This window comes from Acidobacteriota bacterium (genome assembly GCA_004299485.1).
Classification (GTDB): Bacteria; Acidobacteriota; Terriglobia; order Terriglobales; family SCQP01; genus SCQP01.
In genome coordinates, this window is the sequence record SCQP01000001.1 from 513994 (window position 1) to 571664 (window position 57671).

At 64.2% G+C, this 57671-nt stretch carries 48 protein-coding genes and 2 tRNA genes (1 of these 50 running past the window's edge); 22 read left to right on the top strand and 28 right to left on the bottom strand.

Features of this window, described 5'->3' with window-relative positions; genetic code table 11:
• Window positions 1–14: 14 nt before the first annotated feature.
• Together EPN33_02400 and EPN33_02405 are read right to left on the bottom strand one after the other, a co-directional pair.
• Window positions 15–818: a hypothetical protein gene (locus EPN33_02400; GenBank protein TAN24635.1), complete on the bottom strand. Its 804-nt coding sequence runs from the start codon at window positions 816–818 to the stop codon at window positions 15–17.
• A gap of 464 nt (window positions 819–1282) precedes the next feature.
• Window positions 1283–2092, bottom strand: coding sequence for a hypothetical protein (locus EPN33_02405; GenBank protein TAN24636.1), 810 nt, complete (start codon window positions 2090–2092; stop codon window positions 1283–1285).
• Window positions 2093–2276: 184 nt separating this feature from the next.
• On the opposite strand from EPN33_02405, the gene EPN33_02410 reads away from it, so the two are divergent.
• Together EPN33_02410 and EPN33_02415 are read left to right on the top strand one after the other, a co-directional pair.
• On the top strand, window positions 2277–5279 hold the full coding sequence (locus EPN33_02410; GenBank protein TAN24637.1) for a hypothetical protein: 3003 nt from the start codon (window positions 2277–2279) through the stop codon (window positions 5277–5279).
• A 144-nt stretch (window positions 5280–5423) separates the two neighbouring features.
• Window positions 5424–5627: a cold shock domain-containing protein gene (locus EPN33_02415; GenBank protein ID TAN24737.1), complete on the top strand. Its 204-nt coding sequence runs from the start codon at window positions 5424–5426 to the stop codon at window positions 5625–5627.
• On the opposite strand, the gene EPN33_02420 is transcribed toward EPN33_02415, so the two are convergent.
• Window positions 5608–6489 carry a 3-deoxy-8-phosphooctulonate synthase gene (locus tag EPN33_02420; protein TAN24638.1) on the bottom strand — a complete coding sequence of 294 codons (882 nt, stop codon included), beginning with the start codon at window positions 6487–6489 and terminating at the stop codon, window positions 5608–5610. The genes EPN33_02415 and EPN33_02420 overlap by 20 nt on opposite strands.
• Window positions 6372–8054 carry a CTP synthase gene (locus tag EPN33_02425; GenBank protein TAN24639.1) on the bottom strand — a complete coding sequence of 561 codons (1683 nt, stop codon included), beginning with the start codon at window positions 8052–8054 and terminating at the stop codon, window positions 6372–6374. The genes EPN33_02420 and EPN33_02425 overlap by 118 nt, the downstream gene beginning before the upstream one ends.
• A 107-nt stretch (window positions 8055–8161) precedes the next feature.
• Here EPN33_02425 and EPN33_02430 point away from each other — a divergent pair.
• Both EPN33_02430 and EPN33_02435 read left to right on the top strand, forming a co-directional pair.
• Window positions 8162–8237 (top strand) — tRNA-Ala (locus tag EPN33_02430).
• A gap of 286 nt (window positions 8238–8523) precedes the next feature.
• Window positions 8524–9966 (top strand): winged helix family transcriptional regulator, encoded by a 1443-nt coding sequence (locus EPN33_02435; GenBank protein TAN24640.1) that lies wholly within the window; start codon window positions 8524–8526, stop codon window positions 9964–9966.
• A 51-nt stretch (window positions 9967–10017) separates the two neighbouring features.
• On the opposite strand, the gene EPN33_02440 is transcribed toward EPN33_02435, so the two are convergent.
• From EPN33_02440 to EPN33_02450, 3 genes are all read right to left on the bottom strand, one after another.
• Complete coding sequence (locus EPN33_02440) at window positions 10018–10521, bottom strand: hypothetical protein (GenBank protein TAN24641.1); 504 nt, start codon at window positions 10519–10521, stop codon at window positions 10018–10020.
• Between the two features lie 134 nt (window positions 10522–10655).
• Entirely contained in the window at window positions 10656–11210 is a 555-nt protein-coding gene (locus tag EPN33_02445; protein ID TAN24642.1) for an HD domain-containing protein, read from the bottom strand.
• The gene (locus EPN33_02450; GenBank protein TAN24643.1) at window positions 11210–11764 is read right to left on the bottom strand and encodes an NADH-quinone oxidoreductase subunit B; all 555 of its coding nucleotides are present in this window, start codon (window positions 11762–11764) and stop codon (window positions 11210–11212) included. Before EPN33_02450 ends, EPN33_02445 begins: the two co-directional genes overlap by 1 nt.
• Window positions 11765–11924: 160 nt before the next feature.
• Here EPN33_02450 and EPN33_02455 point away from each other — a divergent pair, with 160 nt between their 5' ends.
• The 4 genes from EPN33_02455 (at window position 11925) to EPN33_02470 (ending at window position 15615) form a co-directional block, all read left to right on the top strand.
• Window positions 11925–12857 carry an ABC transporter ATP-binding protein gene (locus tag EPN33_02455; protein ID TAN24644.1) on the top strand — a complete coding sequence of 311 codons (933 nt, stop codon included), beginning with the start codon at window positions 11925–11927 and terminating at the stop codon, window positions 12855–12857.
• A complete protein-coding gene (locus EPN33_02460; protein ID TAN24645.1) occupies window positions 12854–13840 on the top strand; it encodes an ABC transporter permease in 987 nt (328 codons plus the stop codon). Before EPN33_02455 ends, EPN33_02460 begins: the two co-directional genes overlap by 4 nt.
• 176 nt (window positions 13841–14016) lie before the next feature.
• Window positions 14017–14640, top strand: coding sequence for a hypothetical protein (locus EPN33_02465; GenBank protein TAN24646.1), 624 nt, complete (start codon window positions 14017–14019; stop codon window positions 14638–14640).
• A gap of 9 nt (window positions 14641–14649) precedes the next feature.
• Window positions 14650–15615, top strand: coding sequence for an NAD-dependent epimerase/dehydratase family protein (locus EPN33_02470; GenBank protein TAN24647.1), 966 nt, complete (start codon window positions 14650–14652; stop codon window positions 15613–15615).
• On the opposite strand, the gene EPN33_02475 is transcribed toward EPN33_02470, so the two are convergent.
• On the bottom strand, window positions 15579–17162 hold the full coding sequence (locus EPN33_02475) for an ATP-binding cassette domain-containing protein (protein ID TAN24648.1): 1584 nt from the start codon (window positions 17160–17162) through the stop codon (window positions 15579–15581). The two genes, EPN33_02470 and EPN33_02475, sit on opposite strands and share 37 nt — an antisense overlap.
• 101 nt (window positions 17163–17263) lie before the next feature.
• Between EPN33_02475 and EPN33_02480 the strand changes: the two genes are divergently transcribed.
• Entirely contained in the window at window positions 17264–17788 is a 525-nt protein-coding gene (locus EPN33_02480) for a transcriptional regulator (protein TAN24649.1), read from the top strand.
• Window positions 17789–17848: 60 nt separating this feature from the next.
• On the opposite strand, the gene EPN33_02485 is transcribed toward EPN33_02480, so the two are convergent.
• On the bottom strand, window positions 17849–21766 hold the full coding sequence (locus tag EPN33_02485) for a hypothetical protein (protein ID TAN24650.1): 3918 nt from the start codon (window positions 21764–21766) through the stop codon (window positions 17849–17851).
• A gap of 205 nt (window positions 21767–21971) precedes the next feature.
• On the opposite strand from EPN33_02485, the gene EPN33_02490 reads away from it, so the two are divergent.
• Window positions 21972–22202, top strand: a complete 231-nt coding sequence (locus EPN33_02490) for a hypothetical protein (protein ID TAN24651.1) — start codon at window positions 21972–21974, stop codon at window positions 22200–22202.
• Window positions 22199–23704 carry an amidase gene (locus EPN33_02495; GenBank protein ID TAN24652.1) on the top strand — a complete coding sequence of 502 codons (1506 nt, stop codon included), beginning with the start codon at window positions 22199–22201 and terminating at the stop codon, window positions 23702–23704. The genes EPN33_02490 and EPN33_02495 overlap by 4 nt, the downstream gene beginning before the upstream one ends.
• On the opposite strand, the gene EPN33_02500 is transcribed toward EPN33_02495, so the two are convergent.
• Together EPN33_02500 and EPN33_02505 are read right to left on the bottom strand one after the other, a co-directional pair.
• Window positions 23701–24660 carry a threonine/serine dehydratase gene (locus tag EPN33_02500; GenBank protein TAN24653.1) on the bottom strand — a complete coding sequence of 320 codons (960 nt, stop codon included), beginning with the start codon at window positions 24658–24660 and terminating at the stop codon, window positions 23701–23703. The genes EPN33_02495 and EPN33_02500 overlap by 4 nt on opposite strands.
• 137 nt (window positions 24661–24797) lie before the next feature.
• Window positions 24798–25256 carry a nuclear transport factor 2 family protein gene (locus EPN33_02505; protein TAN24654.1) on the bottom strand — a complete coding sequence of 153 codons (459 nt, stop codon included), beginning with the start codon at window positions 25254–25256 and terminating at the stop codon, window positions 24798–24800.
• 62 nt (window positions 25257–25318) lie between these two features.
• Here EPN33_02505 and EPN33_02510 point away from each other — a divergent pair, with 62 nt between their 5' ends.
• Genes EPN33_02510 through EPN33_02525 form a run of 4 tightly spaced genes read left to right on the top strand, consistent with a single transcriptional unit; the run spans window position 25319 to window position 31405 of the window.
• Entirely contained in the window at window positions 25319–25918 is a 600-nt protein-coding gene (locus EPN33_02510; protein TAN24655.1) for a hypothetical protein, read from the top strand.
• Window positions 25915–27297, top strand: a complete 1383-nt coding sequence (locus EPN33_02515; protein TAN24656.1) for a hypothetical protein — start codon at window positions 25915–25917, stop codon at window positions 27295–27297. Before EPN33_02510 ends, EPN33_02515 begins: the two co-directional genes overlap by 4 nt.
• Before the next feature lie 11 nt (window positions 27298–27308).
• Entirely contained in the window at window positions 27309–30647 is a 3339-nt protein-coding gene (dnaE, locus tag EPN33_02520) for a DNA polymerase III subunit alpha (protein TAN24657.1), read from the top strand.
• A 14-nt stretch (window positions 30648–30661) separates the two neighbouring features.
• Window positions 30662–31405 carry an SOS response-associated peptidase gene (locus tag EPN33_02525; GenBank protein TAN24658.1) on the top strand — a complete coding sequence of 248 codons (744 nt, stop codon included), beginning with the start codon at window positions 30662–30664 and terminating at the stop codon, window positions 31403–31405.
• A gap of 228 nt (window positions 31406–31633) precedes the next feature.
• On the opposite strand, the gene EPN33_02530 is transcribed toward EPN33_02525, so the two are convergent.
• From EPN33_02530 to EPN33_02545, 4 genes are all read right to left on the bottom strand, one after another.
• Complete coding sequence (locus EPN33_02530) at window positions 31634–34585, bottom strand: UPF0182 family protein (protein TAN24659.1); 2952 nt, start codon at window positions 34583–34585, stop codon at window positions 31634–31636.
• A 74-nt stretch (window positions 34586–34659) separates the two neighbouring features.
• Complete coding sequence (gene aroE, locus EPN33_02535; GenBank protein TAN24660.1) at window positions 34660–36198, bottom strand: shikimate dehydrogenase; 1539 nt, start codon at window positions 36196–36198, stop codon at window positions 34660–34662.
• Window positions 36199–36282: 84 nt separating this feature from the next.
• Window positions 36283–37062 carry a DUF2520 domain-containing protein gene (locus EPN33_02540; protein ID TAN24661.1) on the bottom strand — a complete coding sequence of 260 codons (780 nt, stop codon included), beginning with the start codon at window positions 37060–37062 and terminating at the stop codon, window positions 36283–36285.
• 3 nt (window positions 37063–37065) lie between these two features.
• On the bottom strand, window positions 37066–38880 hold the full coding sequence (locus EPN33_02545; protein TAN24662.1) for a glycoside hydrolase family 15 protein: 1815 nt from the start codon (window positions 38878–38880) through the stop codon (window positions 37066–37068).
• A gap of 250 nt (window positions 38881–39130) precedes the next feature.
• Here EPN33_02545 and EPN33_02550 point away from each other — a divergent pair.
• Both EPN33_02550 and EPN33_02555 read left to right on the top strand, forming a co-directional pair.
• Window positions 39131–39207 (top strand) — tRNA-Met (locus EPN33_02550).
• A 363-nt stretch (window positions 39208–39570) separates the two neighbouring features.
• Window positions 39571–40047: a hypothetical protein gene (locus EPN33_02555; GenBank protein ID TAN24663.1), complete on the top strand. Its 477-nt coding sequence runs from the start codon at window positions 39571–39573 to the stop codon at window positions 40045–40047.
• 471 nt (window positions 40048–40518) lie between these two features.
• Here the strand turns inward: EPN33_02555 and EPN33_02560 are convergent, their stop codons facing one another.
• The 5 genes from EPN33_02560 to EPN33_02580 form a co-directional block, all read right to left on the bottom strand.
• Window positions 40519–41409, bottom strand: coding sequence for a hypothetical protein (locus EPN33_02560; protein TAN24664.1), 891 nt, complete (start codon window positions 41407–41409; stop codon window positions 40519–40521).
• Window positions 41375–42430 (bottom strand): hypothetical protein, encoded by a 1056-nt coding sequence (locus tag EPN33_02565; protein ID TAN24665.1) that lies wholly within the window; start codon window positions 42428–42430, stop codon window positions 41375–41377. Before EPN33_02565 ends, EPN33_02560 begins: the two co-directional genes overlap by 35 nt.
• Before the next feature lie 513 nt (window positions 42431–42943).
• Window positions 42944–43465, bottom strand: a complete 522-nt coding sequence (locus EPN33_02570) for a cytochrome c (GenBank protein TAN24666.1) — start codon at window positions 43463–43465, stop codon at window positions 42944–42946.
• Entirely contained in the window at window positions 43396–44190 is a 795-nt protein-coding gene (locus tag EPN33_02575) for a hypothetical protein (protein ID TAN24667.1), read from the bottom strand. Before EPN33_02575 ends, EPN33_02570 begins: the two co-directional genes overlap by 70 nt.
• Window positions 44191–44762: 572 nt before the next feature.
• Window positions 44763–45365 (bottom strand): CAP domain-containing protein, encoded by a 603-nt coding sequence (locus tag EPN33_02580; GenBank protein ID TAN24668.1) that lies wholly within the window; start codon window positions 45363–45365, stop codon window positions 44763–44765.
• Window positions 45366–45408: 43 nt separating this feature from the next.
• Between EPN33_02580 and EPN33_02585 the strand changes: the two genes are divergently transcribed.
• A complete protein-coding gene (locus tag EPN33_02585; GenBank protein ID TAN24669.1) occupies window positions 45409–45783 on the top strand; it encodes a hypothetical protein in 375 nt (124 codons plus the stop codon).
• Window positions 45784–45788: 5 nt separating this feature from the next.
• Here EPN33_02585 and EPN33_02590 read toward each other — a convergent pair whose 3' ends face one another.
• Complete coding sequence (locus EPN33_02590) at window positions 45789–46988, bottom strand: pyridoxal phosphate-dependent aminotransferase (GenBank protein ID TAN24670.1); 1200 nt, start codon at window positions 46986–46988, stop codon at window positions 45789–45791.
• Between the two features lie 260 nt (window positions 46989–47248).
• Here EPN33_02590 and EPN33_02595 point away from each other — a divergent pair, with 260 nt between their 5' ends.
• Window positions 47249–47632: a DoxX family protein gene (locus EPN33_02595; GenBank protein TAN24671.1), complete on the top strand. Its 384-nt coding sequence runs from the start codon at window positions 47249–47251 to the stop codon at window positions 47630–47632.
• Window positions 47633–47641: 9 nt separating this feature from the next.
• On the opposite strand, the gene EPN33_02600 is transcribed toward EPN33_02595, so the two are convergent.
• Both EPN33_02600 and EPN33_02605 read right to left on the bottom strand, forming a co-directional pair.
• On the bottom strand, window positions 47642–47974 hold the full coding sequence (locus EPN33_02600) for a zinc-binding alcohol dehydrogenase family protein (protein ID TAN24672.1): 333 nt from the start codon (window positions 47972–47974) through the stop codon (window positions 47642–47644).
• Between the two features lie 53 nt (window positions 47975–48027).
• Window positions 48028–48402 (bottom strand): RNA-binding S4 domain-containing protein, encoded by a 375-nt coding sequence (locus tag EPN33_02605; GenBank protein ID TAN24673.1) that lies wholly within the window; start codon window positions 48400–48402, stop codon window positions 48028–48030.
• 18 nt (window positions 48403–48420) lie between these two features.
• Here EPN33_02605 and EPN33_02610 point away from each other — a divergent pair, with 18 nt between their 5' ends.
• Window positions 48421–48867 carry a DUF1801 domain-containing protein gene (locus EPN33_02610; protein TAN24674.1) on the top strand — a complete coding sequence of 149 codons (447 nt, stop codon included), beginning with the start codon at window positions 48421–48423 and terminating at the stop codon, window positions 48865–48867.
• On the opposite strand, the gene cadA is transcribed toward EPN33_02610, so the two are convergent.
• Window positions 48854–50704, bottom strand: coding sequence for a cadmium-translocating P-type ATPase (gene cadA, locus EPN33_02615; protein ID TAN24675.1), 1851 nt, complete (start codon window positions 50702–50704; stop codon window positions 48854–48856). The genes EPN33_02610 and cadA overlap by 14 nt on opposite strands.
• An 80-nt stretch (window positions 50705–50784) precedes the next feature.
• Here cadA and EPN33_02620 point away from each other — a divergent pair, with 80 nt between their 5' ends.
• On the top strand, window positions 50785–51678 hold the full coding sequence (locus EPN33_02620; GenBank protein TAN24676.1) for a universal stress protein: 894 nt from the start codon (window positions 50785–50787) through the stop codon (window positions 51676–51678).
• On the opposite strand, the gene EPN33_02625 is transcribed toward EPN33_02620, so the two are convergent.
• The 4 genes from EPN33_02625 to EPN33_02640 form a co-directional block, all read right to left on the bottom strand.
• Window positions 51662–53473: a M61 family peptidase gene (locus EPN33_02625; protein TAN24677.1), complete on the bottom strand. Its 1812-nt coding sequence runs from the start codon at window positions 53471–53473 to the stop codon at window positions 51662–51664. The two genes, EPN33_02620 and EPN33_02625, sit on opposite strands and share 17 nt — an antisense overlap.
• Window positions 53470–54888, bottom strand: coding sequence for a M20/M25/M40 family metallo-hydrolase (locus EPN33_02630; protein ID TAN24678.1), 1419 nt, complete (start codon window positions 54886–54888; stop codon window positions 53470–53472). Before EPN33_02630 ends, EPN33_02625 begins: the two co-directional genes overlap by 4 nt.
• Before the next feature lie 313 nt (window positions 54889–55201).
• Window positions 55202–55882 (bottom strand): methyltransferase domain-containing protein, encoded by a 681-nt coding sequence (locus EPN33_02635; protein TAN24679.1) that lies wholly within the window; start codon window positions 55880–55882, stop codon window positions 55202–55204.
• 3 nt (window positions 55883–55885) lie between these two features.
• Window positions 55886–56359 carry a polymer-forming cytoskeletal protein gene (locus EPN33_02640; GenBank protein ID TAN24680.1) on the bottom strand — a complete coding sequence of 158 codons (474 nt, stop codon included), beginning with the start codon at window positions 56357–56359 and terminating at the stop codon, window positions 55886–55888.
• Between the two features lie 243 nt (window positions 56360–56602).
• Between EPN33_02640 and EPN33_02645 the strand changes: the two genes are divergently transcribed.
• Window positions 56603–57671 carry the 5' portion of a hypothetical protein gene (locus tag EPN33_02645; GenBank protein TAN24681.1) on the top strand. Its footprint extends 413 nt past the window's final position, so the window shows 1069 of its 1482 coding nt (coding positions 1–1069); it begins with the start codon at window positions 56603–56605; its stop codon lies beyond the right edge, outside the window.

Consider the following 57671-nt stretch of genomic DNA (forward strand, 5'->3'; position numbering starts at 1 on the left):
TACTGAAATACGGATCATCGTGCTGGCACCGGCAGCGGATGGTCCAGCCGGATTTGTAGCACCGTCCCTGCCGGCAGCGTGATATCCCGGTTGTGCATCATGATCTCCGCCAGCGTCGCGCCCAACGCGCCATATGCCGCGCCGTCGGCCGCTCCTTTACCCCCGCCAAGCAGCGCCCCAATGCCCGCGCCGGCAGCGCCGCCTTTGAGAGCGTCGGCAGCCTTGTGGGTATTGCCGCCTGTGATCGTCCCCTCTTCGTTTTTGCTCATCGCCGCCGTGCCAACGCCAATCGTTTCCGCGCTCAGGTCAATCGGCGTCTGCCCAGGTAGCGTCAGTGTGTCGTAGCGCAAATTCATATCGGCGTGACCCCCAAAATGGCCGCCGCGCTGCAGCGAGGCGATCGTGCCTTGAATGGTCGCGCCGGACGGAATCGCCACCGTGCGGCCCACGTAAACCGGCACCGTGACGGTGAGGGCGAAGGTCTCGCCCGCGATCCCGTTTTTAGTACTGAGTGCCTGATTCAAGGTCCCTTGGATAGTCGTGCCCTGCGGAATTAGCAGGCTGCCGCCCGAGTCGGCAGCCATGTTGACCGGCACCGTGCCACCGGCGCTGGCGGGCGCCTGCCGCCCGCCGATCGAGGAATCGAATAACTTGTGATGGAAGCCCGCATCATAGCCCAGCGCAAAACCATCCTGAAAGGCCGACTGATACGCAGCAAGCGATCCCAGCGCAGGCACGTAGCCGGCTTGCGCGGAGTTGTAAACGGCGTGGCCGGTCAGGTCGTAGGCGTGACCGGCGTTCGCATCCGTCTGCCCCAAATCGTACCCCTCCTGATAGCCATTGGCGGTGCCGGCCTGGCTCAGCGCGCTTGCCGGCGCTGCGGGAGCAGCGGCAGGTGCCGCTGCCGGAGCAGCAACCGCCGGCGCATCGGCGCACGACGCAGTTGCGGGCGCGGGCGCAGGCGTATTCACCGACGCGGTGCGCCGCGCGTAGCCATCCCCGTAGCCGTCGTTGAAGCCGCTTTGAAAGCCGGCGCGATAATCCGTGCAGCTTCCGTCCGCGGCGTTGTAACCCGCCGACGCCAACTGATAGGCCGAAAACTTGTGCGGGTTCGCGGCGCGGCCGGCAGCATGATCCGCGCGCCCGAGGCGATACGCGGTGCTATATCCGGCTGCATAGGACGGATCGACGCCGGTCTGCGCGGACAACGGCAAGGTGCCCAGCAAACCGGCAGCGAGCGCGATGGTCAGAATGAGGCGTGAAGGCGACATCGGGATCTCCTTTAGCGGTGAACTTGCCCGGCCCAGTACCCGGCTCGGGCGGTTTCGGCCTGCGCCAGTTTGCTCAGTCCCTTGGCACTGTAGTAGGCCGCAAGCCGACGATGGGCGTCGGCTTTGTCTTGCGGCGATACGGCATTCTGAATCATGCTCCACAGCGCCCGCTCGGCGATGGTCTGCCGGCCGAGGGCGCTGGTGTCGAAGGCTTCGGAATTTCGAGTTTCCAGCTTCGCGTTTCTAGCTGCGGCCGCAGGTGCCGCAGAAACACCGAGCGCGCTCAGGGCAGAGGCCGGTAACGGAACGCTGGCCGTGCCCGCACATGTGCGCGGCCCGGTCATTTTGATGACCAGAGCCAGGTACTTCGGGCCGCTCGCGGGTACTTGCCAGCCAGTGCAGGGCAAAGTGTGTCCCCAGGAGTCAAAGGTGATCGTGTACAGCACGCCCCGTTTGAGCGCGACGAAGAAGGTGTTGCTATCAGAACTGTTATCGAAGCCGACGAACAGCTCGTGGCTGTCCTGGGGGTTCGGGGCACCGAGGTGAACCGAATCGGGCGCATTGCCAACAAAGGGATTGCCGCCGGCAGTGAGCTCGAACACGCCGGCAACGAACGCCGACCCCGCAGGAACCGACGCCGCGGTTTGCCTCGCCTCCACAATCTTGGTGGCCGCCCATTTAGGCGCGGCCGCCCGTTCCGCACCTCGCGCTGTGGCCACGGCGTAGTAGTCGGCGAACCACATGGGGCTGCCCACCTGCCCCCAGGCCGGCGCCGTGCACAACACCGCCAATATTGCGCACAGCCACCAGCGAGCACGCATAAAGACCCTCCTACTGAACGAACGCGCAAACCCCGCCCAAACCCTGCCAACCCCGGAAGTTCTGCCAGCACCCGCGTCTTCCTACCAGCTACGAGCTACCTGCTACTAGCTGCTCTCTGGCAGGCTTCGGCGCGTCCTTCCGCGTTATCCTTCAGGGCCGACATTTCGGTCCGCGGGGGATACCATGAAATGGCGTACGGCATTCTTGGCGGCGGCAGTAGTTATGACCATGGCGGCATGTGGCGGCAATGGCCCCTCCACGCCACCCCCGCCGCCCCCACCCGCCAACAATCCCGTGCCCGTCATCAGTTCTCTGTCGCCGGCGTCAGCAACCGTGGGCGCCGCCGCGCAGACCCTGACCATCAACGGCAGCAATTTCATGTCGGCTTCGACGGTCACCTACAACGGCGCCAGTCACACCGCCACCTTCGTGAGTGCGTCCTCCCTCACCATCAGCCTAAGCGCTTCCGATCAGTCAACCGCAGGCAGCTATCCGGTGGTCGTGACCAACCCGTCACCCGGCGGCGGCGCCTCCAACAGCGTTGCCTTTAAGGTGTTGGCGCCTCCGCCCTCGGCCTCCAGCCTGTCGCCGGCAACGGTACTGGTCGGCAGCACGCCCGGCACAGTGACCATCACTGGAAGCAATTTTGATCCCAAGGCGACGGTAACCTTCGCAGGCTCCGCCGCCGCGAACGTATCGGTGGTGAGCGCCACCCAAATCACCTTCGCCACCACGGCGGCCGAGCTTTCCACGGCCGCAGTAGAAGCAGTGGTGATCACCAACCCCGACGGCCAAACGGCCACCATCAACTTCACCGTCGACAATCCCACCCCCACCATCACCGCGGTGCAGCCGCAGCCCGTCTTCCCCTGCGACGCCCCGAAGACACTGACGGTCACCGGCACCAATTTCCTCGCCGGCACAACCGTGACCTATAACGGCGAGAGCAAAACCGCCACCGTCGCCAGCGCGACGCAGTTGGCCATCCCGCTCACCCTCGCCGATGTGGCTAAGCCCGGTAGCTACCCGGTTGCTGTGTCGCTGGCCGGTCCGGGCGGCGGCACGGCGACCCAGAACTTCGTCGTGAGCACCCCCACTGGCCCTACCCTTAGCGGCCAAGGCTCCGCCGGCTCCCTCCTGACCGTATCGACGCTCCAGACCGGATCAGGATCGGTGTCCGGCACCACCGTCTGCACCGCCCAGACCGACGATACCGGCTTCTTCAAAGTCACGCTCGACGCGCCCACCGCGGCTCCGCTCGACGTTAGCACCGCCGCCGGCGGCACGATCAATTTCCTGGGCCCGACCATGCAGACGCTCGCCGCCCCGGCCTTCGACGCTCTCTTCGATAGCGCTGCCGGCAATACGACGGTGAGCGGTATCCAAGTCGGCATGTTCAGCGAGTTCGCCTACCAGCTCGCCGTTTCCGATTACATCCACGGCAAGGACGCAACCCTGACCGCAGCACACGCAGATGCCACCAAACTGCTGAACGGCTTTTACCATTTCAGCGGCGCGACCGCGATCGAGCTGATTCCGCCGCAAGGCAGTGATAGCGCCTCGGAAATGGAAGCCGAACAGGGAGTGCTGAACGAGGGCGTGCAGTTGGCCTGGAAAAACCCCGCTGACCTGATCGGCGCCCTGGCGCTGGACATCCGTGATGGGGTCTGGAACGGCCGCGTCAACGTTAGTGGCGAGCCGGCGTTGCTGGCCACCGCTGGAACCAGCGATTATCTCGACGCCGCCATCAATTGGGCCAACAGCAGTGCCGGGATGGCGGCGTTACCTAACGCTCCCAGCGCCGAGCTCGTCGAAGGCGCGGCCGCCTGCTCCTGCACGCCCGCCGCCATCGGCTTCAACCAGACCAGCTCCGGCAATTTGACCCACATGGCCTTCGGCGGCCACGAGTACGTGTTTCAGGTCTTGCAGACCACCAACACCGCCTCGCCCGGCATCGCGGTGTACGATGTTACCGATCCCACCGCCGCCCTCGCGGCGCCCAAGGTTTGGAAGACCAACCTCAGCAGCTTCTGGGGTGTAGCGGCCATTCTGGGCGCGACCGATCACCCCCAGATCTTCGCCTTTGACGGCACCGACGCTGGCGTTACGGTGCTCAACGCCGTAACCCTGGCAACCGGCAATCCCGCCACCGGCAATCCCGTCGAGTTTACCGGCAATCTGCCCTTCACCAACCTGCAAAGTCCCGGCATCAGCGCCTCCACCGGCGGCCTATGGATCACCAGCGCCATCTGGGACGATTGCGCCACTGGCTGTCAGGTAGAGCTGGCAAGCACCGATGGCTACACTCAATTCGACCCCGTGAGCAGCAAACTCAGCGAGAACGCCGCCTTCGCTGTCCCCAAATCTCAAGTCTTGAGCGAAAGCATGGGCGCCTCGCTGGCGCAAGGAATCCAGGTTCTCGGCGCCAAAGCGCCTGCGCCCATGCTCGTAGCCGGCAACTACGATGGCGTGCAATTGGTCGATTTCGAGGCCCAGCAGTCCTACTTCATGCCCTACACCACCTTACAGGGCTTGATTCCTGAATTTCCAACGCCGAGCTTAGGCGGCAACGGCGACACGGTCGATGGCAACGCCGTCGACAGCGGCTACGGTGTCGCCGTGCTGACGGAGGAAAACGGCACCAACAACCCCATTGGATTTCTGAATCTCGACGGCATCACCGAAACCGCGGGCTCGCCGAACGCGTTCACGCCCGCCAACCCGCAGGCCGCCGGCATGCAGCTCGGCACCGTGTCCATGAGCTTGGGCCAGCCCGCGGTGGACTCGACCGACCACATCGTCTTTGCTGGCGGCAACGGTTTCATGGCCGGCCAGCTTGTGCCGCCCTCCCAATGGGCGACAACCCCGGGGCTGTCCGACTGGGTGTTCTATCTCAGCAAGAATTCGCCGTCCCTGAACGGCTTTGCCGGCGTGCAGGACCCCAACGGCATGATCGTGTTCCCCAGCCTTGGCATGGGAAGCGCAAAATCGGCGGGCGTAGTCTATGCCTACATGTCGGGCGCCGCAGGCGGCTCCTCCGGCCTGCTACAAGTGGATGTCACCGGCCTACTCGCCATGCCCCGCCAGGGCGCCAGCGGCGATGCCGCCCATGAACCTCAGGCCGATCCCGCTACCACCAAGGACACAACCACTGGCGGCCTAATCTTGCAGGCGGTCGTGTTTTGAAGTCTCGCGCGCCCCAGCGGCCCACGTACTGAAATACTGATCTACTGAAATACTGATCTACGGTTGCTGCCGCTTGACTTTGCTGCCCGGGCCTTCCATGATGAGGCCAAATACGTGCGCCAGGAGGAAAGATCATTGGCACGGATTAGGGGCAAAGTGAAGTGGTTCAACAACGTTAAGGGCTATGGGTTTATCGGCCGGGAGGGCGGCGACGATGTCTTCGTCCACTATTCGGCGATTACCCAGGAAGGCTACAAGTCGCTGCAGGAGGGTGATGAAGTAGAGTTCGACATTACCGAGGGCAAAAAAGGGCCGCAGGCTGAGAACGTCACGCGCGTAACGGCTTAAACCGGGCGAGAGCGCCTTCGACAGCAAGCACCTGATCGAGCAGACCGTCGAGGCGAGCGAGAGGGAGAGCATTGGCGCCATCGGAGAGCGCCTGCGGAGGGTCTTCGTGCGTCTCCAGGAAGAGGCCATCGACGCCGGCTGCAGCGCCCGCGCGGGCGAGCACTTCAATGAACTGGGGCGTGCCGCCCGATTTGTCGCCAGCCGCGCCGGGAAGCTGCAGACTGTGCGTCACGTCGAAAATCACCGGCGCCCCGAAGTCGCGCAGGACGGCGAGCGAGCGCATGTCGACGACGAGGTTGTTGTAGCCGAAGCTGGAACCTCTTTCGGTGAGCCACACCGCAACCTCCGGGCGGGCGGCGCGGGCCTTTTCGACGGCGCCTTTCATGTCCCACGGGGCCATGAACTGACCTTTTTTGATGTTCACGATGCGGCCGGTACGGGCCGCCGCCTGAATGAGGTCCGTCTGGCGGCATAAAAATGCCGGAATTTGCAGCACATCGGCGACTTCCGCGGCGGCCGCGACTTCGCTGACCTGATGCACATCCGTCAGAATTTCAAGGCCGTGCTGGCGCTTGACTTCGGCTAAAACGCGCAGCCCTTCCGCCAAACCAGGGCCGCGGAAGCCGCGCACGCTGGAGCGGTTGGCCTTGTCGTAGCTGGCTTTGAAGATCAGCCGCAGATTGCGCGCGCGGGCGCGGCGGGCCAGCTCGGCGGCCAGCCCCAGCGCGTGCGCTTCGCTTTCGATTACGCAGGGACCGGCGATGAGGAACACTGGCTCGCGCCGCCTCCGGCGGCAACAGTCCTGGCGTGGGCGGCGGCGACAAACGCGACAAACAGCGGATGCGGCGCCAGCAGCCGGGATTTGAATTCGGGATGAAACTGACAGCCCAGGAACCAGGGATGCGAGGCGATTTCGACCACCTCGACGTAGACTTCATCCGGGCTGCGACCGCTGACAGTCATGCCGGCGGCGTTGAGCTGGGGCTCGAAGTCGCGGTTCATTTCGTAGCGGTGACGATGACGCTCGTGAATTTCCTGCCTGCCGTAGGCGGCGGCCGCCCGCGAGCCGGGCTGTAGGACGCAGGGCCAGGACCCCAGCCGCATGGTGCCGCCCATTTCTTCCACGCCCAGAAGCTCCCGGAGTTTATAGATGACGCGCTGCGGCGTGGCTGGGTCGAACTCACTGCTGTTGGCCTGCGCCAGGCCGCAGGCATTGCGGGCGAATTCGATGACCGCGCATTGCATACCCAGGCAAATGCCGAAAAAGGGCGTGCCCGATTCGCGCGCGTAGCGGATGGCGGCAAGCATGCCTTCAATGCCACGCGCGCCAAAACCACCAGGAACCAGGATGCCATCGGCCGCCGCGAGCCGGGCGGCGACGGCTGTGGGGGGCTGCTGTTCCAGGCCTTCACTCTCGACCCAGTCGACGTGCAGCCGCAGGCGCTGGCTGAGGGCGGCATGGACGAGGGCTTCCTTGAGGCTCTTGTAGCTGTCTTCGTACTCGATGTATTTGCCCACCACGGCGATGCGCACTTCGCCCTGCGGGTGCTCGAAGCGGTCGATGATTGCGTGCCAGGGGCGCAGGTTGGAAGGCGGCGCCGGCATGTGCAGGTAGCGCAGGGCCAGCTCGTCCAGGCCTTGTTCGCCCAACAGGACGGGCACCTGATAGATGCTGGCGGCGTCTTTGGCGGTGATGACCGCCTCTTCGGCGACATTACAGAAGAGGGCGATTTTCGCGCGCAGCTCGGACGACAAGAAGCGGTCGGTGCGGCAGAGCACGATATCGGCCTGGATGCCGATGGCGCGCAAGTCGCGCACGGATTGCTGCGTGGGCTTGGTTTTGAGCTCACCCGCGGCGGCGATGAACGGCACCAGCGTCAGGTGAATAAAGAGTGCGTTTTCGCGGCCGACTTCCTGCCGCATCTGGCGGATGGCTTCGAGGAAGGGCAGGGATTCGATGTCGCCCACCGTGCCGCCGATTTCGACGATGGTAATGTCGGGGCGCCCATCCCCCGCGCCAGAGGAGACGCGGCGGATGGCGTCTTTGATCTCGTTGGTGACGTGCGGAATGACCTGGACGGTCTTGCCCAGGTAGTCGCCGCGCCGCTCCTTGGCGAGGATGGTTTCGTAGATGCGGCCGGCGGTGACGTTGTTCAGGCGGCTGAGGGTGCCGGAGGTGAAGCGTTCGTAATGGCCGAGGTCGAGGTCGGTTTCCGCGCCATCGTCGGTGACAAACACCTCCCCATGCTGAAACGGGCTCATGGTGCCGGGATCGACGTTCAGATAGGGGTCGAATTTGAGGAGTGCGACTTTGAGGCCTCGGCTTTCGAGCAAAGCGGCAATCGAGGCGGCGGCCAGCCCTTTGCCGAGCGAGGAGACGACTCCGCCGGTAACAAAAATGTAACGGCTACCATCGCGCTCGGGCACAAAGAATTATAAAACAGTTGTGGGTGGCCGGTGCTGGCTGCTGCGTGCATCCGAAACACAAGCGTCAGTGGCGCCGGCGTGAGCGCCCGTGATATCATCCAATCTCTGGGGCTGTGGCGCAGTTGGGAGCGCGCTTCCATGGCATGGAAGAGGTCAGGGGTTCGAACCCCCTCAGCTCCACCACATCTTCCGCCGGCACGCCTCCCCGGGGCCTCGCCCGCAACTCCGGTGGCGGCAGCCTGGAGGAGCCCCGAGCGCCAGCGGGCGGACCCTGCCGGGAATCGAAACCCGCACTCCAGCGACCAACGGGAGCGACCCGGGCAAAAAGTGGCGAGCCACACAACCTCCACGCCTTTTTCCCCATCTAAGTAGTTGTAGCCATCCTCCGCACCGCCGCTCCTCAGCCGCGCTGCACCGGGCAGGCCCGCCGCATACCGTGGGCGCGCACCGTCGACTCCTCACCCGAACTATGTCCTCCCCCCGTGGCCACGCCGCCGAGCCTTGGCTCACGCCTTACCACCCATCACTAGTCACGGCGCGTCCCGGGCGCCTGTTCCATTCGCTGTTCCATTGGCGGCGGCTTGGAGGAGCCCGGAGCGCCAGCGGGCGGACCCTGCCGGGAATCGAAGCCCGCACTCCAAGCGACCAACGGGAGCGACCAGAGCAAAAAGTGGCGAGCCACCTGTGCCACGTCCCGCATCCAAAAACCCCCAGCAAACACGCCACTTTGCATTGCAAAGTGGCACACTTAGCGAAATCAAAGGAACACCCCACGAGACAGTCGTCGCGCTCCCAACGCTCGAACTTGGGTACCTCCCGAGCGTCAGTCAATCCGATAGGCCGACAGACCGTCAGACCGGCTGGCCGACTGAGTGTGAGCCGGAAATACCACCCGGATGGGTGGGGGCAGAAATTTGATGCACAGGCTATCCACAGGTCTGTTACACTTTTGCACATCACTGCGGGAGGTAAGTGGACGATGGCGACTCCAGTGATGCAAACGATCGACCCCGGCGGCAACTTGCACACGTGGCCCTCGGGGCTCCTGCAATTGGCGGTGCTGCTGAGCACCGGCGACGCCGGCACGCGCGCACAAATTGCAGCGCTGCACCGGGCGACGCCGCCCTTGAGCGAGGCGGCGCTGCGGGCCGAGCTGCGCAAGCTGCTGGTGGAAGTCCTACGGACCGTGGCCACCGCCCTCAGCGAAGCACTCGGATGCGGCGCCGACGCGCTGCTGCAGTTCACCAGCCCGCATTCGCAGGAACACGCGCTGACGGGCACGAGGGCCACGCTGCACCGGCTGGACCGCTGCTGGGGTGGGCCGATCCAGTACGCGCTGCGGGCACAACATGCGCTGACGCTGTCCTGGCCGACGCCCAGCCAGACGGCTGTGCTCCTGCTCAGCGGCACCGCGTCGCTGGACGGAAAACCGCTGGGCGAAAACGAATCCGGGGCGCTGCGGCCAGGCAGCGAGTTGCATCTGGAGCCGGGCACGCTGGTGTTGGTGCGCCGGACCGCCATTTCCCTGTTGCTGGAAGCAGCCGCCAGCGGTGGCATCGAGATGCAGGATCTGCTCGCAAGTGGCGCCAGCGCCATGCTGGCCGCCGAGACTCCCGCGGGCTGGTTGGAACTCGATACCGTAAAGGGCCTCATCAGCATCCACGGACGCAACGCGCGGCTGAGCGGCCATGAAGTGGCCGCACTGCGCGAGCTTCTACGTCAGCCTGGCAGCGTGACGAGCCGCGAAGCGCTGCACACGGCGGTGAAGTTGAGCGGAAACCGGGCGGTGGACCGCGTCATGCTGGGACTGCGCAATAAGCTGGGCGATGGAGTCATTGCGACGATGTACGGGGTGGGCTACGTGCTGGAAGTTTCGGGTCGGAGTGCCGGCAACCGCGAGGCGCACGGCTAGGGCGGAATTAGCCCGCTTTCGCAAAGCCACCGCGCTACGGCAGGCGGAAAATTATTGGTTCGCGCCGGCGAGCAATCGGGCGTTCTCCAGAAACAACTGCTCGATGGTTTTCTGGTGCTCGTCGATCTGATGCTGCGCTTCCTCGAGTTTGCTGATGGCCAGCTCGTAGGCGCGGAGGAGATCGGTACGGTTGTATTCGACGGCCTCGCCTGCTTTTTGCGTGGCCTGCAGCCTTTGCTCCAGGCTCCAACTGGCACTGGTATCCCGGGATTCGATCAGCAGGAGGGGACCGTGCGGAAGAACACGCACCTGGCTTTGGGCTTGACGGGAAGCGTGCGTCAGAACCACGGTTGCCAGCTCGCGGCGGGCAATGGCTTCGCGCAGGGCAGGGTGCGAGCGCAGGGTGGGCAGGCCGGAACCGCCAAAAGCCTCCCGCGCCGAGCGGTTGGCGGCGGCAATCTTACCGGCCGCATCGAGTACGGCCACGGCAGTCGAGAGGCTATCCAGCAGAGGCAGGGCAGCCTTGACCGCGGCGGCCAGAGCGGGGTTGTGCATACCGGGCACGATTCTTCGATGCGACGGCACAAGCTCACTGTATCACTGATCAACCCAGTGATCCGCACCGTCTACGGTATCGGCGACGTGCTGGAAACCGGGGAAAAACTTCGGATGCAGTTTCGAGTTGGGGACTACAGCCCGAGAGAGGGGGCGATGGAGCGGAGGGCGGCCAGGCAGTTGGCGATGTGAGCCTCCAATGGCAGGCCCAGTTCTGCGGCGCCGCGGGTGATGTCGTCGCGGCTGACGGAGCGGGCGAAGGCTTTGTCCTTCAGTTTGCGGCGGACGCTGGCGGGTTCGACTTCGGCAATCGACTTGGAGGGCTTGACCAGGGCGCAAGCCGTGAGGAAGCCCGAGAGTTCATCGCAGGCGAACAGAGTCTTGTCCAGCGGTGATTCTCGCTTGGCGCCCGTTTGCTCGCAATGTGCCAGGATGGCGTGGCGGAGGGCTTCGGGATAGCCCAGCCCGGTCAGAATCTTGTTGCCCTGCAGGGGATGGTCGGGCAGATTGGGCCAGCGCTCGTAGTCAAAATCGTGGAGCAGGCCGGTGAGACCCCAGAGGTCGCGCTCGGCTTCGGGGGCGTACGCACGGCAGCAGGCTTCGACCGCCAGCGCATGTTTGCGCAGGCTTTCCGACTGAGTGTATTCGTGCAGCAGCCCGAGGGCTGCGGTGCGGTCGAGGCCGGCCATCACGCGAGATTGATGGCTTCCTTGAAGCTGCCGCGCTCGTTTTCGATTTTGCGCTGCAGCATCATGATGGCGTAGATAAGCTGCTCGGGACGGGGCGGGCAGCCGGGCACGTAGACATCCACCGGAATGACCTGGTTGACGCCCTGAATTAGCGCGTAGTTGTTGAACACGCCGCCGGAGGTGGCGCAGGCGCCCATGCTGATGACGTACTTGGGCTCGGGCATCTGCTCATAGAGGTGCTTGATGACCGGGGCCATTTTGCGCGAAACGCGGCCGGCGATGATCATCAGGTCAGACTGACGCGGCGAGGGGCGGAAGACTTCGGCGCCAAAGCGGGCGATGTCGAAGCGCGAGGCCGACATGGACATCATTTCAATCGCGCAGCAGGCGAGGCCGAAGGTCATCGGCCAGATGGAGTTCTTCCGCACCCAGTTGACGGCCTTGTCGAGCGAGGTCAGAACCACACCGTCGGGCTGCTGGTTGCCATAGAAGACCGCACGCGGGCTGTCGTGCGGATCGAGGTTGGTGTAGCGTTCCTGCGCCAAGCTGGGCATGGTTCTATGTTGGTGCAACTGGCGAAGGTTTGCAAGCTGGTCAACCGGTCGGCTTCTCAGCGGCAGCCGCATACGGTGCGAGCCGTTACGAGCCTGCGTGCGTTCCGGCCCGGCTGAGCCGCTGAATCGCTGACGACAGAACTGCGATACTCTGGAAAAGATGTCGGCGATAGTCGAAGTTGAAGACCTGCGCATTAGCTACGGAAAGCTGGAGGCGGTGCGCGGGGTAACATTTTCCATTCCCGAGCGGACCATCTTTGGGCTGCTGGGGCCGAATGGAGCGGGAAAGACCAGCATTATCGAAATGATCGAGGGGCTGCGCACGCCCGGCGGCGGCCATGTGCGGGTGTGCGGGCTCCGGCCAATTGAAGATGCGCTGAAGGTGCGCCAGATTCTGGGAGCACAACTGCAGTCCACGTCGCTGCCGGACAAGATCCGGGTGCGCGAGGTGTTTGAGCTGTTTGCCAGTTTCTATGCGCACCCGGCGGATGTCGATAAGCTGCTGGACTGGGTCACGCTGCGGCACAAAGGCCGTTCCTTTTACGACTCGCTGTCGGGTGGCGAGAAACAGCGTGTGGCGCTGGGGCTGGCACTGGTGGGCGATCCGCAGGTGCTGTTTTTGGATGAGCCGACGACCGGCCTGGACGCCAAGCTGCGGCGCGAGCTGCATGAGCTGATCCTGCGGATCCGGGCGGAAGGCAAATCGGTGCTGCTGAGCACGCATTACATTGAAGAAGCCGAGCGGCTGTGCGATCAGGTGGGAATCCTGAGCCAGGGCGAGCTGCATGCCATCGGCGCGCCCAAGCAGCTCATTCTGGAGCACGGCGCCGGCGACCGGCTGGAAGTGGCGCTGCGCGACCCGATGGAAATTGCCGAGATGGCGCAGTGCGCGGGCGCGGATGCGGCGCACGCGGTCGAGGGCGACGGCATGGGGAACGAGTACGTACTGCACGGCCGCAGCGGAGGCAAGATGCTGGCGGCGATCGCTATCCACGCCGACAAGATTGGCAACGAGCTGCTGGAGGCGCGGATCGCGCATACCACGCTGGAAGATGTGTACCTGAAATTGACCGGACGGAGCATTGGGGAATGAGTACAGCCGGACCGATACAGCCGGAAATGGAGATCGCGCGGCCCGAGGCCGGCGCCGGGCGGGAGGCCGCGCGCCGGGGGCCAGGCGCGAGTGCGCGCAGCATGTTGCAGATGGCCTGGCTGAACGTGCTGCTGGCCTATCGCATCCGGATCGCATTCTTTTTTGTCTTTATCTGGCCGATGATGTGGTTCTTCATCTATTTCCTCATCTTCGGCGGGATGAGGCCGCTGGCGGTGGCGGCGCTATTCGGACCGCTGATCAGCCTGGAAATCATCAGCAACGCACTGTTCGGATTTTCGATGCAGATGGTGACCATGCGCGAGCGCGACATGCTGCGGCGGTATCATCTGGCGCCCATCAGCGCCACCATCATGGTCGGCAGCCGGATGCTGAGCAGCTATTTGCTGTTCATGCCCGTGGTGGTGCTGCAGTATGTGCTGGCAGTGTGGTGGTTCCATATGCCGGTGGCCGGCAATCTGCTGGTGCTGTTTATTGTTTTCTCGCTGGCGTTTCTGGCGATCAGCGCCATTGGGTTGATCATCGCCTGCGTGGTGGACACGGTGCAGGAAGCGACGGTGTGGAACAATCTGCTGTTTTTTGCGCTGCTGTTCCTGACGGGCACGACGCTGCCGCTGATGCAATTGGGCCACTCGATTCAGCGGATCGCGCTCTTCCTGCCACCGACGCTGATGATCTTGTCGAGCGCGTTTGTGATGCTGGGCGGGACGGGGTTTGGCGCCAATTGGCCGGAACTGTTCGGGTTGCTGATCATTATGCTGGCGTGCTGGGCGCTGGGCGTCGCGCTGTTTCGCTGGGAGAAAGAGAAAAAGACCAACCGGCGGGATCGCCTGCGGGCGGCGCTGGCGCTGATTCCGATTCTGGCGGTGGGCTTGTGGCTGAATACCTCACCGGGATTTCAGCGCGTCTATCAGACTTATATGCAGCAGTCGGCGGCGGCGTTCAACGCGGCGGTGAAGAAGTAGTTCACAGCTTACAGTTCACAGTTCACAGTTGAAGGCTCAGGGGGCCGAGACAAGAGGGGCCGCTTTTTGGGTATTCGTGTGCTCACCTGAGGGAAGCAGGCTTCTCCGGCCGATCGGGAAATTGAGCGAAAGGCGCGGGGGCGGGAGTGGCATGCGGTTTGCGGAGGCAAACAGGCATGGGAGCGACGTTTAGTTACGGCGACGCGGTGGGGGCAGGAGCCAGGTGGGAGTGGGAGCTGTGGGCACGGGTGAGCAGTGTGGTGCTGGCAGGGGTGGGGCTGGTGGTGCTGAGCCCAGTGCTGGCCTTGATTGCGGTGGCAATCCGGTGGGAGTCCGACGGCGGCGTAATCTACAGGCAGGCGAGGGTGGGGCGAGATGGACGGCTGTTTGTAATGCTCAAGTTCCGGTCGATGCGGGCAGGTGCGGAGCAGGAGACCGGGCCGGTGTGGGCGGCGGAGGATGATGAGCGCGTGACGCGGGTGGGGTGGTGGCTGCGACGGCTGCATCTGGATGAGCTGCCGCAACTGTGGAACGTGCTCCTGGGGGACATGAACCTGATCGGACCGAGGCCGGAGCGGCCGGAATTTGTGGAGGAGTTTCGGCGAAGGATTCCGGGCTACGCGCTGCGTCACCAGGTGCGGCCGGGGATGACGGGCTGGGCACAGGTCAAGATCGGCTACGGGGTTGGGGTCGCCGGAGCGCAAGCGAAGCTGAAGTACGACCTGGAGTATCTACGACGGCGGTCGCTGAGGTTGGACTTGCGTATTCTGGCGGAAACCATGCGAGTCGTGGCACGCTAGAGTCACGGTATGCGCGCAACTTATCTGGTGACGGGGGTGGCCGGGTTCATTGGGTCGGCGTTGGCGGCGGCACTGCTCGAGCGCGGCGAGCGGGTGCGCGGCATCGATAATTTCGCCACCGGGAAACGCGAGAATCTGGAGCGGTGCCGCGGCATCGAGTTCATCGAAGGCGATGTGGCGGATCCGGCGGAGGCACGGCGGGCGTGCGCGAGCGTGGGGGTGGTCTTTCACGAAGCAGCGATTCCGAGCGTGCCGCGCTCGGTAGCCGAGCCGCTGGAGAACAACCGGGCCAACCTCGACGCTACGGTGAACCTGCTGGTGGAGGCGCGCGCGGCGGGCGTGGAGCGGTTCATTTATGCAGCTTCGTCGGCGGCGTATGGGAATGATCCGGCGCTGCCTAAGCACGAAGACATGACGCCGGCGCCGTTGTCGCCGTATGCGGCGGCGAAAGTGGCGGGGGAGCATTATCTGGCGGCGTTTCACGCCTCCTATGGGCTGACGACGGTGAGCCTGAGGTACTTCAATGTCTTTGGACCCTATCAGGATGCGAACAGCCCGTATTCGGGGGTGTTGGCGCGCTTCATCCACGCCATGCTCGCAGGAAGCACGCCGCAAGTCTTCGGCGATGGGGAGCAGAGCCGGGATTTCGTCTACATCGATAACGTGGTCGCCGCCAATTTACTCGCCGCTGATGCAGCGGCGGAGCGCGTCGGCGGGCAGACGATAAACGTCGGCATGGGCGAACGGATCTCGCTCAACCAGATACTGGAGCTGCTGCGGCCGATGACCGGCTGCGCGGGTGAGGTGCGGTACGGAGCAGAACGGGCCGGCGACGTGAGGCACTCGGTGGCGGACATCAGCCGCTCGCAGGAACTGCTGGGGTTCCGGCCGCAGGTCAGCTTTGCCGAAGGACTAAAGCGTACGGTCGCCTGGTATCGTCAGGCAACCGTCGTGGCGGCGCGGAATTCTTCGTAGCTGCCTTTGAATTCTTCGATTTGACCGCTGCCGGCGTGCCAGATGCGGCTGGCGACTTCATCGACCAGGTCGTGGTCGTGGCTGACGAGAATCACCGAGCCGGAATAACGCTGCAGGGCGAGGTTGAGGGCGTTGATGGACTCCAGATCGAGATGGTTGGTGGGCTCATCGAGGATCAGCAGATTGGGCTGCTGGAGCATGAGCTTGCAAAACAGCAGACGGGCGGTTTCTCCGCCCGATAAAACGGCCACGGATTTGTCGCCGTCTTCCCGCTTGAACAACATTTGACCCAGCAGGCCGCGGATTTGCTCCTGCGGCGCGTCCGGATCCCATTGCGTCAGCCAGTGGAAGGCGGATTCGGTGCCCGTAACTTCGGCGCCGGCATCCTGAGGAAAGTAGCCGATCTGGACTTCATGGCCCCAGCGGACCGTGCCGGAATCACGGAAGCCGTTGTCTTCGAGCAGGCAACGCAGCAGCGTGGTCTTGCCGGCGCCGTTGCGGCCGAGGATGGCGATTTTTTCACCGCGCATCACTTGCGCGCCGAAGCCGCTAAAAATTGGGCGGCCGCCGTAGCTCTTGGCGAGGCCTTCGCATTCGAGAACGGTCTTGCCGGAGGGGCGGCGCTGTTCAAAGCGGATGTAGGGGCGGGCGATGTTGGAGCGGGCCAGGTCGGTGACCTGCAGACGCTCGACTTCCTTGCGGCGGGATTGCACCTGCGAGGAGCGTGTGCCCGCCGAAAAGCGGGCGATAAAGTCGTTGAGTTGGGCGATTTTCTTTTCGCGCTGGACGTTTTCGGACTCCAGGCGCGAGCGAATCTGGGTTTTGGCCAGCACCATATCGTCGTAGCCGCCGGTGTAGGTGATGATGGTCTGGTAGTCGATGTCGGCGATGTGGGTGCAGACGCGGTTGAGGAAATGGCGGTCGTGGGAGATCACCACCAGCGCGCCATCGTAGCGCAGCAGAAAATTCTGCAGCCACTCGATGGAGTCAAGATCGAGGTGGTTAGTGGGCTCGTCGAGGAGCAGCGCCTGGGGATGGCCGAACAGCGCCTGGGCGAGCAGGACGCGGACTTTTTCGCCGCCCTGGAGCTCGCGCATGGGGCGCTCGTGCAGGGGCGCGGCGACATCCAGGCCTTCGAGCAGCACGGCAGCGTCACTTTCGGCGGCATAGCCGTCTTCTTCGCCGACGATGCCCTCGAGCTCGCCGAGGCGCATGCCGTCGGCATCGCTCATCTCCGGTTTGGCGTAGATTTGCTCACGCTCCTCCAGGGCTGCCCAGAGGCGGCGGTTGCCCATGATGACGGTATCGAGGGCACGGTAGGCATCGAAGGCAAACTGATCCTGGCGCAGCACGCCGAGACGTTCGGGGCGGGTCACGCTGCCTTGCTGGGGCTCGTTTTCCCCAGACAAAAGGCGCATGAAGGTGGTCTTACCGGCGCCATTGGGGCCCGTCAAGCCATAGCGCCGCCCGGCGGTAAAGCTGGTGGAGACGTCTTCGAACAATATCTTCGCGCCGAAGCGCACGGTTACCTGAGAGACAGAAAGCATGGTTCTCTTTTCACGATAGCATCCCGCGTGGCGGCGGCGGGCGGATCGGGAGTTGCTGGTAAACTAGGAGCACTGGGGGAAAGTCTTCGTGTGGAGGACGCATGACCCAAGGCAAGGCGCAGGCCCCGCAGAGGGTCCGCTATCTGTTTGGTGAATTCCGCTTGTGTCCCGAGGAGCGGCGGCTGTGGCGGGGCGATCAGGGGGTCGCCATCAGCCCGCGGGCGCTGGACCTGCTCATTGCGCTGGTACGCGCAGCCGGACAGGTACTCGAGCGTGAAGCGCTGCTCGCCTCGGTATGGGCGGGACTCAACGTTTCTGATTCCAATCTCACGGTCGGCATTTGCACGCTGCGGCACGCTCTGGGCGATGCCGAGCACTATATTGCCACCATCCCCGGACGCGGGTATCAGTTCACGGTGCCCGTGCGCGTCGAGGCAACAGCGCTGGCCGCGGTGGGCCCGGAAGGGACCTTGCGCGTGACGGTGGAGCTGCTTCGCCCGGATGAGAGCGTGGCCTGGGCCGGATCGCGGCAATGGCCGGCCGCGAGCGGAGTTCCCGTAGAGGGCCACATCGCGACCTCTCTCACCTCCTGGCTGGCATCGGCGTTGAGCACCTCACGGGAATAATGTCATAAAAAAGGCGGCGGCGCCGAGCGCCGCCGCCGGAGGGTTGCATGAGGGCCGTCCTCAGAAAGTAACTTTGAAGACGAGCTGAACGGTACGGCCGCCGTGAACGCTGGTGGAATCTACGGCCTGATAGGCGTGGGTGATCTGGCCGAAGTTCTGGCTGCCGCGGCCGGTAAGGGCGCGGCCGGCGGTGCCAAAGGTGGAGGCGGAGCCGGTCCAGAAGAAGTTGGCGTTGTTGAAGGCATCCAGGAACTGGACCTGGAGTTGGGTGCCAATGCGCTCGGTAACCTGAGTGTTCTTGACTAAGGACAGATCGGGCAAAAAGAAAGGCGCGTCATAAAGAAACACGCGCGAGCACATGCCGCCCGCGGTCCCGCAGGGGCCAAGGGCGCTGGTGTTGACGGCGCCAGTGGACGTGCTTAGGAACTTCTGCGGGAAGTACCAGACGGCGCCGGGAGCGGGCGAGGTGGTCTTATAGACGCCCAACTGGCTCTGCAGGTCCTGGACCGACATGCCGTGCAGAACCGCGCCGGCATCCTCGTTGTTGAACGTCTGGTAGCCGCCGGTGAGCAGGCCGGGACGGCCGCTTTGCAGGAGGATATTGGAATCGAAGTCCCAGCCGCCAATCAGGTCATTGACCCAGCCGGAAGCACCCGAGCCCCAGCGTTCGCCGCGGCCGAAGGGCAGCTCCCAGAGGGAATAGAACTTGAAGGCGTTGCGGATATCGAAGGGCGCCGGACCTTTCATCAGGCTGGGGTCGCGCAAGGTTATTTCATCGACGTAGTTGGTGCCGTTGCGCTGCCAGTCATTGGTAAGGCTGTGGCTGAGGGTGTAGCTGGCGTTCAGTGTGAGGCCGTGGATGGGACGGCGGCGCAGAATAATCATCAGGCCGTTATAGGTGGACTGGAGACCATTGCGCAGGTAGTAGGCGCCGCCCAAAGCATCCGGGTTCACCGTGAAAAGGTTGCTGGGGTAGCCGTTGCTCGAAAATTGTTGCCAGTAGGTGTAGTCGGTGGCCAGCGAAGTAGCAAACGCGCCAGCCTGTCCGGTTTGCAGGTCGTTGATGAACCGGCCGTTGGAAAAGCCGGCGGCTCGCTGCGAGGCGGCGCCGGTATTGGCGCCCGGCGAATTGAAGGCCGCGCTCATGATCGGCACCGCCGTCTGGCCGGGCAGGCCGAGGTTGGCGAAGCTGGGGCTCTGGCTGCAGGTGGTGTTCGCCATGCAAGCCTTGAGGTTGGCCGAGGCGTTGTTGAACTCATTGAGAAAGTTCAATGAACCGGGCTGGAAGATGTTGACCTCGTTCATATTCAACTGCTGATAGAGGCCGACACCATGATTGCCAATGTAGCGGACCTCGAGGGCGGTGTGCGGCCCGAGAGAGCGCTGAATGCCGGCGGTCCAGCTCTCCACGTAGGGCATATGGAGGTTGGGGTCAAAGACGTTGACGTTGTTGGCCGCGGAGTTGGGCTGCAGGGCGAAGTGGTTGGTGAACGACGACGGCGTCTGCACCAGCGGCAGGTTGCCGAGCGTACTACCGATAGCAATGCTGCCCGCCTTGTACTGGCCGGCGCCGGTCACCGCAGATGAGGCAAAGGCAAACTGCTGGCCGGTATAGCCAGGATTGCTGCCGCCGACGTACTGGAAGTTCTCCAGACCCTCGCGGGAGTAAGCGAGGGAGTATCCGGCGCGCAGCACGGTGTCACCGCTGTTGCCGAACAGCCCACCCTGAGGTTCCCAGGCGACACCGATGCTGGGCGCAAAACCCTTGTACCAGTTTTTGTACCACTTGTGATTGAGATCATTAGTAAAACTGGGGGTGGCGCCGGTCAGGGTGCCGGGCTGGAAGAGGTTGCCCGCCCCGGAAATGCCGTAGACCGCGCCGGGACCGCCATCGACGGCGAAGTACTCGTTGTAATCGTCAACCGGAACTCCCTCGAACTGCCAGCGCAAACCGTAGTTCAGCGTCAGGTTGGGGCGGATGCGCCAGCTATCGGTGCCATAGAAACCCAAGTCCGTCTGGTGTATCTTCTGGACTTCGGGAATGCCGGTGACGAACTGCCGCTTGGCCGGGTCGAGTGCAACACTGCCACTGTAGCTGGTGACGTTGCCGCTGAGCAGGCCGTAAATGTCCTGCGCGGCGCCGAGGTCGGAGGAGTTGATGCCCGGCAGGTTGCTGGTGTTGAAAAATGAGGTCATGGGCTCGGAGCCGCTCCAGCCCAGATTCACCCCGGCCACCACATTGCCCGAATCCTGTTCGGCGTAGCGGGCGCGGGTGACCGTCATGCCGTAGGTCATGTTGTGATTGCCATGCACCCAGGCCAGCGTATCGATTAATTGATAGACGTTGTCCCAATTGCTGCTGGGACCATAACCCAGGTAGGGATCGGTGACCTCGCTGGGAGTAATTGGCTGCATGCGGACACTGCCCAAATTGGTTTGGATGACCGGGTACAGCGAAGTGGTCTGTTTATAACCGAAGATGGACGGGCTGTTCTGAAAGCCGACGCGGAGCTCGTTGTTTATGGTGGGAGCCAACTGCCAACGCCAGGCGCCCGCCCAGATGGCGCGATCGGCGCCATAGCCGTACTGATTGGCGGCAAACGGTGCGACCGGATAACTGGAGCCGCCGCCGTTCAGGTCATCGGGATAGATGATGAGGCGGCTGAGGTGCCAGTCGAACTCGAGCGAATTGCTGCTGTTGATGTTGTAGTCGATACGCAGATCGGGATTTTCCTGCAGGTTACTACCGGTCAGCGGGAACGCCAGCGACTCCTGATAGGTACTGGGCGGGGTGGTCAACGTCTCGCCCGGCGCCAGCGTAGCGGCGGCGCTCAACATCTTGGAGACGAAGGGATCTTCCGTGATCGGGGCGTTGCCGCCATTGGCGTTGTTGTAGGCGTTGGCCATGGCGTACAGGTTGGCCTGGCAAGCGGTGCCTTGACAGGTCACCCACGAGGGTGTGGAGGAAGGCGCCGTAGCGGCAGTGTAGTCAAACAGACCCTTCTGCGCATCGGCGTTCAGCATGGACGCGCCGGAGACCTGACCCTCAGGCTGCGAGAAGCGGGTGAAGTCAGTAAAGAAGTAGAGTTTGTTCTTCCAGATGGGGCCGCCAACACTGTAGCCCCATTGATTAAAGCGCATGAGTGGACGCGGCTGACCGGCGAGATTGTTGAAGTAGCTGTTGGCGTTGAGAGCGTCGTTACGGAAGTAGTCGAAGGCTGAGCCGTGGAAGGTGTTGGTGCCGCGTTTGCTGGTGTAGTTGATCTGCACGGAGCCGTCACCGGTCTGATTGGCGGCGCCGGCGGCACTCACGACGTTAAACTCACTGGTATCGCTGGTGTTGGGCGTGATCATGGTAAACAGCGGATCACCGCTCTTGCCGGATTCCCACTGCGCGGAAATGCCATCGATGGTGATGTTGACGGCGCCGCCAGGAAGGCCTTCGGCGCTGGACTGGCGCGGCGCGCCCATGGTCTGAACCGCCGGGTCGGTCATAGCAAGCCCATAGAGGGCACTACTGGAGGATGCGGAGGGAAGATCGGTAATAACCTTGCCGGTGATAGAGGTGCCGACGGAGGTCTCCTGCGTCTGCAGCACACTCTGTCCGGCCTCGACGGTGACCGTGGTCGATTGCGAGCCGACCTGCAGCAGCGCATTCAGCGTGTAGGTCTGACTGGCCGCTACCGTCACCTGCTGATAAGTGCTGGTCTTGAAGCCGGTTTTGCTGACGGTGACCAGGTAGTCGCCCGGAGCAACGTTGGCGAGCGAGAAGTGGCCGTCGGCGCCGGATTGAATCTGCAAATTGATGCCGGTGCTGATGCCCATCACCTTGACGGTGGCGCCGGGGATGGCGGCGTGGCTGGAATCCAGTACCGTGCCGGCGACCGTACCGGTGTTATTGACTTGGGCCCAACCAACGAGGCCCATACACACGACCGTTGCTGCTACGCACACTAGCCGAAGCGTGGCTCGGAGCATATTTTTTCCTCCTTTTTTGAGTGTAGCCCGAATTTATGGATACTGTATAAAAAATTATTAATATTTGTTCTGGATGCTTAAACTGGTGCTAGGCTGGCCGCTGATGGACTCACAACCTGCTACTGGCGGACTAAGCCGCCGAAATTTTGCCCGGACGCTGCTCGGCGGAGGCACGGCCGCCGCACTAGCGTGCGCAGCGGCAAGCATGTCCGCAGTGGGACAGAGCGTACCGCCGGAAGTGGCGCCCGCCAGCGAGACGGAGGCCACCGTGGCGCGGGTGCTGGCGCGCTATGGCAGCCGGCTGGACGCGGCGCAGAAGGCGCGGCTGCCGCGGATCGTTAGCGGTCATATTGCCATGCTGGAGCCGATCCGCGCCATTGCACAGCCGAACGCGGCGCCGCCGGCGACAGTGCTGCACTTGGTGAGCGGGCAATGAGCGCAGCAATTTCGGACGCAACGCTGTTTCTGTCGATCTCAGAATTGGGGAAGCGATTCCGCGACGGCTCACTGTCGCCGGTGGCGTTGACGCAAGCGTACCTGGAACGGTGCAGCAAACTGGGGCCGGAACTCAACGCGGTTGCCACGCTGACGACCGCGCGGGCGTTGAAGCAGGCGCGGCAGGCGGAGCAGGAATTAAAGACAGGACATGATCGCGGACCGCTGCACGGGATTCCGTATGCGGCCAAGGATCTGCTGGCGGTGGCAGGTTATCCGACGACGTGGGGCGCGAAGCCGTATGCGAACCAGCGTTTCGACTTTGACGCCACCGTGATTGAGCGTCTGGACGCGGCAGGCGCGGTGCTGATCGCCAAGGCTGCGATGATCGAGCTGGCGGGAGGGTTGGGCTACAGCGGGCCGTATGCCTCGCTAACCGGACCGTGCCATAACCCCTGGAATACGAAGTACTGGAGCTGCGGATCGTCGAGCGGCAGCGGGGCGATGGTAGCGGCAGGCCTGGCGACATTTGCGCTGGGTTCGGACACGCGCGGATCAATCATCTGCCCAGCGACATGGTGCGGCGTGGCGGGATTGCGGCCGAGCTTTGGGCGCGTGAGCCGGCATGGGGTGATGACGATCGCCTGGACCATGGACAAGATCGGTCCGCTGGCGCGCACGGCCGAAGATGCAGCGCTGGTGCTGGCGGCGATTGCCGGCCACGATGCGCGCGACTGGGATTCGCTGCCAGCGGCCGAGGCGCAGTTTGACGTAGCGGCTTCGCGGCCGCGCGGTCTGCGGGTGGGGCGGCTGACGAACGTGTTTCCGTATGCAAAGCCGGAGCTGCACCAGGCGGTGGACCGGGCGTTGGATGTGCTGCGAGCGCAGGGGGCAACGGTCGAGGACACGGAGATTCCGCAGGCACCATTTGAGGAGGCCTCCGAGCTGGTGATTCTGATTGAGGCGGCGAGCGCGTTTTCCGAGTTGATTGCCAGCGGGCGCTGCCAGATGCTGGAGGATCCGCTGGGGCAGATCAACGGCTATGCCTCGAGCGAGTTCAAGGCAACCGACTACATCCAACTGCAACGCGTGCGGTTGGAACTGGCGCGCAAGATGGATGCGCTGTTTGAGCATTTCGATGTCATTGCCGCGCCCGGGCAAGGCTCGACGGCATCGCTGATTCCGGCGCATGCACCGACGGGCGAGCCCACAGAGCGGCCGCGGCCGGCCGCGCGGGCGCCGCATCCGCCGCATGGGGAAAACCTGCAGCGGCGGCGAGCGTTCCGGAGCGACAGCCTGCAGCCGGATGGAATTTCAAGCCTGTGCGGGCTGCCGGCGGTGACCGTGCCGGCGGGGCTTTCGGCGAATCAATTGCCGATAGGGGTGCAGTTTATGGGGCGTGCGCTCAACGATGCCGCGCCGCTGGCCGCCGCGCGGCTGCTGCAGGCGCACAGCTCGTGGCACTTAAAGCGTCCACCTATGCCGTACGGGGTGAGCTCCTAAAGACCGCTGGCGTTCCAGGCACACAGATCGTTGAGGGCGAGATTCCCTCCGCAGAGGATAAGCACGACGTGGCTCGAAGGAGTGAAGTGCGAAGCCAGGCGGCGGGCGGCGGCCAAGGTGCAAGAGGCGGCGGGTTCGGTAAGCAGTTTCGAGCGCTCGAGCAGGAAGCGCAGAGCCTCGACCGCCTCGTGATCGCTGACCACCGTGACGCTTTCGAGCCACTGGCGGGCGGCAGCGAGGGTTGTTTCTGAAACCGCAGGCGCACCGAGTGTTTTTGCAATGGAGGTAATCGCCGGCAAGCGGACGATCTTGCCGGCAGCGAGCGCCTGCGCCATGGCATCGGCGCCTTCGGTCTCGACGCCCCAGACGCGCGCTTGCGGCTTGCGGGCTTTGACGGCGGCGACGACGCCGGTCATCAGGCCGCCGCCGCCGATGCTGACGATGACGTCGGTAAGCTCGGGAACATCCTCCAGGATTTCGAGCGCGACGGTTCCCTGCCCCGCCATCACGGCGGGATCGTCGAAGGGATGCACCATGGTCCAGCCTTGACCGACGGCCGCTTCGGCCTGGGCGAAGGCATCGGCGATCGACGGCGCCAGGACGACTTCGGCGCCGTAGCCGTGCGTAGCTGCGACGTAGTTGGCAGGCGTGGTTTGCGGCATCAGGATGCGCGCGTGCATACCGAGCTCGGAGGCGGCGTAGGCGACGGCCTGAGCGTGATTCCCGCCGCTGACGGCGACCACGCGGCTGCCTGCGGGCAGCGGCAGCATTTTGTTGAAGGCGCCACGGACCTTGAAGGAACCGGTCTTCTGGAACAGCTCCTGCTTGAAGTAAATGTGCGTACCCAGCTCGCGGCTGAAGGTGGCGCTGGGGGCGATAGGCGTGCGGCGCACGCGGCCGGCAATGCGCGCACGTGCGGCCTCGATGGCGGTCAGAGTGACTTCGTTGAGGCTCATGCTCCCGCGCTACTTGTACGATACGGAAAACCGGTCAGGAACTGTTTGAGATCGACCGATTCGCGTTCGTCAATCATGAGCTTCGACAGGGCCGAGGTCCTGGACTTCGCCATATGTTGAACATTGTATATCTTCAGTTAGGAGTGCGCTGCGGGCGTTTCCTGCGCGTTGACAGCACGCCAATGGCCGTGACGATAGACGAAAACGTCGGTAAATAACGTGCGGCGCGGCGCTTGCTGCACCACCGCCGTCAACACCACGCCATTGGCAATCGCCACATTCCCGTACACCCGCACCCGCAGTTGCTCGAATTTCTTCGCGCCGGGAAACGCATGCGGGTGAGAGCGGAGATATTGCAGGTGCTGTGGTTTGGTGATCATGCCCTGGGCAAGCACGTGGACAAAATCCGGAGCCAAGATCGGCCCTACGATGGCGGCGTCGTTTTCGTGCGCCAGCCAGCGTTGTTCCAGCCGGATCACTGCATGCCGGGCGGTGGCGGCCGGTTGCTGGGCGGCAAGGATCAGTGCTAAACATCCCCACAGGAGCGCGGTTTTCATGCTCTTCATTATGCGTGTGCGATGACGGCCAATGGCCATTTGACAGGCCGGAGAGGGGGGATTAGGATGGGCGATGGATAACGAAGAAAAAGCGAAACTAAGTGGAAGCAGCGATGTCGGTGCGGGAGCAGTTGGAGGCGGGGTTGAGCGTGCGCGGGTGGGGGGCAACCCTCATGCGCGGGGGCGAGCGTGGAATTGCGCCGCAGGGGGTGAGCGAGCCGGCGCTGGCGGCAGGAGGCATTACCGAGCTGACGCCGGGAGAGAGCGGCGTGGGCACAACCGGCTGCGCGCTGCGGCTGGCGACGGGCTTTGTTGGCGCAGGCCCGGGGCTGCGCCTGCCGGGCCGGATAGCGTGGGCGGATCCGTGCGACCGGTTCGATCCGGAATCAGCGGAACGGGCCGGGCTTGCCCTGGAGCGGGTGCTGTGGCTGCGGGGCACGGCCAAGCTGCGCGGCATGGAGGGGCTGAGCCGGTGGAATGAAATTCTCAACCTGGTGATTCAGAGCCACGTGGTCGAGCTGGTGGTGGCGGATTTTCTGGACTGGCCGCTGGAGGAGCTGCGGCGGATGCCGCGCTCGGCGTGGTTCCGGCTGTTGCGCGGGCTGGAACATGGCGGGCAGACGGCGCTGCTGCTGCTGGTGCCGGCGCCGGTAGCTTCCACCTGCGTGCGGGTGCGGTTGACGCCGCGGGAGCTCATGTGAAGGGCTACTTTTTAGTGGTCTGGGTGCCGGAGCGGCCCTGGGGCACGGCCCGGCCAGCCGTGCGCGAACAGGAGTTTCAGAGCTGGATGCTGCGGGAATTGGAGCAGGTCTCCGACCGCTGCCAGCCGTTGCCGCCCGACCACTGGTTGTTGGATTTGAGCGGCATGGAAACCTGCCTGGGGCCGGCGCCGGCGATCGCACGGCAACTGGAACGGCGGTTGTGCGAGCAGGGATTGACGCCACGGATGGGAATGGCGCCGACGCGTACCGCAGCACTGCTGGCGGCGGAAGCGGGCATGGCGCCGATACTGGATGATGCGCCGGCGGCGGTGCTGGCGGCGCTGCCGCTGAGCACGTTACAGGCGCTGAGCGATTGCGGTCCGGCGGCGGCGGCCTGCCTTGATGTCTTTGCGCGCTGGGGACTGCGCACGCTGGGCGAAGTGGCGGCACTGCCACGGCGGGCGCTGAGCGAGCGGCTGGGACGCGCCGGACTGGCGTGCCAGCGCTGGGCGCGGGGCGACGACGAGGGGTTGATGCTGCCGGGCGCGCCTGCGCCTGAGCCGGCGATCTGCGAGCAGACTTTTGAACCGGCACTGGAGGGTTATCTGCCGCTGCTGCCCTGGCTCGACGGTCAGGTGCACGCGCAAGCGGCGGAGTGGGAACGGCACGACCGGGCGCTGGCGTGGTGTGAGCTGGCGCTGGGGTTGGAGCAAGACCGGGCATTCCCTGGGCTCCGCCTATGGCAATGGCGCTACGCGCCGCCGCTGCCGCACCGCGATGCGCGGCGGTGCCTGCGGCAACTGGAGACGGCGCTGGCGCTGGGACCACCGGCGGCGCCGATTGCGACGGCACGGATCGAATTCCGGCTGCTGCGGCCGCGGCGCACGCAGGCGGGATTGTTCGGCGATGCGGCGGTAGAAGAAGAAAACCGGGAGCGGCTGCTGGCGCGGCTGCGGGTGCTGCTGGAGGATCCGGAGGGCCAGCAGTGCGGCTCGCCGCGACTGCGGGACTGGCACCGGAGGGATGTGTTTGCGATGGCGCCGTACGCGCCGGAACAGGGGTCAGGGGCCAGGGGCCAGGGATCAGGGGGTGCACGGCTGACCCTGCGGGCGAGGAGGCCGGCAGTGGCGATCAGGATGGAGATGGCGCGGCTGCCGGTGCAGGCCGATGGATTCAGCCCGGTGGGCGCGATGTGCTATTTGCCGCAGCCACGAAGGATCCAGCGGGCTTGGGGACCGTGGCGCTGCTCGGGAGCATGGTGGAGCGATGGCGCCTGGAGCCGGGATGAGTGGGATGTGGAATTTGCGCCGGATGAACGATATCGGTTGCTGTATGACCGGCAGGCGCGGCGGTGGTTTCTGCTGGGCGAGTACGACTGAGGAGGCGCGGGGTGTTTCTGGAGCTGCACGCGGCGAGCGCCTTCAGTTTTTTGCGCGGCGCTTCCCTGCCCGAAGAACTGGTCGAGCGCGCGGCGGCGCTGGAGATGCCGGTGCTGGGGCTGATCGACGGCGATGGTTTTTACGGCGCGCCCCGGTTCCACCTGGCGTGCCGGCGGGCGGGCGTGCGGCCGCTGTTTGGCGCGGAGATCACGCTGGAGGATGGCGCGCGGCTGCCAGTGTTGGCGGCCAGCCGTGCGGGGTATCGCAGTCTGTGCCGGCTGCTCAGCCGCATGCACCTGCGCGGCGCGGCGCCGGGCGTAGGGCGGATGCAGTACAGCGAATTGGCCGAATTGGAAGAGGTGATTGCGCTCAGCGGCGATGAGGAGGGTCCGCTGGCGTGGACGCTGCGCGCGGGCGGCACGGACGCGGCGCGAGAACGGCTGGAGCAGTTGGCGTCGGCCTTCGGGAGCGGCAATCTCTATGTCGAGCTGCAGCGGCATTACCTGCGCGAGCAGGAAGAGCGCAACCGGGCGGCGATCGGGCTGGCGCGCGCGCTGAAGCTGCCGCTGGTGGCGACCAACGGCGTGCGCTACGCCACGCCGGCGGCCCGGCCGGTGCTTGATGTGTTCACCTGCCTGCGGCTGCATACGCGGCTCGAGTCAGCGGGACGGAAACTGGAACCGAATGCGCAGCGGTTTCTGGCCGCACCGGCGATGGTGGAACGGCGCTTTCGCGACCTGCCCGAAGCCCTCGCGCATACGGCGGAAATTGCCGCGCGCTGCACATTCACGCTCGATGATCTGGGCTACGAATTTCCGCAGCCGCCGGTGCCGGAGGGACACACGCCGCAATCGTGGCTGCGGGAGCAGACCTGGCGCGGAGCACGCCGGCGCTATGGCGCACTGCGGGCCGAGGTGCGCGCGCAGCTCGAACACGAGCTGGAGATCATCGGCAAGCTCAAGCTGGCGGGGTATTTTTTGATTCTGGACGGCATCATGGACTACTGCCGGGCGCACGGCATCCTGGCGCAGGGGCGCGGCTCGGCGGCCAACAGCGCGGTGTGCTACAGCCTGGGCATTACCGCCGTCGATCCCATCGGGATGCAGTTGCTGTTCGAGCGGTTTTTGTCGGAGGAGCGCGGCGAGTGGCCCGACATTGATCTGGATTTGCCCTCGGGCGAGCTGCGCGAGCAGGTGATTCAGTACGTGTACGGACGCTATGGGCAGGGGACAGCCAGCGCTGCAGCGATGACAGCCAATGTGATCACCTACCGGCCGCGTTCCGCCGCGCGTGAAGCCGCCAAGGTGATGGATTTTCCTGAAGCCGTGCAGGCGAAGCTGGCGCAAATTCTGAGCGCAGCGGGAGGGGTGCTCGATCTGCCGAGCTGGCAGGAAACCCTGCAGCAGCGCGGGCGGGCGGCGCGCTTTCCGCCTGCAGCCGCCGACGTGGCGCCGGCAGTGGCGGCGGGGCTGCGCCAGGCGGGGTTCGATCCGGAACATCCGCAGATGCTGCGGTTTCTGTACGTGTGCCAGGCGATGCAGGATTTGCCGCGCCATCTGGGGCAGCACTCGGGCGGCATGGTGCTGTGCGCGGGGCCGCTGAGCGAAATTGTGCCGCTGCAGCCGGCGGCGATGCCGAAGCGGGTGGTGATTCAGTGGGACAAGGAAGACTGCGCGGCGCTGGGGCTGATCAAGGTCGATCTGCTGGGACTGGGGATGATGGCGGTGCTGCAGGATACGCTGGTAAGCGTGCGCGACCGGCTGCCGCGGGCAGTGGGCAGCGCGGCCACGGCCGATCTGGACTGGCTGCCGCCGGAAGATGCGGACGTGTACCGGACGCTGCGGGCGGCGGATACGGTGGGCCTGTTTCAGGTGGAGTCGCGGGCGCAGATGGCGACGCTGCCGCGCATGCAGCCGCGGCGGTTCTACGACCTGGTGATTGAAGTGGCGATTATCCGGCCGGGGCCGATCACGGGCGATCTGGTGAATCCGTATCTGCGGCGGCGGGCGGGCGAGGAGGAGGTGCGGGTGCCGCATCCGCTGCTGGAGCCGATTCTGCGGCGCACGTTAGGCGTGCCGCTGTTTCAGGAACAGCTTTTGAAAATGGCGATGACGGTGGCAGGGTTTACCGGCGGGCAGGCGGAAGAGCTGCGACGGGCAATGGGCTTCAAGCGCAGTCAGCAGCGGATGGCGGAGATCGAGCGGCAACTGCGGGCGGGCATGAGCGAGCGCGGCATTGACGCGGCCGCGGCGGATGAGATCATCCGTTCGATCACCTCGTTTGCGCTGTACGGTTTTCCGGAATCGCACGCCGCCAGCTTTGCCCTGCTGGTATACGCCAGCGCGTACCTGAAGCAGTATTTCCCCGAGGAGTTTCTAGCGGCGATGCTGAACCATCAGCCCATGGGGTTTTACCATCCGGCGACGCTGGTGCGCGACGCGCAGCGGCACGGGGTGGTGGTGCTGCCGGTATCGGTGGCGGCGTCGGAGTGGGATTGCACCGCCGGGCGGCTGGCGCGCGGGCGCGCGGGGCGAGCGGTACGGCTGGGGCTGCGCTACGTGAACGGGTTGCGCGAGAGCGTAGGCAGGCAAATCGCCGAAGAACGGCGGGCGCGGGCGTTTACTTCGTTTGAGGATCTATGCCGGCGGGTGGCGCTGAATGCCGAGGAAGCACGCCGGCTGGGGGAGTTGGGCGCCTGCAAGGCGTTTGGGGCATTGACTGGCGCGGGGCCTGGCGTGGCTGCGCCACACCACCCGCTTGACGCTCGGCCGGGCCGGGGACCCCGAGAGCCCCAACCCGGCCTCCGGGCGACGCGGCGCACGGCGCTGTGGCAGATTGAGGCGGCGCAGCGCGCGCCCGGCTCGCTCTATGCACCGTTGCCGGAGCCGGGCATGGAGCCGGATGCGATCAGTCCGCTGCCGGAGATGGACACGCGCGAGCGGATGGAGGCGGACTTTGCCGCGAGCGGCCTGACGCTGGGGCCCCATCCACTGGCATTTGAGCGGACGCGGCTGCGACAGCAAGGCTATGTGACCGCGGCGGAGCTGGCAGGGCTGCGGCATCAGCAGAAGGTCGCCATTGCCGGCGCGGTGATTGCGCGGCAACGGCCAGAAAATGCCAAAGGCGTGGTGTTTTTGTCGTTGGAGGACGAGACCGGCATCAGCAACATCATCATCTGGCCGCAGGTATATGAGCGCTATCGTCTGGAGTGCCTGGGCGCGGCGCACCTGGAAATTCACGGCCGCCTGCAACGGCAGCGCGGAGTGATTCATGTGCTGGCGGAAACGCTCGCGCCGCTGCACACCGGCGCGGCGCTGCTGCCGGCCAGCCCGGCGCGGGATTTCCGCTAAACTGAGCCTCAGCTATGTGTGGACGCTTCACACTGCGCTCGGACGGCAACGCGCTGGCGCAGCATTTCGAGTTGGACGCGGCGCTGGCGGCGGCACTGCCGCCGGCGCGCTACAACATTGCGCCCACGCAGACGATTCCGGTCATCCGCTGGAACGCGGATAGCGGCAAGCGGGAACTGGTGATGCAGCGCTGGGGACTGGTGCCGCACTGGGCGAAAGATCGGAAGCCGCTGCCGGCGTTATTTAATGCGCGGGCGGAAACACTGGCCACCAGGCCGGCGTTCCGCGAGGCGTTGCGCGCGCGGCGCTGCCTGATTCCTGCCGACGGCTTTTACGAATGGAAAGCGGTGGGCAAGGCATTGACTGGCACGGGGCCTGACATGGCTGCGCCACGCCACCCGCTTGACGCTCGGCCGGGCTGGGGGCCCCAGGAGCCCCAGCCCGGCCTCCGCGTGAAGCAGCCGTGGTTTGTGCACCGGCCCGGCGATGGACTATTCGCCTTTGCCGGACTGTGGGAGGGTGAAACCTGCACCATCATCACGCGCACACCCACGCCGCAAATGGCAGCGCTGCACGACCGCATGCCGGCCATTCCTACACCCGGCGATTACAGCGCCTGGCTGGATCCGGTGCGCAGCCGCGCCGAGGAATTGCTGCCTTTGCTCGACCATCCGCCCGAGCTGGAGATCTTCCCAGTGCGGCCGCTGGTCAACCGCGCCGCGGCCGACGGGCCCGAGTGCGTGATGCGAATGTTATAACATGCGCTACTCCGCTGCCGGTGATTATTCCCCACGAAGGTCCCGCCCATACGCGGCCTAACGAACGAGGTGCTTCACCTGCGCGGAGGTGACTGGACCGACGCCTATTTGGCGGCGTCCAGCATCGCGGGCGGTTACCGGCTCGTGTCGCTTGACGCTGATTTCAGGCGCTTTCCCGGACTCGACTGGGCATGGTGGGCGCAGCCTATAGCGATGCTAAAACTGCTTTTAGTGTGGTGAGCCGCCGCTGAGGGCTTTTTTGAGGGCCTGCTGGGCGGCCTGCAGCTCAGCGCCGGCCTCGGCAAATTTGCCCTGGGCGGTGAGCTGCTGGTAGCGGCTCAGGTGCGCCTGTACCGATTCCAGAATGGCGCGCGGCAGCTTGGCGACGGTCGCAGGCGGGCCCGTGGCGGGGACGCCGGAAGTCGCGGCATTGGCGCTGGCGACGACGTTGGACTGGTTGGTGTCGCTGGGGCCGGGCTGCTGGGCGAGCGTGGCGATGGCGGTAGGCAAGTCATCGCTATAGACGATGCGATTGCCAACGGCAAGGACCATTTTCTTCAGCTCGGGCAACTGGGCCTGCGGGGCCTGAATGTAGATAGGTTCGACGTAGATGAACGTTCCGCCGACCGGCAGCACCAGCGTGGTGGCGCGGATCACACGGCTGCCTTCCTGATTCCACAGGCTCAGATCCTTGCTGATGTCGCGGTTTTGATCGACGCGGCTTTCGATTTGCAGCGGACCGTAGACCAACTGCTCCTTGGGCAGACGATAGAAGATCAACTGGCCGTAATGAGCGGGATCGCAGCGTGCGGCGACCCAGGCGATGAGGTTGTCGCGGCCGTGGCTGGTGAACGGGACCAGCAGGACAAATTCGGCCTGGCTGTCGCCCGGCAAGCGCAGCATGACGTAGTAGGGCTTGGTGGGCTGACTGGTTTCCTGCATCACCACCTGCTTGGCGATGTCCCACTGGTCTTCCTTGTTGTAAAAAACCTGGGGATCGCGCATGTGGTAGAGGCGATAGATCTGCGCCTGGGTTTCAAACAGCGCTTGCGGATAGCGGATGTGCGCCAGCAGACCCGTGGGCATAGCCGAGCGTGGCAGGAACAGATGCGGGAAAACGGCGCGATAGGCGGCAAGGATCGGATCCCTGGGGTCGAACACGTACATATGGACCGTGCCGTTATAGGCGTCGACGGTGACCTTGACGCTGTTGCGGATGTAGTTCAGATTCTCGTCGCCGACGGCGGTGGATTCCGAGTAGGGATGGAGACTCGAGGTCGTGTAAGCGTCAATCATCCAGAACAGATGACCGTGGCTGTCGATGACCAGATAAGGGTCGGAATCGTAGGTCAGGAAGGGTGCAACGGTTTCGACCCGGTCCAGGATCTGGCGGTGCAACAGTATGCGGGTGCGGGGCGTGAAGTAGTGCGAGAGGATGACGTTGGGATCGTTCTGTTGAATCGCGGCGGCGAGGCGCAGGAGCGGATTGGAAAGCAGAATTCCGGCGGTGCCGTGGTAGGTGGTGTAGGCGTTGTCGTCGCCCTTGGGGTAGTCGAACTCGTCCTGCTGGGTATCGACGTAGACGGGGAGATTGGTGTCCTGAGCGAAGTACAAGCCGCCGCGGGTGATCTGGAAATCCTTGAAGGGACCAGTGGGCGGAGCATCCCTGAGGATCATGACCGGCTCGCCCTCCGGCGTCGAGGTGTTGACCATGGCGGCGACGGCGCCAAAGCCATGGGTATATTCGAGCCGCAGGTTCACCCAGGTCTGCGCGGATTGGGGCAGGCGGCTGGTGTCAAGGGCGCGGGCGGCGATCAACACCTGGCGGACGTGGCCATCGATGTTGTAACGATCGACGTCGACATGGGGAAAATCGTAGTAGGGGCGGAGGGCCTGGAGCTGGTTGGCGTCGGCCTGGAATGGGCCTTCATCCCAGAGGCGGATGTTGTCAGCCGTATCAGGATATTTGGCCAGGTCGAGCTGCACGTCGCTGTTGGGCGTAAAGGCTTCTTCGTGCGAGGTCTGCTCGAGGTTGTAGGCCATGCGGGTGGCCTTGATGTGGTCGGCAATGAAAGGCGTTTCGAGGGCCAGTTCGTTGGGTGCGACATAGAAACGCAGGACGGCGGCCTGCAGAATCGAGGGCAGAATCGCCAGGCCAAGGAACACCAGAATGACCGTACCCGGCAGCCAGCGCGGCGTGTCGCGCGGCACCCAGGGCGCGATGGCTTCATCCCAGGCGTTGGGCGGCTTGTGGCCAAAATGGCGGTCACCGAACTTCGGTGGGCCACGGCGCGCGAACAGGATGAGGAGGACGAGAGCGATGGCGCCGGCAATCTGCAGCCAGAGCAGCGGAATGCCCCAGTTGATGTCGACGAAATCGGCGCCGGTCAAAAAGTTGTGCTGCGAATACAGCAGCGAGTAACGCGCGAAGAACTGTGATACGGCGAAGATGATGAGCAGCACGATGGCGCCGGCGCGCACCAGGTTGCCGAGATTGACGGAGGGCGGACGCGGCACTTCGGTAGAACTGCCGGCGTAGCCGCGGCCTTCCATTTGCGCCATAACGCGCGCGCGCATCTCGCGCATGCGTTCGGCAGAAGTTCCCGCAATGGAGGTGATGGCGGCAATGAGCACGCCCAGCACGGCCAGCGTTGCGACCCAGGCCCAGATCATCTCGTAGAAGGGCAGCCGGAACATGTAGAACGCCAGGTCGTGATGGAAGATGGGATCGGTATAGGCGCCGGTGGAGTGAGCGCCCAGAAAGAGCGCGATGGTCCAGGGATTGACGAGGTTGACCGAGGCCAGAATGCCAAGCAGCGCAGCGACGGGATAGCCCACGATACCGAAGAGCGAGGTGCGGGCAAGATCGGTACGGCAGTGGCGGCGCGCCAGCGCGAAGACGATGACCAGAGCGAGCGCGGCGACGATGGCGGCGGCGGTTTGCGGCAGCCAGCGGATACGCAGGTACTGCCAGAAGGTGGGCAATTGGCCCAGGGCACGCCACCAGGCCCAGTCGATCCAGAAGCTCGAGCCTTCGATCAGAATGACGAGCGCCGCGATGGCGATGCCGATATCGCGCGTGAGCGCGGCGCCTTGCAAGCGGCCGTAGTGGCGCTTCATGCGTACCTGCGAGGCCACGACCACAAGGACGATGGCGATAAAGACGAGGGCAGCTTCCACGGATTACAGTTTACAGTTTCCAGTTCACAGTTTACAGTTCGGACTCGGGAGGCAGGCGGATGGCAGGGAGGGTCTCAGCGTGAGGGGCTGGGCTCGGCCAGGGCCGACAGGACTTCGGCGCGCATGGTTTCGAGCGGCGCCGGTTTGCCGGTCCAGAGCTCGAATTGCCGGGCGCCTTGAATGACCAGCATCTCCACGCCGCTGATGACCTGCGCGCCGGCGGCACGGGCACGGCGTGCCAGCTCGGTTTCCCTGGGGTTGTAGACCAGATCAAACACGACCTGGGCGTGGATTTCGTCGGTGGCCAGCAGAGACTCCCTCTCATTAGGATACTGCCCGACAGGGGTGGCGTGAACGATTGCCTGCCAGGCGAGCTTTTTGAGATCAGCGCGCGACACCACTTTGACCTTGGCCGCTTTGGCCAGCGCTTCGGCGTGGGAGCGGGTGCGATTGCAAATCGAAACCTGCGCGCCCTGACTGCGCAGGCCGAACACGGCTGCGCGCGCGGCGCCGCCGGCACCAAGAACCAGGACCTTGGCGCCACGCAGCGGCAGGGCTTGGCCGAGCGGCTCGAGGATGCCGGCGACGTCGGTGTTGTAGCCGTAAAACTTGCTCTGGCTGCGCACAATGGTGTTCACCGCGCCCACCGCGGCGCCGAGCGGGTCGACGCGCTCGAGCTGATCGAGAATTGTAGTCTTATAAGGATGCGTGACGCTGATGCCCTGTAGCGGCACTTCCCCGGCCAATTCCAGGATTTCAGCCGGTTTGCGGCTGAGCAAAGGCAGGTAGACGGCATTCATGCCAAGGCGGCGATAGGCGGCGGTGTGCATGCGAGGCGAAAGAGAATGCTCGAGTGGGTAGCCGAGAATGCCAAAGATAGCCGTGGCGCGGTTGATTTCTTCCACGCGATAGCGCGACTGCAATTCGTGCAGAGTGGGCTGGCCGGGTGCGGTGGCGCCACCGGCATCGAGCGATCCAAACGTAAAGATCGCGCCGGCACGCAGACTCAGCACGCGGCTGACCAGCCCCATTTCGCCCATACAAAAAGCGACCAGCGGATGCTCGCCGGCATGGCGCTCGACGAACTGGAGCAGGTCCATGTTGTGGCGCCAGGTCTTGGCGGTCGTAACCAGCTTATAGATGTCGGCTGGGATCTTTTGCAGACGGCTCCAGATCGGACCGAGCGCGGGCGTGGTGGCGAAGTCGTGATAGGAGACGATGAGATTGGTTTGCTGCCGCAGCGATTGCAGGGCACTGGCCGCGACCCGCTCGGCGCTCTGCAGCTCGAGGTCGACGGCGGCGCAACCAGCATCGGCTGCGCTCTTGAGAAGGCTGAGCTGCGCTTCCACCGAACCCTTGAAGTCGCCGCCGTATGCCTGTTTGCGGCAAGTGGCAATCACCAGCGTTTGCGGCGAAGAGCGCAGGAATTCGCGAATCTGCGGAGGGAAGGCTTTCAGTTGCTTAATGCTGTCCAGGCGCAGCTCGAGCAGGTTCACTTCGCGTGCGGCGCGCTCGGCCTGCGTCAGCAGCTCATCGGCAGTTCCCGCCTGAAGGGAAGCGCAAACCCGCGGCAGCCGGACGGGAGCAACCCGGTTGGATATAATCCCATGCATTGTTGAGGCTACACTTACCACGCGGGGGCATAGTATCGGTCCTTGACGCCCAGTTGCAACAGAAATCCATCACTGATTGGGTGCTTATCGCTTTTTCTTGCTGCCCGTAGTGACAAGCTTACAGGCGGCGGTAAGGCCGTCATATAGTTTTTGTAGTGCTTCTGATGGCATCTGTTGGCGTTGTAGCGCAATGGTGGTGCGATCGCCGCGCGCCCAAGGGCCGGTCCAGGCGGTCGCGGTTGCCTGCTCAAGGTTGGCAGCCGTGGCACGCAGGAGCTGCACGAGGCCGGCGCGCGCGGTGCGCAGACGCGGGCCGGAAAGTCCGGCATGGGTCAAGATGGCCTCGGCAGCGGCGAAGTTGACGACAGCGCCTGGACCTACGAGGGTAGCGGCAAGATGATAAGCAGCTTTGGCCTGCGGGGTGAGCGGGAGCTCCTGGCCAGCCCAACGGCGGATCTGGGCGCGGGCGGCGCGAGCCGCGACCGGATCACCTTCGATGCTGAACACCACCTTGCGCGGTGAGGGCGTCCGGCGGGTGAGGGTCATCATGGGATGCAGGGAAGCGATGCTGGCGCTGCGGCGCGCCAAAGGCGCGAGGACTGAGGCCGGGCGGGTGCCGCTGCCGTGCAGCACGCACCAGCCACGCCAATCGCGGCGGGCAGCGGCGAGGCGGCGGGCCAAAGCGGGCAAGGCGTCATCGGGCACTGCGAGGAAAAGCACGGCTGGTGGTTCGTGCGGCAAACGCTTGAGCCAGGCAGCGAGCTTGGCGTGGCTGACAGCAGCACGCATGGGCGTTCCGGCATTGGTCAGCCAGTGCTGCAAGGCTGAGCCAAGGCGGCCGGTTCCGATCACGATCCAATCCATCGTTTAGGCCACGCCGCCGGGATACAGATTCAGGTTGTGGGCGCTGTTGAGTAGCGCCATGTGGGTGAACGCCTGGGGGTAATTGCCCAGGAGCCTGCCATCGGCCGGCTCAATTTCTTCCGAAAACAGCCCGACGGGGCTGGCGTAGCCGCGCATGTGCTCGAACAGCTTGCGCGACTCGCCACTGCGGCCGAGGAGCGTAAGGCAGTCCACCAGCCAGTAGGTGCAGATGGAGAAGGCGCCTTCGGGTCCACCGACGCCGTCGTCGTGCACGTTTTCGTAGCGCGCGACCAGCGAGTCTTTGGTCAGGCGTTCCTGAATGCGGCGGATGGTAGCCTCCATGCGGGGATCGTGCGGCGAGCAGAAACGGAGCAGCGGCAGCAGGAGCAGGCTGGCATCCAGGGTGTCGCCGTCGAAGGTTTGCGTATAGGCGTGGAGCTTCGGATTGTAGCCGCGCCGCACGACCTCGTCATGAATGGCGGCGCGGGTCTGCCGCCATGCCTGGAGCGCGCAGGGAAGATTGTGCTTTTCGGATATCTTGATGCCGCGGTCGAGCGCGACCCAACAGAGCACCTTGGAATAGGTGAACTGGCGCGGGCCGCCGCGCACTTCCCAAATGCTTTCATCCGGTTCGCGCCAGTGGGCGGCGGCGTAATCCACCAGACGGGCAAGGGCTTTCCATTGCGCCGCTTCAAGGCCGTTACGCCACTTGGCGTAGGTGTAGGCGGCATCCATAACCTCGCCGTAGATGTCGAGCTGGTGCTGGGCAGCGGCGGCATTGCCGATGCGCACCGGGCGCGAGTTGCGGTAACCGCGCAAGTGGTCCAGCTCGACCTCGGGAACTTCCGTGCCGCCATCGACGCGATAGCAGACCTGCAGCGGCGGCGGGGCCTGATCGCAGATGCGGGTTAGGAATTCCAGGAAGCGGCCGGCTTCGTCATGATAGCCGAGCAGCGAAAGGCCATAGAGCGCAAAGGTGGCGTCGCGCGGCCAGCAGTAGCGGTAATCCCAATTGCGCGGGCCGCCGATCGCCTCGGGCAGACTGGTGGTTGCCGCGGCGACCATGGCGCCGGAGGGGGCGTAGATAAGCGCCTTGAGGGCGAGGGCACTGCGGACAACCTCATGGCGGTACGGCCCGGTGTACTGCGCCTTGGCCGACCAGGCTTGCCACAAGCGCGTGGTGGCGTCGAGCGAGCCGCGCACGCGCTCGGTGGTGAGATCCGCGGGTTCGTCGCCCCAGACCAAAACGAACCAGGCCGACTCGCCCGGCTGGAGGCGAACGCGGCCGCGCAGGGCGCCATTCTCGACGGCGAGTGGGAAGGAGGCTTCGGCCCAGAGCGGCACGGAAGCGCCACCCTGAAAGCGCGTGGGCTTTTGCTGTGTCCAACGCACGCCTTCGCGGCCGTAGTCGGGACGCGGTTCCAAGTAGAGTTCGAGCTCGATTTCGTCGCGGATGGCTTCGGCGTAACGGCAGAGGGCGCCGGAACCGAAACCCGCCGCGGTGGCGCCATCGAAATGGGCCGGCATCCAGTCGGTGATGCGGGCGCGCTCCGCGAATTCGGTCACCAGAACATTGGTGCTCTCGCGGTAATGCTGCGCGCCACCGCTACCGCGCGGCAAACCCGCGGGCACCCAACGGCATTGGCCGGCACGATCGGCATCGAGAATCTCGCCTACAAGCGAGCCGCTATCGAAGCGGGGCGCGCACAGCCAGCCGACGCTGCCGTCGCGACCGAGGAGCGCACAGGTGAGGCCATCCGCAATGATGCCGTAATCGCGAATTCCTAAAGCTTCAGCCGTCGCCGCCGCAGTCGCCATGGCTTCAGGCTAACAGTCAGGCGGCCGGATTCACAACTTCCAGGCCATGAGGATGCGACGGGATCATACTGGCATTCGCCGCTGGCGAGCGGCGGGCTGCGTGGGTTTCGTACCGGAATCGAAAAGCCGTCGATGGATCAGCGCCGCCCGAATGGGTTGTTGGCTGCGGCGTAATAAGCCTTTCGGTGCCGCTCCGGTAACATCGGCTGTGGTCGAAACGTCAGCGCGTGCGACCGTGGTATGCTTCTTGTGCGGGGTGGAGCAGTCCGGTAGCTCGTTGGGCTCATAACCCAAAGGTCGGTGGTTCAAATCCACCCCCCGCAACCAACCCAACCAAGCACTTGCGACCTGCAAAAGTTTCCTTGCGACGTGGTATATCCGCTCCGGTCAAGAAGCAGGGCCTGCAGGGCCTTCATTGCCGCCGTCTCCCTGGGGTGCTGTTTCATGGGGGTGTGCTGCCGCGAGCGGCGCTCCGTAGAGGTCTTGCTCCGAGACGACCGCCTCGAGGTTTTCGGTGCGGTTGGAGCGATGGGCGGTCGGGCCTCCAGCGAGACACAAATGGAAAGCTCGAAGCGCCTTCGAGTCTGTGGCGTTGATCCTCCCATCAGCCAGTAACCGATAGATGAGAATTGCAAGCGGACCCGTGTCGATCTTTTGCATTGCTACGGGCGATCGGTAGATTTGGCGAAGATGGTCAACGCTGCCAAAAATGTCCTCAGGGGTCACCTTAAAACAGCTATACTCCTCACGATGGAGATGTTGGCGGGTTGGCACACCCCGATGTTGCATGTCCGCAGCGTGGAGGCCTCCCTTGCCTTTTATGCGCTGCTGGGCTTCGAACTGGTGGACAAGATAGGCGCGCCCCAATGCCTGTCCTGGGCGCGCATGCACTGCAAGGGCGGTGCGCTCATGTTCCTGCGCGCCGAGGATGAGGCTGGAGAAGCCGCGCCCACACTGAGCTGTATGTACACGCCGGATCTGCCCGCGCTGCGCGCGCACCTGGCCGCCAGCGGCATCGCCGTCACGGCGATTCGCTACCCCGATTACCTTCCTGCCGGCGAGGCGCAGCTCCGCGATCCTGACGGCAACTTCGTAACGCTAGCGCAATGGGGGCCGGAGGAGGACGAGCGCTGGGAGCGGGAGCGGTGCCAGCGCCTAGCCCGCTAGTGCCGCGCGGTGCGGCGGAGGGGGAGCGAATTGTGTTGCGTCGTGAGCGGCAGGGGCACAGATGACGCTTGGTGCGAGGCTGCCCGCTGGGAGAGTGCGGCGAAGCGGCACGGGCCAGGAGGCAGCGTGCGGGTTCACCTGATCAATCCCAGTCATCTTTCCTTTGGCGTGGCCGTCATCACCCCGCGCTGGTTGTCCGTGCTGGCCTCGGCCACCCCCGCCGTCTACGGCGATCCGGTCATCGCCGACGAAACTCTGGCGCCGCTTGATCTAGATTAAAACCGGCCATTCAGGGTCAGTTCAAAACCGGCCATTAAACGCGCGATCAGGACGAGTTCATTTGTACCTTGCTTCGGCGGTTTGAGGCAAGGGCGAAGGTGGGGGCGCGCCGGCGCCCCGGTATGGAGGCGCGTTAGGGGCCCCGGCCCGGAGCAGTCGGGCTCCGAATCAGGCCAGCGCCCAGCGTGTGGCCTACCGCCGAGGTTCGAAAAACCCCTCACATCCGCTACGAAACTCATACAGGAGGCGCGAAACGGTATTTTGATGCGCTTCATCTTCCCAGCCGCGACGGCCGGCCATCTGTTCTGACAACCGTTCCATGGCTGAAGCGTCCGCCAAGAGCGCGTCCAATTTGTTTCGCGTGGGGCCGGCACAGAGCAGGGCAGTATCATGACCGAGAAGTCGCGCGCCGGCGATTGGAAGATCAAAGCCCGTTGCCTCAAGGAAGTGCAACTCGCCGCCATAGAGGCGATCAGTATTGCCAGCATCGGCGTAGCTGCTCATGATGCGGTAAAGGTCGGCGGCATCTTTGTCGTTGGTCGCGTGGCGGTCCCGCCATGCGAAAAGCTTGAGCAGGGCCAGACCGGCGAGCGAGGCAACCGGGATATCCAGATCGGCTCCGACATGGACATGCACTGCAGCCGCCAAAGCTTCGTCGAAACCGGCGACGGTCATGATGAAATCCGCGTCCGGCGGCCAAGCCAATGTACCTTCCGGCGTCGCCACGCCGCCAAACGGGATCACGTCAATCGGAACCGGTAGCGCATTGTCGTCTCGCTTGTAGACGAGCCTGTGGGCGATTCTCGGGTGCGTCTCGAACCCTCCCCGAACGATGGCTTGCTTGACCGCCGCGAATCGGTCCCACGATTCAACCGCCACCCCAAAATCGAAATCCTGTGTGGCCCGATAAACGGCCAATCCAAAGACATGGCTGAGCAGGAGATCACGGCCCATGGCGCCCACCAGAAAATAAGGACAGCCCGCAGCAGTCAGTGCCCGGTGAACGGCAGCCAGAACTTCCGCCTCAGTCGCCTCCAGGGGCCGGTCGTCACGCATCGAAAACGGGGGCAAGGAATTTATCATAGATCAGCTTCGCCGTTTCAAGGTTCCGCCCCTCTCCCGTAATCATCAGATCGGCGTAGGCAAGCAGCGGTGGAACGGCGCGCTGCTTTGGATGGTCGGCATTGACTATGAGGGCTTCGGGCCAAAAGGCATCGAGGATTTCGGTATTGCCGTCGTCGGCCAAGCGCATATGGCCCTGGGCAAGCAGCGGGTTGAGCGGGCCAGCAAGGTAGATCAGGTAATGCTCGGGCTTCAGGTATCCGGTCAGTTGTTGGCCCGCGATTTCTCCACCCCAGTAGGCGTGGAGGTGCTTGAAATCCGCAGCGAGGAGCAAGGCAGGCTCGCACTGAAATCGGCGGGGATGAAGCTTGGGCCGTAGCGTGGCCGCATAATGTGTGATCCAGTCGTTCACGAGTTGGCGCATATTGCGCAGGTGGGGCGCGCGTTTGCCATTCCGCAAGAATCCTCGCGCCTGAAGATCATCCAGAACCCCTCCGACCGTTCCTAGAGCAACGCCTGCGACGAGCGCCAGTTCGCGATAGTTGGCCTGAATGAGTTCCGGCCGGCAAAGCAAGGCAAAGACAACTCGCACACCGGCTGCCGTTGTGGCGCGATGCGCTTGCGTGCGAACCGTGTCGGCCCGAGGCTCTCCCGTGGTGTAGATGAAGAGGCCAGGAGCCTCCAGGTATGCGTTACCGGCCATATCGATAAAAGGCAGCTTGAGTTTTCGGCAGTGGCCGGCGAGGGCTCGCGTCATGTAGGGCGCGATTAAAAGGGGGCGGTAGCCGGGGAAGCCGTGTTCAATCGTTCGTCGCAGTTGAGCATTTGCATAGGCCAGCGTCTCGATGCGGTCGGTGGCCTTGGCTTCGGCGACAAAACGGTGGGTGTGTCCGTCGGCCGTGACTTCAACCACTGCATCAGGCTCGAAGGCGTGGTGGCGAGCCGTGCGCGGTTCTTTGCGCACACGTATTCCGACGCCGAGCCTTCGCTCGGCAGCAAGCGTCGCTTGCTCGATGATCGCCTGTTCGGCTGTGCGTTGCATGGGGCTCGTTTCCGATATGCTGTGTTCAGTTTATATCATTGTTCGCGTCACGTGAACAGCAAAGAAACATTTCATCGCGGAAATGCCCAAAGGTCGAAACGCACCCCCATTGGACCCCCAATAAGGGTTCCCGAGGGTGGTTTTGGGGGTCTACGAGCCATCTGTGCCCGTGTTTTCAATAGGTTACGAACCCGAGAAGCCCTCATAACCCAAAGGTCGGTGGTTCAAATCCACCCCCCGCAACCAAGACAATCAAGCGCTTGCGGGATTTTGAGCCTCTCCTGCAAACCCCCCAAAACCCCCATTAAGGAAAGTCCCCAACGGGAACGCGCCTGAAAGCGTTCTCAGGCGGTGCTTCCGACCGCTTTCTCCGGCCCCAGCACGATCTCCACTACCTCGCAGGCGCGCTGAGGCTCGCGCCAATCAAGTGGCTCGCCACTTTTTGCCCTGGTCGCTCCCGTTGGTCGCTGGGAGTGCGGGCTTCGATTCCCGGCAGGGTCCGCCCGCTGGCGCTCAGGGCTCCTCCAAGCTGCCGCCATGGGGGCGAACCGAGGCGGCGCCGAGCGACTTCAGGTAGGTGATGATCTGCCACCGCTCGGCAGGTGGGAGCTTCGACCAGTCCGGCATCCCACGCCGCACCACCCCGTTCGACAGGATCCAGAAGAGGGCGCCCGGGGAGGCCAAGAGAATCGGCTCCGCGCGCAGGCTGGGGCCTCGCCTTCCTCCCATTGCCGTGCTGCCGTGGCATTCGGCGCAATGCTGTTGAAAGAGCTTTTTCCCGGCGGCCGGTGCATTGAGATTGTTGACCATAGGGTTCGATTTGGCTCGTGCGCCGGCGGGAACTTTCGCCAGCGCCGCATAGACGGCTCCACTATTCCCTGGCTTGGCAGATTCCGCCCGCTGTGCCAACCCCAACGACCCATTCAGAAGCACCAAAAATGCGATCGCGACATAAGCCATCGCCTTCATTGCCGGCCTCCCAACGCCCGACCCAGCAACTCCCCAAAGCCGGAAAACTCCCGGGAAATACCCCATCGCACAAGCATGCGATGGCTGTTATGGTTCAAACCGAATCCGGTCGAGAGGCGAAGTGTCCAGCCGGATGGCAGATTCCATGCCAAGCACGGGGCAAGGTATTGGGATGTGCCGGTAGTCCCGGCAAGCTGGGTATCGCCGAGCCCCCCGTACATCTCAATGCCGGCGATGAAATTTTCCTGGCAGAAATTGCACTGCTTTGGCGAAGCCGCAAGAGCGAGCGGTCGGCTCGCGCCCACCGCATATCCGAACTCCCAGGGGTTGTTGGGCGAGAGGTTCTTCGTCGCGATCGGATTCACGGCAACGTTCCAGCCGTCGTAATCCTTCGAAAGGAGCAGCTTGAACTCCAATTCGTGGTTGTGCTCCTTCCGCAGAACGGCGTTGGGTCGCGCGTGGTCCGCTTCGATGTCATGCCCTTCGATCTCCTTCATGATCTTGTCGGCCCCACTGATTTGTTCATACTCGATGTAGGCCACGGGGTTGATGAAATGTTCGGTCTGGAGTAGACGGAAGCGATTCTCCCAGCGAAATCCGGTAAACAGGGTGCTGTCGTTGAAGGTCGTCTGCCCGTCGAGATAGATTTCAGTGGTCCACCAAGCGGTGGCCCCGTATTCGAACTCAATCCAGGGCGCGATGAAATCATTGCCGCCACGCTGGGTGCCGAAGGTCGAGAAATACTCCACCTCCAGGCTGCCGGGCTCTTCCAGGTAGTGATTGTAGGTCACGATATATGGACTCTCCTGGGCGGAAGCACGGAGACAGAAGAGAAGAGCCGCAAGCAGAATGAAGACCAAGAGAGGTAGGGCACGGCGTGCCGGCCGCGCGTGTCGGTCTGGCGTGAAGGTCTGGCATGCAGACATTAGCTAGTTTTCCTTGCAGAGCCCTGACCTGCACGCCCGCAATACGGGTGGGCGGATGGCCTTCTGGGGCTTGTTGTTTTGCCGAAGTCCCACGGTCCTTCACGAAAAAGGTGCAGCCGCAGGCCCCGAGAGTTATATCAATTACGATCATGTCGCAATTGCGGAGAAAAAAACTATGCGGTTGCAAATCGGTGGACTTGCCAACGATTTACTCGGGAAAGATCGATTTCGTCTACCGCCGCAGATGTGCTCAAAGTTCCGCCCATGAACCTCAACTCTCACCCTATCAGCCAACGCGCGACGGCATTGTAAAACTTTTGTAATCCGAGCTTGAAGGCCACGATGAGAGCGAACCGTCTCGACCAGCGAAAACAGCGCCGCCGACGCCAAATAGGCCGGACTCCGCGCCAGCGTCCGCGCCGCCGGCGCCCAGGCTTTTATGGCTGATTATTGGTACGGTGCGGCGGTCGAAGGTTGCGTTCGCCTTGGCCCGATAGCGGTGGCGGACGGAGGAAGTCCTCGGTCACCCAGAACTCATCGCCGGACTTGACCACCCCGATGCCGATCCGCGTAAGGCGGCGGTTCAGGATGTTGCCGCGGTGATTGGTCTGAAAGGGCGGTTCGGACATCATCATCTGCTGCACGGCGGCGAGGCTGGGCGCCATGGCTACGTTTTCGGCCACCATGCTCCAGGCGATGCCGGCGGCGCTCATGCGGGCGGCGGGGCTGCGCCCCTGCGCGTCGGTGTGACGCAAGCGGTGGTCGCGGGCCATTTCCTCCGCGTGCTGCAGGGCCACCCGCGCGACCGCCGGGTCCCATCGCAGCGGCGCCGCGCGGCCGCCGGTCTCGGTGCGATTTTGGGGATTCGCGCGCGCCGCGTTGATCAGACGCAGCAGCTCCATCGACCGGCGCGGGACCCCGCGTTGCGCCCGCTGGTCACGCGGTGCAGGGGACTGAGCCAGTCCGGCAAGTTGCAGCCACACGACGCTGCACGCGAGGAAACCTGCCAGGAGCCATCTGCAACTCTGATGCATGCTCATACCTTATGCTAGCGGAGGGAGTACACGAATGATCCCAGGTGCAGTGATTCTTCTGCTGTGGACCATCGCCATGCTGGCGGTTCACCTCAGAAGCCGGCAATTGGTGAAGCGGATGTGGGAGCCGGGCCAGAACCGGCTCGCCTGGCTCACCGTGAACAGCCTCGTACGCTTTGAGGGACTTTACTATATCGCTGCGGTGATCTACGCCGTCATGGAACGGCGGGCGGCGCTGTTCGTCCCCATCGCCGTGCTGGCGGTGATCCATTTTGCCGTGTGGGCCGCGGTCGAGCGGCGATCCGATTGGCCGGCGGCTACATCCGAGCGGAAGCAGTTGCTCGACCGCATTCAAATCTTCGACTGGGGCGAGTCGCTGGTGCTGGTCTACATCGCCTGGTGGCTCGTCGAAGCCCTGCACTGAGGACTCTAGCCAAGCAGGGCGCGGCGGAGGGCGGCGCCGCCTTCGCGGACCATGGCGGTGGAGCAACTGAAGGAGAAGCGGAGGGCGTCGGTGGAGGAGTGACCAAAGGCGTCGCCGGGCGTGCTGCCAATGCCTTGCTGGGCGAGGCGGCGCGAGAGGGCATCGGCATCGGCGACGCCGAGGCGGGCGTAGAGCGACGGGTCGAGCGAGACCCAGAGGAAGAAGGTGCCTTCCGGCGTAAAGGGTTGAACACCGGGGATGTCGCGCAGAGCGTCGAGGAGCAGATTGCGGCGTTGAAGATATTCGGCGCGCATGGCGGGAATGTGCTCCTGATTGCCGGTGACGGCGGCGAGGGCAGCGGCCTGACCGAGGCTATTGACGCCATTGATGGTGCAGCGCAGCAGCTTGGGAATACGGTCGTGCAGGAGGCGGGCGCGGGTGACGAGATAGCCGACGCGCAGACCGGCCATCGCATGGCTCTTGGAGAACGAGTAGATGCTGACGATGCGCTCCCAATCCGGGCCGGCGAGCGAGGCGATGGAATGATGGGTCGCGGGCGCGTAGACGACGTCTTCGTAAGCCTCGTCGGCGACGATCCAGAGATTGCGCTGGCGCGCCAGGTCGAGGATAGCTTGCAGGGTTTCGCGCGCGAGCACCGAGCCGGTGGGGTTGTGGGGCGTGTTGAGGAATATGGCCTTGGTGCGGGCCGTGAGGGCGCGGGCAATCGTTTCCGGGCGGTACTGAAAGCCATCCTCAGAGCGCAGCGGCACGCCTACGACGACGCCGCCGGCGAGGCGGACATTTTCGGCGACTTCGGTCCACATGGGATCAGGCAGGATCACCTCGTCACCGGGATCAAGCAAGGAGCCAAAAACGACGAAAAGGGCGTGCATGGCGCCGTTGGTGACGAAGATGTCGCTCTCCGTGGCGCCAGCAATGCCGTTTTTGCTCACGACCTTTTGGGCGAGCGCGCGGCGCAGGGCAGGCGTGCCGTTGTTGGGCACGTAATGGGTCTGGCCGGCAAGGCCCGCTTGGTGGACGGCTTCGAGCACGTGCGCGGGCGGAGTAAAGCTAGGATCGCCGGATTCGAAGCGGAAAACCTTCGCGCCGGCGGCTTGCGCCTGCATCAGTTGTTCGCGGATTTGAACGATTTTACCGAGCGAAATGGCGTCGAGTGGATGGGAATGCAGCGTAGCAACAGGCATGGAAACAGAAACTCTCCTTCTCCATGGTACGGCACGCCGGGCAATTCAGATGAGCCGATTGAAGAGCCGGAGGCGTGCGGTTGCCACTTGCTGGAGGCCGAGATACGAAATCGGCCACGTTGAAGTGACCCACGGCCACATGGTTTTTCTGTGCCTCTTCCAGCGCGCTGCGCAGCCCTGCCATGCCACTTGGCTCCTTCAGGTTTTGCTTCCTACATCAATTTTGCATCGCTGCGGGCAACTCAGGCGTCCAATGCCCCATGAGTTCCACCAACCCACGCGGGCTGCCCATCATTCTTTGGGTCGTGCAAGCGGTGCTGTGCGCGCTCTACCTGTACACCGGCTGGTCGAAGCTGGCGATGACGCCGGCGGTGCTGCACGGCGGCGGGTCACCGTTCTTCCCTTTTATCGGGCTGTGCGAGTTTCTGGGCGCGATCGGATTGATCCTGCCGAGCCTGTTGCGCATTGCGACACGGCTGACGCCGATCGCCGCCGCGGGGCTGGCGATCATCATGCTGGGCGCGATCCGTGCGCTGGCCCTGGGGGGACAGATGAGCCTGCTGTGGCTGCCGATTGCGGCGCTCATCGGTGACATTTTTGTAATCTACGGCCGCACCCGGCTGGCGCCCATAGACGGGAAGTAGGTGGGCGAACTACGGCAGGAGCACAATTTTGCCTCTGGCCTGCAGCACGCGGCTGTAGGCATGAAGGGCGTCCCGTAGAGGATAGGTTTCGGCCACAGGCGGAGGCGCGAGCGATCCGCTCTCAAACAACGGCGTCAGTTCGCGCAGAATGGGGGCGCCCTGGACGGCGCTGCGGGCCGCGGTGTCGAGGCCGAGGATCTGGTGACGGTTGCGGTAGAGCGCAAAAAGATCGAGAGTCGTTTCGCGCCCGCCGAAGCTCGCGCTGTAGACGACCATGCGCGCGCCTTTCGCCATGACGCTCAGGAACTCGGGAAATACCGAAGCCCCGATGCCGTTCAACACTGCGTCGACACCGCGACCGCCGGTCGCACTCGAGGCGCACGGCTAGCATAGCTTTATTGTGCGCGTGCGCGGAATTGCTGGATGCGGCGGCGGTCGCGCTTGCTGGGGCGACCCGCGGGCGCGGGGGCGCCGGCGTAGAGGGTGCGGCGTTCGGCGGCCACACGCTGGCGGGCTGCGCGGCTGGCGTCGGATTCGCGGTAGAGCTTCTGCGCCACCAGTGCGGGGCCGCGCACTTCGCTCAACTCCAGAATCTCGACTTCGAAATCGCCGCTGCCGTTGGTGACGCGCAGCCGCTCGCCACCATGCAGTTCACGCGCCGGTTTGGCGGGCTGGCCGGCGAGGGTGACGCGGCCGAGGTCGCAGGCCCGGGCGGCCAAGGCGCGGGTTTTGAAGAAGCGCGCAGCCCACAGCCATTTATCGAGGCGCATAACGTTAAGATTAACGGAATGGCAAAAGGCAAACGGCAAACCGGCGGATTTACGGCAGAAGAACGGGCCGCAATGCAGGAACGCGTGCACGAACTGAAGGGGACCGCAGAGACGGAGGGCGAAGGCGCAGTGCTCGCCAAAATCGCCGCCATGCCGGGACCCGACCGCAGCCTGGGACGGCGGCTGCACACCCTGATCATGAGCGCCGCGCCAGAGCTGACGCCGCGCCTCTGGTACGGCATGCCTGCTTACGCCAAAGGCGGCAAGGTGGTGTGCTTTTTTCAGGATGCGCACAAATTCAAGGCGCGCTACGCTACGCTCGGGTTCAGCGACAAAGCGAAGCTCGACGAGGGCGCGATGTGGCCCACGACATTCGCCATTGCTGAATTGACGGCGGCGGTGGAGGCGAAAGTGATGGCGCTGGTGCAGCGAGCGGTCCAAGCCGGTTCGTCTAGAAATCGGTGAGGCGACGGGGAGCAAGGGCGGCGCGGGAAGCGTTGAGGACCGCGAGCAGGTCGATGACCTCCTGCGCGATAGCGCCGGCGATGGGCGAGAGCAGGCCGACGGCGGCAAAGCCCATGCCCACCAGACTCAGGGCCATACCGCCGATGGCGCTTTGGAGCAGGATGCGGCGGGAGTGGCGGGCGATGTGCATCAGTTCATCCACAAGGCGCAGGGAGGCATCCATGATGACCGCGTCGGCGGCTTCGGCGGTGACATCGCTGCGGATGCCAAGGGCGATGCCGACGGTGACCGCCAGCAGGGCCGGCGCATCGTTGATGCCGTCACCGACAAAAATGGTTTTGGCCTCACGCACGGCATGGCGAACGAAGGCGAGCTTCTGCTCGGGACTCTGGCCGGCGTGCATCTCCTGGATGCCGACGCTATCGGCCAGATAGCGGACTTCCGCCTCGCGGTCGCCGGACAGCAGTACCACGCGGTCGATGCCGTGCCGGGCGCCGAGATGGCCGACAAAGGGGCGGCTTTCCGGACGCGGAGTGTCGCGGAAACGCAGGCAGCCGGCATAACGGCGATCGAGGAGCACCAGGCATTCCAGGCCCGCGGCGACCGGCGGCAGCTCGGGCGGCACAACCTCGAGCTTGCCGCGGCCGGTGATGAGCACCTCACGGCCATTGACACGGTCGCGCAATCCCTCGCCGGGTTTCTCGCTGACCTCTTCCACGGGCAGAAGCTGCAGGTCGTGCTGTTTCGCGGCAGCCAGAATGGGCGCGGCGAGCGGATGACGGCTGAAGCGTTCGAGACTGGCGGCGGCGGCCAAGACCTCGCTCTCGGTGAAACCCGACGCCGGCAATACTGACGTGAGCGTCGGCTTGCCATAGGTAAGGGTTCCGGTTTTGTCGAGAATGAGTGTCCGGCAGTCGCCCACCTGCTCGAACATATCCGGGCGGCGGACGACCACGCCGCGCCGGGCGGCGAGCGAGATGCCACCGATGAGCGCCACGGGAATGGCAATCAGCAGCGGACAGGGAGTGGCGACCACGACCACGGCGAGGAAGCGCTCACTGCCGCCGCCAGCCAGGGCAGCGACGATAGCCACCGCCATAGCCAGGGGCAGATACCAGGCGCCGAGCCGATCGCCAATCCGGCGCACGCGCGGCTGCGCCTGCTCGCTCATTTCCACGACCTTGACGATGCTGGCGTAGCGGGAATCGACAGCGAGGCGCGAGGTCTCGATGGTGAGCGCGGCTTCGCCGTTGATGGCGCCGGAGATCACGGTGGAACCGGGCGCTTTGGCAATCTGGTAAGGCTCGCCGGTGAGATAGGCTTCGTCCATGCTGCCCTGGCCCTCGATGACGACACCATCGACCGGGCAGGTTTCGTGAGGAAAGACGATGAGGTGATCGCCCACGGCGATCTCGCTCACGCTCACATCCTGGAGGTCGCCGTTGTGGAGCCGGTGTGCTTGCGTGGGGACGCGGCGCGCCAGTGCGTCGAGCACCGCCGTAGCGCGCCGGCTGGCCAGACGCTCGAGCAGAGCGCCTCCGGAGAGCAGAAGCACCACGATCACGGCCACCAGGAGTTCGCCGAGGATAACCGCGGTCACGATGGAAACGCCCGCCAGCAGATCGGAGCCGAACTCCCGCCGCCACAAATTGTGCGCCAGATCCGTGAGCAACGGGATAGCGCCGGCCAGCCCAATCCAGAGCGGAAGTTCGATGAAGCGGGATTGGGGAAAGCCGAAGCGGAGGATCAAGTGGACGACAATGGCAGCCAGAGCCAGAAGGGTAATCCAGCCTTCCTTGCCGAGATCCGGCCAGGCCGTGGTCTTTATATCCTCCATGCGATCAATCTTCGCACGAGGAAACGAGGCTCTTTTTCCCGGTTCTGCATCCATAGATTCGAGGGGAGGTGGGCACAGCCATGAAAACGGAAACGCAGGCACCAGCGCGTTCCGAGCGCATAGCGATCCGGAATATCCTCGTAATGACCGATTTCTCGCCACGCTCAGAAGCCGCGCTCAACTACGCGGCGGGCTGGGCGCGGAAGATGGGCGCCACCATCCACGTGGCGCATTTCATCCGCCCAGCCCTGTTCGCCGTCGCCTGGGATGCGTACGGTCCGCTGATGGAAAAAGTACGGGAAGACGGGCGCGCCGGCCTGGCGGCCATCGATGCCCGTCCGGATTTGCAGGATGTTCCTCACACCACCTACCTCGATCCCGTTGACATTCTGGATGGGCTGAAAGGGCTGATCGAGGCCCAACACATCGACCTCGTTGTCCTGGCCAGCGCTGCGCGCAAGGGTCTGGGCAAGGTGCTGCTAGGGTCAACTGCGGAAACCGTGTTCCGTTCCGTTCCCAACCCGGTTTTGATGCTCGGGCCAAGGGTCAGACTCCCGGAGAAAACCCCGGAAGTGCGCACCTTGCTGTTCGCCACCGATTTTGGGCCCGCGACGGCACGCGCGGCCATGTTCGCCTGTTCCCTGGCGCAGGAGCTGCAGGCGCGATTGTACCTGCTGCACGTGCTGCCGTTGCCAGGGGTAGAGAATGCGCCACGAAAAAGCGAGGTTGCAGTGGCGGAACGGCAACTGGGTGCCCTGGTCCCAGCGGGCGCGGCAAGCTGGTGTGAGCCGATGCCGCTGATCCTAGCGGGAGATCCGTCCGTAGAAATCGTGAAGGCCACGGATGCGACCCAGGCGGATTTGATCGTCGTCGGCACCCGCCGTCCGCCGCGGCTGCCCGCCTATACCGGCTGGGCGACGGCCTACCAGGTACTCCATGAATCGCCGTGCCCGGTGCTCACGGTACGCGAGTAAGCGTGGTACGCAGCCAGTCGCGCAGGATCGCTGCCTGCACGGGAGTGGGATGCGCGGCTGGCTGGAGGCGAATGGTGTACTGCAGGCGCGGGGCAAGCGTGAGCTGCGCTGTCCGGTTGGCGCCGCCGGCGTGGGTGAACTCGAGCGCGAGCATCGCGCCGGGTTGGTGGGTAGCGAGAAAGCCGCTCAGACTGCTGGAAGTCGCAGGCTCGCCAGCGACGGTCATCAGCACGTCACCTGGACGGAGGCCGGCACGCGCGGCCGGCGAGGAGGGTGCGACCGCGGCAATGCGCAATCCGCCGGAGGGATCGGAATCAGTTGCGAGGCCGATGGTTGCACCGGCCGCGGACTTGTCCGCCATGGTCACATCGATGCCGGCGTAGCCGAAGTATTTGCGGTAGTTCATGGGCGCCGTGGTCGAGGCATAGGAGAAGACCTCCGCAAGCGAATGGCCAGCGGCGGCTTCGCAGGCGGCGCGGAATTCAGCATCGGTGAAACCGCGCTGGTTGTGCAGGTAATAGGTGCGGTATAGGCTGCGCATTACGGCGTCAAGTGAGTGGGCATTGTGGCTGTCGTGCCGGATGGCGAGATCGAGCAGGGCGCCCAACATGGCGCCGTTGTCGTAGTAGGAAATCGTCGTGTTGCGATTGGAGCGGCCGCCATAAGCGCTGCTCCAGGTGGTCCAGCTCGATTCGGTGGCCGATTCGTAAGGCCGGCCGGGCTCCTTTTCAAAGCCATTGATTTCGTGCGTCAGCGTGGCCAGATACTCTTCAGGCGTGATCAGGCCCGCACGCACCAGCAGGAGATCTTCGTAATAGACGGTCAAGCCCTCGGAAACCCAGAGCATATGGGTGAGGTTTTCTGCTTCGTAGTCAAACGGCCCCAGCGCCAGCGGCCGAATTCGCTTGACGTTGAAGGTGTGGAAGTATTCGTGGGCGACGTAGCTGAGCCAGCGCTGGTAACCGGCCGGAGTAGTGAGCATGGAGCCGGGAAAGGAAATGGCAGCGGACGTGAGGTGCTCGATGCCACCATTGCCGTGACCGATCAGCAGGAAGGTGTAGCGCGGATAAGGGACGGTGCCCATCATCTGGGTTGCAGCTTCGACAATGCGCTGCAGATTGGAGGCGATCCGCGTCCGGCTGATACTGGCGGGGACGTCTTCCAGGGCGATGGTGTGCGGGCGGCCGCCGGCCACGAAATGGAGCAACTGCTCGTTGCCCAGCAGAATGGGGCTGTCAAATAGAAAATCGAAGTTGCGGGCGCGGAAGCTGCGGGGATGGCCGGTGACGGGCGCCAAGCCGGTGGCAATGGCGTGCCATGCGACTGGCGGCTGGAGGGTGACGGTAGCCGGATCGGCGAGCTGGCCTTTCACATAGACGAACAGGCCTGGCGAGGCGATGAAGGCGCCCTGCGCGCTGATGGAGTTGTCGGCTACAAACGGGCGCGCGGCGGCAACATCGTAGCGGACGACAACCTCGGGGGCACCCTCCGTCACAACGCGCCAGGTATGCGGCGTGGTCTGCGCCCAGCCGAGGCTGTGACCCTGGTCATCCTGAGCCTGAAAGTGCGTGACGAAGCGCGCGTAGTTCATCAGTTCGTAATAGCCCGGCATCCAGACGGGCATTTCGAAGTCGGCAACCGCGGCGTGCAAACCGCGGCAGCGCAGCGTGACCTGAAATTGCTTCTGTGCCGGTTGCGGCGTGACCGTGAAGGCAAACTGCGGCGTCTGCGCAAAAGCACCGGCGGCCGCCAGGGCCACCATCGTCACCATACGCACTGTCGCGCGCGGTCTCATGCGCCTCCGGTCAGCATCTTGAGGTAGCGGTAGTAGAACTCGACCCCCTTGTTGAACGCCGGAATGGGCAGGTCTTCGTTGCGGCCGTGGGCGCGATCATTATCTTCGTCGAGTTGAATGCCACACAGGCCGTAGGTAGGCATGCCGGCAGCCACGGTGCGCTTGCCGTCGGTAGCGTAGGACTCCATGACCGGGACCACGGGGATGTTGTTCCACATGGCGGCGGTGAGCTGCTCGAGCGGGCGCATGATTTCCGGATCGAGCTGCACGGGAGGGTTCGATACGGCGGTGGGCGCCTGGTTCTGGAGACTGCCGTTGCTGTTGACGTAGCGGATCGTAACGCTGGGATCGGCAACCAGGCGAATGAGCGTTTGCTGGACCTGGCGCGCGGAGGTGCCGGGAAGGATGCGGCAGTTGACGGTGGCTTCGGCGTTTTGCGGCAAGGCGTTATTGGCATCGCCGGCGTTGAGGCGGGTGGCTACGCAGGTGGTGTGCAGCACGGCGTTCAGTTCGGGAATCTGTTCGAGATCATGGATCGCTGCGGCCGGAGGGTGCTTGGCCAGCATGGCCTTCTCATCGCGGGCACGTTGGCCCTGATCCAGTTTGGAGCGCGCGGCAAAGTAGCCCCGCGTCACCGCATTCAACTCCACCGGAAACTGGTAGTGCTGCAAGCGCCCGAGAGCGCGCGCCAGGTCATAAATGATGTTGTGGCCGGTGGGCAGCGAGCTGTGGCCGCCGGGACTGGTGAGCGACAACTCAAAGTCGGCGTAAAGTTTTTCGGCAGCTTCCACGTTCATGAACACCGGCTTGCCGTGGAAAGCATCCACGCCGCCGGCATCGGCGTTGAGCACAAAGGCGGCCTGGATCAGGGGGCGCTGGTGCTGCAACAGGTAATCGACGCCATTGTCGCCGCCGCCTTCTTCGGCTGCCGTCAGCGCGAGGATGATATCGCGATTGGGGTGGTAACCCTGCCGCTTCATGGCAATCAGCGAGGCGGCGAAGATGGCATCGCCATCTTTCATATCCTGCACGCCGCGGCCGTAATAGGTGTTGTTCCGGACGGTGAAATGGAAGGGGTCGGTACCCCAATCCTGAGGCCGCGCCTGCACTACATCCAAGTGCCCAATGAGCAAGATCGGCGGCTTGACGCCCGTGCCCCGCAGGCGCACGACGAGATTCATCTTGTTGGGATTGGCGCCCACCAGATGTATGTCTGCAGGCGGAAAACCTGCGGCCAGAAAGCGCTGCTGCATGACGCGCGCCGCGGCAGTGGTGCCGTGGGCATCGGTGGTATTGATATTGACCAACTGCTGCAGCATCGCGCGCGCCAGCGGCGCCGGCGCCTGCGCCGCCGCGGCGGCAACGGCAAACAGTGCGGTTAGGAGCAGGCAGAGGGAGGGTTTCGGGCGCGGCATGGCGCGAGAATACCACGTTTGGTGGTATTCCCAAGTTGAAACTGGGGGCCGAAGTTTTCTGCGCGGAAGGACAGTGTCACGGGTGGCTCGCCACTTTTTGCCCTGGTCGCTCCCGTTGGTCGCTCGGAGTGCGGGTTTCGATTTCCGGCAGGGTCCGCCCGCTGGCGCTCAGGGCTCCTCCAAGCTGCCGCCAACGGAGGCGGCATCTAGCGATATATCCTCGCTTGGGGTTTTGTAAAGAGAGCGAGGACGCCGTTCACTCTATCCCGCCAGGGCAGGTGCGAAGCGCTTTGCGCCTGCCCTTTCCTCCCTTTTATTTAATGGCAATAACTTCGCGAAGATTGTCGCGCGCGAGGAAGAACTTGACAGAGCGGTAGCCGTGGAAAAGATTCTCCACGTGGCGGTTGTTGAAGATGCGCTGCAGGCGATGCGGCGCGCCCGGACGTAATTCAAGCGTATCGCTGCTGTGGATGTGGTAGCGCAGGAAGGGGGAGTCGGCGCCTGTGTCGCGCGTGTGGAAGTAAGCGAGGACGGTGCCGCCGGGCCGGAGGATGGTGGTCAAGCGCTGCAGCAGGGGCTTGACGAGCGGCTCGGGCATGTAGTCGACTAAGTCCCATAGCAGCACGGCATCGAAATGCTCGGCAGCGAATTGCAGATTTTCGAGCAGCCAGTGAGCGGCGTCGAACACCGTTCCCGTCTCGGTTGCCACCTGATAGCGCGGTTCGGCAGAGTCGAGCAGCAAATCGTCGCTGTAGACGTTGTGGTCGTGTTCGGTGAAATAGGTGAGATTGGCGCTGGAAGTGCAGCCGAGATCGAGGACGCGGCGGCCCTGCGCCTTATCCCAGCCATTGAGAAACTCCCGCAGACCATTGCTATGGCGCAGCGCACCCTGGACCGCAGCCGTGTGGGCCGCCACCTGAGAGGGCGCCGGGGGCCGAGGCGTGACGAAACCGACGGCATCAAACTGAAAGAGGCTGCGGACTTTTTCCAGCATGTTTCAAACGCGTCGATCTAAAAGGCGCCCTTGCTGTGGGCCGCCGCTGGGGGCAGCCGTGGCCGCCGCAGAAATCGGAGCCGAGTAAGCGGGCTCTTCGGCCGCTGGCGCCGGAGCCAAGGTGGTGGCGCTGCCGCCCACGCAAATATCAACCCGGCCTTGAATAAAGGCGCCATCCTGGATCGAGATGCGGGCCATGGCCATATCGCCCAGCACCGAACCGCTGCGGCCCACTTCGATGCGATCCTGCGCCTTGGCGTTCCCCTTGACCTTGCCGTGCACGACTAGTTCTCGCGCCAGCACATCGGCATTGACAGTGCCATTGGGGCCGATGGTCACAATTTGGTTGGGTAACTGAATCGTTCCCTCCACCTCTCCATCTATGTAGATGTCTTCCGTGCCGGTGATGTCGCCTTTGAAGTGAAACGACTTACCAAGATGGGAGCTTTCCGGACGAGTTGGATTACTGGTTTCCACAGTGGTCTCCTAGTGCTGGGCGGTTGAGGCAGAGCGCCTTGCCGCCCCCTATTCTACTCAAGCTGCAGCGGATGCGCTAGCGTGGTGGTATTTCGTCATGCCCCGGAACTGACCACCGCAGGACGCCTGTGGGAGGAATGCCGTAGGGCGGCCGGCGCGGGGTCAGGATTTGACTTATTGCTAGCGGCAGCCCGGCTGGAGTGCGGCTGCGCCGATCTCCGGGGGGCAAGCAGCACTCCGGCCTTGCTGCAGCTCTCGCTGCAGGCCGCCCGATTCTATCTGCGATTGGCGCCAAAGCCGGAGCCGGCCGCTTGGGAAGAGGCGGTGAACAGCCTGCCGCCCCGGTCGACCGTGGTACGTCTGGCGACACTGGAGGGTCTCCGCTTCTATGCGCTCGATCCGGCCAGTTACACCATCGCGGCATGGCAGTGGCTGAGCGAGCAAACGGCGGGGGCCAGCGCCTGGGTGGTGGGATTGCGCTCCATGGGTAGCGTGCTGGCGCCGGTCGTGGCGGCGGCGCTGGCCGATCGAGGCTGCTCGATCCGGCTTTTGACACTGCGGCCGGTGGGCGCGCCCGAGCAGCGGCAGATACGGCTGGAGCCGGTTATGCAGCAACAATTCGCGCGCTGGCCGGGTACGTTTCTGATTGTGGACGAAGGTCCGGGCCTGAGCGGTTCGAGCTTTGGGGGAACCGTGGCTGCGCTGCGACGGCTGGGGATTCCGCAAGCACGGATCGTGTTGTTGCCCTCATGGTCGCCCACACCGGAGGCGCTGGGCAATGCATACGCGGCGCAGCACTGGGAACGTTGGCGCGCCTATCCGGCGCCCGCGCTGCCCGCGCCCGGACCGGATGCGGTGGATCTCAGCGGTGGACTTTGGCGGCAACGGATGGGAATCCATCGCAGCGTTCCGGTTTGGCCCACGCACGAACGGAGGAAGCTTTTGTGCGGGCGAGGGCGGATTCTGGTCAAATTTGGCGGATTGGGCCGTTACGGCTGCGCCACCCAGGTGCGGGCGCAGGAGCTGGCGCGGGCAGGCTGGGGTCCGGAATTGGCCGGCGGCGACCTCGATCCGTGCTGGGTCAGTTACCGCCGCATGCGCGCCGCGGCGGTGACGCAGCCGGGGATGGCGTGGTGCCGGTTCGCCGGGCGCTATCTTGCCTGGGTCGCCTCGACGTACCGGATCGGAGTGTCCGCGGCTCCCTCGGTTGAGCTGCAGGAAATGCTTACGGCCAATCTCGGCAAGCCGGTGGACGCCCCGGAGGGTCCGGTGGTGGCGCTGGACGGACGGATGCTGGCGTGCGAATGGGGGG

Excerpts from the sequence above, each read along its gene's own strand:
- EPN33_02580 (TAN24668.1), bottom strand. The coding sequence starts at position 45,365 with ATGAGCATGCATCAGAGTTGCAGATGGCTCCTGGCAGGTTTCCTCGCG.
- EPN33_02630 (TAN24678.1), bottom strand. The coding sequence starts at position 54,888 with ATGCCGCGCCCGAAACCCTCCCTCTGCCTGCTCCTAACCGCACTGTTT.
- EPN33_02455 (TAN24644.1), top strand. The coding sequence starts at position 11,925 with ATGTCGGCGATAGTCGAAGTTGAAGACCTGCGCATTAGCTACGGAAAG.
- EPN33_02500 (TAN24653.1), bottom strand. The coding sequence starts at position 24,660 with ATGAGCCTCAACGAAGTCACTCTGACCGCCATCGAGGCCGCACGTGCG.
- EPN33_02465 (TAN24646.1), top strand. The coding sequence starts at position 14,017 with ATGGGAGCGACGTTTAGTTACGGCGACGCGGTGGGGGCAGGAGCCAGG.
- EPN33_02440 (TAN24641.1), bottom strand. The coding sequence starts at position 10,521 with ATGCACAACCCCGCTCTGGCCGCCGCGGTCAAGGCTGCCCTGCCTCTG.
- EPN33_02565 (TAN24665.1), bottom strand. The coding sequence starts at position 42,430 with ATGCAACGCACAGCCGAACAGGCGATCATCGAGCAAGCGACGCTTGCT.
- EPN33_02555 (TAN24663.1), top strand. The coding sequence starts at position 39,571 with ATGGTCAACGCTGCCAAAAATGTCCTCAGGGGTCACCTTAAAACAGCT.
- EPN33_02460 (TAN24645.1), top strand. The coding sequence starts at position 12,854 with ATGAGTACAGCCGGACCGATACAGCCGGAAATGGAGATCGCGCGGCCC.
- EPN33_02610 (TAN24674.1), top strand. The coding sequence starts at position 48,421 with ATGGCAAAAGGCAAACGGCAAACCGGCGGATTTACGGCAGAAGAACGG.
- EPN33_02505 (TAN24654.1), bottom strand. The coding sequence starts at position 25,256 with ATGGCCATTGGCCGTCATCGCACACGCATAATGAAGAGCATGAAAACC.
- EPN33_02480 (TAN24649.1), top strand. The coding sequence starts at position 17,264 with ATGACCCAAGGCAAGGCGCAGGCCCCGCAGAGGGTCCGCTATCTGTTT.
- EPN33_02490 (TAN24651.1), top strand. The coding sequence starts at position 21,972 with ATGTCCGCAGTGGGACAGAGCGTACCGCCGGAAGTGGCGCCCGCCAGC.
- EPN33_02450 (TAN24643.1), bottom strand. The coding sequence starts at position 11,764 with ATGCCCAGCTTGGCGCAGGAACGCTACACCAACCTCGATCCGCACGAC.
- EPN33_02590 (TAN24670.1), bottom strand. The coding sequence starts at position 46,988 with ATGCCTGTTGCTACGCTGCATTCCCATCCACTCGACGCCATTTCGCTC.
- EPN33_02635 (TAN24679.1), bottom strand. The coding sequence starts at position 55,882 with ATGCTGGAAAAAGTCCGCAGCCTCTTTCAGTTTGATGCCGTCGGTTTC.
- EPN33_02475 (TAN24648.1), bottom strand. The coding sequence starts at position 17,162 with ATGCTTTCTGTCTCTCAGGTAACCGTGCGCTTCGGCGCGAAGATATTG.
- EPN33_02540 (TAN24661.1), bottom strand. The coding sequence starts at position 37,062 with ATGGATTGGATCGTGATCGGAACCGGCCGCCTTGGCTCAGCCTTGCAG.
- aroE (TAN24660.1), bottom strand. The coding sequence starts at position 36,198 with ATGCATGGGATTATATCCAACCGGGTTGCTCCCGTCCGGCTGCCGCGG.
- EPN33_02625 (TAN24677.1), bottom strand. The coding sequence starts at position 53,473 with ATGAGACCGCGCGCGACAGTGCGTATGGTGACGATGGTGGCCCTGGCG.
- EPN33_02405 (TAN24636.1), bottom strand. The coding sequence starts at position 2,092 with ATGCGTGCTCGCTGGTGGCTGTGCGCAATATTGGCGGTGTTGTGCACG.
- EPN33_02605 (TAN24673.1), bottom strand. The coding sequence starts at position 48,402 with ATGCGCCTCGATAAATGGCTGTGGGCTGCGCGCTTCTTCAAAACCCGC.
- EPN33_02545 (TAN24662.1), bottom strand. The coding sequence starts at position 38,880 with ATGGCGACTGCGGCGGCGACGGCTGAAGCTTTAGGAATTCGCGATTAC.
- EPN33_02445 (TAN24642.1), bottom strand. The coding sequence starts at position 11,210 with ATGGCCGGCCTCGACCGCACCGCAGCCCTCGGGCTGCTGCACGAATAC.
- EPN33_02435 (TAN24640.1), top strand. The coding sequence starts at position 8,524 with ATGTCCTCCCCCCGTGGCCACGCCGCCGAGCCTTGGCTCACGCCTTAC.
- EPN33_02470 (TAN24647.1), top strand. The coding sequence starts at position 14,650 with ATGCGCGCAACTTATCTGGTGACGGGGGTGGCCGGGTTCATTGGGTCG.
- EPN33_02620 (TAN24676.1), top strand. The coding sequence starts at position 50,785 with ATGAAAACGGAAACGCAGGCACCAGCGCGTTCCGAGCGCATAGCGATC.
- EPN33_02595 (TAN24671.1), top strand. The coding sequence starts at position 47,249 with ATGAGTTCCACCAACCCACGCGGGCTGCCCATCATTCTTTGGGTCGTG.
- EPN33_02525 (TAN24658.1), top strand. The coding sequence starts at position 30,662 with ATGTGTGGACGCTTCACACTGCGCTCGGACGGCAACGCGCTGGCGCAG.
- EPN33_02485 (TAN24650.1), bottom strand. The coding sequence starts at position 21,766 with ATGCTCCGAGCCACGCTTCGGCTAGTGTGCGTAGCAGCAACGGTCGTG.
- EPN33_02410 (TAN24637.1), top strand. The coding sequence starts at position 2,277 with ATGAAATGGCGTACGGCATTCTTGGCGGCGGCAGTAGTTATGACCATG.
- EPN33_02495 (TAN24652.1), top strand. The coding sequence starts at position 22,199 with ATGAGCGCAGCAATTTCGGACGCAACGCTGTTTCTGTCGATCTCAGAA.
- EPN33_02560 (TAN24664.1), bottom strand. The coding sequence starts at position 41,409 with ATGATAAATTCCTTGCCCCCGTTTTCGATGCGTGACGACCGGCCCCTG.
- cadA (TAN24675.1), bottom strand. The coding sequence starts at position 50,704 with ATGGAGGATATAAAGACCACGGCCTGGCCGGATCTCGGCAAGGAAGGC.
- EPN33_02570 (TAN24666.1), bottom strand. The coding sequence starts at position 43,465 with ATGGGGTATTTCCCGGGAGTTTTCCGGCTTTGGGGAGTTGCTGGGTCG.